At 61.9% G+C, this 40,935-nt stretch carries 26 protein-coding genes and 1 pseudogene (1 of these 27 only partly in view); 13 read left to right on the top strand and 14 right to left on the bottom strand.

Annotated features, from left to right (window positions below; translation table 11 throughout):
* Positions 1 to 217: 217 nt before the first annotated feature.
* From ACU688_RS23555 to glnE, 8 genes are all read right to left on the bottom strand, one after another.
* Complete coding sequence (locus ACU688_RS23555; RefSeq protein ID WP_448186561.1) at positions 218 to 1,657, bottom strand: lipopolysaccharide kinase InaA family protein; 1,440 nt, start codon at positions 1,655 to 1,657, stop codon at positions 218 to 220.
* Positions 1,657 to 2,409 (bottom strand): lipopolysaccharide kinase InaA family protein, encoded by a 753-nt coding sequence (locus tag ACU688_RS23550; protein WP_448186560.1) that lies wholly within the window; start codon positions 2,407 to 2,409, stop codon positions 1,657 to 1,659. Before ACU688_RS23550 ends, ACU688_RS23555 begins: the two co-directional genes overlap by 1 nt.
* Positions 2,406 to 3,140, bottom strand: a complete 735-nt coding sequence (locus ACU688_RS23545) for a lipopolysaccharide kinase InaA family protein (protein ID WP_448186559.1) — start codon at positions 3,138 to 3,140, stop codon at positions 2,406 to 2,408. Before ACU688_RS23545 ends, ACU688_RS23550 begins: the two co-directional genes overlap by 4 nt.
* Positions 3,140 to 3,946 carry a lipopolysaccharide core heptose(I) kinase RfaP gene (rfaP, locus tag ACU688_RS23540; RefSeq protein WP_448186558.1) on the bottom strand — a complete coding sequence of 269 codons (807 nt, stop codon included), beginning with the start codon at positions 3,944 to 3,946 and terminating at the stop codon, positions 3,140 to 3,142. Before rfaP ends, ACU688_RS23545 begins: the two co-directional genes overlap by 1 nt.
* Positions 3,943 to 5,067 carry a glycosyltransferase family 4 protein gene (locus tag ACU688_RS23535; protein WP_448186557.1) on the bottom strand — a complete coding sequence of 375 codons (1,125 nt, stop codon included), beginning with the start codon at positions 5,065 to 5,067 and terminating at the stop codon, positions 3,943 to 3,945. Before ACU688_RS23535 ends, rfaP begins: the two co-directional genes overlap by 4 nt.
* Positions 5,067 to 6,128, bottom strand: coding sequence for a lipopolysaccharide heptosyltransferase I (gene waaC, locus ACU688_RS23530; protein WP_448186556.1), 1,062 nt, complete (start codon positions 6,126 to 6,128; stop codon positions 5,067 to 5,069). The genes ACU688_RS23535 and waaC overlap by 1 nt, the downstream gene beginning before the upstream one ends.
* A gap of 1 nt (position 6,129) precedes the next feature.
* A complete protein-coding gene (waaF, locus tag ACU688_RS23525) occupies positions 6,130 to 7,164 on the bottom strand; it encodes a lipopolysaccharide heptosyltransferase II (RefSeq protein WP_448186555.1) in 1,035 nt (344 codons plus the stop codon).
* Positions 7,165 to 7,361: 197 nt separating this feature from the next.
* Positions 7,362 to 10,301: a bifunctional [glutamate--ammonia ligase]-adenylyl-L-tyrosine phosphorylase/[glutamate--ammonia-ligase] adenylyltransferase gene (glnE, locus tag ACU688_RS23520; RefSeq protein WP_448186554.1), complete on the bottom strand. Its 2,940-nt coding sequence runs from the start codon at positions 10,299 to 10,301 to the stop codon at positions 7,362 to 7,364.
* A 383-nt stretch (positions 10,302 to 10,684) separates the two neighbouring features.
* Here glnE and aceE point away from each other — a divergent pair, with 383 nt between their 5' ends.
* The 4 genes from aceE (at position 10,685) to msrA (ending at position 18,779) form a co-directional block, all read left to right on the top strand.
* Positions 10,685 to 13,330, top strand: a complete 2,646-nt coding sequence (aceE, locus tag ACU688_RS23515; protein WP_448186553.1) for a pyruvate dehydrogenase (acetyl-transferring), homodimeric type — start codon at positions 10,685 to 10,687, stop codon at positions 13,328 to 13,330.
* Between the two features lie 11 nt (positions 13,331 to 13,341).
* Positions 13,342 to 14,979: a dihydrolipoyllysine-residue acetyltransferase gene (gene aceF / locus ACU688_RS23510; protein WP_448186552.1), complete on the top strand. Its 1,638-nt coding sequence runs from the start codon at positions 13,342 to 13,344 to the stop codon at positions 14,977 to 14,979.
* A 385-nt stretch (positions 14,980 to 15,364) separates the two neighbouring features.
* Positions 15,365 to 18,058: a putative bifunctional diguanylate cyclase/phosphodiesterase gene (locus tag ACU688_RS23505; protein WP_448186551.1), complete on the top strand. Its 2,694-nt coding sequence runs from the start codon at positions 15,365 to 15,367 to the stop codon at positions 18,056 to 18,058.
* A gap of 73 nt (positions 18,059 to 18,131) precedes the next feature.
* Positions 18,132 to 18,779 (top strand): peptide-methionine (S)-S-oxide reductase MsrA, encoded by a 648-nt coding sequence (gene msrA, locus ACU688_RS23500; protein WP_017734898.1) that lies wholly within the window; start codon positions 18,132 to 18,134, stop codon positions 18,777 to 18,779.
* A 152-nt stretch (positions 18,780 to 18,931) separates the two neighbouring features.
* Here the strand turns inward: msrA and ACU688_RS23495 are convergent, their stop codons facing one another.
* A complete protein-coding gene (locus ACU688_RS23495) occupies positions 18,932 to 19,768 on the bottom strand; it encodes a 23S rRNA (adenine(2030)-N(6))-methyltransferase RlmJ (protein ID WP_448186550.1) in 837 nt (278 codons plus the stop codon).
* Between the two features lie 174 nt (positions 19,769 to 19,942).
* Between ACU688_RS23495 and ACU688_RS23490 the strand changes: the two genes are divergently transcribed.
* Positions 19,943 to 21,220 (top strand): O-acetylhomoserine aminocarboxypropyltransferase/cysteine synthase family protein, encoded by a 1,278-nt coding sequence (locus ACU688_RS23490; protein WP_448186549.1) that lies wholly within the window; start codon positions 19,943 to 19,945, stop codon positions 21,218 to 21,220.
* On the opposite strand, the gene ACU688_RS23485 is transcribed toward ACU688_RS23490, so the two are convergent.
* Both ACU688_RS23485 and ACU688_RS23480 read right to left on the bottom strand, forming a co-directional pair.
* Positions 21,206 to 21,889 (bottom strand): DUF4123 domain-containing protein, encoded by a 684-nt coding sequence (locus ACU688_RS23485; protein ID WP_448186548.1) that lies wholly within the window; start codon positions 21,887 to 21,889, stop codon positions 21,206 to 21,208. The two genes, ACU688_RS23490 and ACU688_RS23485, sit on opposite strands and share 15 nt — an antisense overlap.
* Positions 21,890 to 21,894: 5 nt before the next feature.
* Positions 21,895 to 23,898: a type VI secretion system Vgr family protein gene (locus ACU688_RS23480; protein ID WP_448186547.1), complete on the bottom strand. Its 2,004-nt coding sequence runs from the start codon at positions 23,896 to 23,898 to the stop codon at positions 21,895 to 21,897.
* Positions 23,899 to 24,232: 334 nt separating this feature from the next.
* Here ACU688_RS23480 and ACU688_RS23475 point away from each other — a divergent pair, with 334 nt between their 5' ends.
* Both ACU688_RS23475 and ACU688_RS23470 read left to right on the top strand, forming a co-directional pair.
* Entirely contained in the window at positions 24,233 to 25,180 is a 948-nt protein-coding gene (locus tag ACU688_RS23475; protein WP_448186546.1) for a hypothetical protein, read from the top strand.
* The gene (locus ACU688_RS23470) at positions 25,170 to 25,559 is read left to right on the top strand and encodes a hypothetical protein (RefSeq protein WP_448186545.1); all 390 of its coding nucleotides are present in this window, start codon (positions 25,170 to 25,172) and stop codon (positions 25,557 to 25,559) included. Before ACU688_RS23475 ends, ACU688_RS23470 begins: the two co-directional genes overlap by 11 nt.
* A gap of 90 nt (positions 25,560 to 25,649) precedes the next feature.
* On the opposite strand, the gene putP is transcribed toward ACU688_RS23470, so the two are convergent.
* Positions 25,650 to 27,134 carry a sodium/proline symporter PutP gene (gene putP / locus ACU688_RS23465; RefSeq protein ID WP_124525489.1) on the bottom strand — a complete coding sequence of 495 codons (1,485 nt, stop codon included), beginning with the start codon at positions 27,132 to 27,134 and terminating at the stop codon, positions 25,650 to 25,652.
* Between the two features lie 461 nt (positions 27,135 to 27,595).
* Here putP and putA point away from each other — a divergent pair, with 461 nt between their 5' ends.
* Both putA and ACU688_RS23455 read left to right on the top strand, forming a co-directional pair.
* A complete protein-coding gene (gene putA, locus ACU688_RS23460; RefSeq protein ID WP_448186544.1) occupies positions 27,596 to 31,549 on the top strand; it encodes a trifunctional transcriptional regulator/proline dehydrogenase/L-glutamate gamma-semialdehyde dehydrogenase in 3,954 nt (1,317 codons plus the stop codon).
* A gap of 166 nt (positions 31,550 to 31,715) precedes the next feature.
* Entirely contained in the window at positions 31,716 to 33,518 is a 1,803-nt protein-coding gene (locus ACU688_RS23455) for an acyl-CoA dehydrogenase (protein ID WP_448186543.1), read from the top strand.
* On the opposite strand, the gene ACU688_RS23450 is transcribed toward ACU688_RS23455, so the two are convergent.
* Together ACU688_RS23450 and ACU688_RS23445 are read right to left on the bottom strand one after the other, a co-directional pair.
* Entirely contained in the window at positions 33,515 to 33,808 is a 294-nt protein-coding gene (locus tag ACU688_RS23450) for a cell division protein ZapA (protein ID WP_124525485.1), read from the bottom strand. The two genes, ACU688_RS23455 and ACU688_RS23450, sit on opposite strands and share 4 nt — an antisense overlap.
* On the bottom strand, positions 33,805 to 34,035 hold the full coding sequence (locus tag ACU688_RS23445) for a hypothetical protein (RefSeq protein WP_448186570.1): 231 nt from the start codon (positions 34,033 to 34,035) through the stop codon (positions 33,805 to 33,807). The genes ACU688_RS23450 and ACU688_RS23445 overlap by 4 nt, the downstream gene beginning before the upstream one ends.
* Positions 34,036 to 34,301: 266 nt before the next feature.
* On the opposite strand from ACU688_RS23445, the pseudogene ACU688_RS23440 reads away from it, so the two are divergent.
* The 4 genes and pseudogenes from ACU688_RS23440 to mscK form a co-directional block, all read left to right on the top strand.
* Positions 34,302 to 35,024, top strand: a pseudogene (locus ACU688_RS23440) (MCP four helix bundle domain-containing protein); the annotation flags it as partial.
* 30 nt (positions 35,025 to 35,054) lie between these two features.
* Positions 35,055 to 35,927, top strand: a complete 873-nt coding sequence (locus ACU688_RS23435) for a methyl-accepting chemotaxis protein (protein ID WP_448186569.1) — start codon at positions 35,055 to 35,057, stop codon at positions 35,925 to 35,927.
* Between the two features lie 242 nt (positions 35,928 to 36,169).
* On the top strand, positions 36,170 to 37,912 hold the full coding sequence (locus tag ACU688_RS23430) for a potassium/proton antiporter (RefSeq protein WP_448186542.1): 1,743 nt from the start codon (positions 36,170 to 36,172) through the stop codon (positions 37,910 to 37,912).
* A gap of 49 nt (positions 37,913 to 37,961) precedes the next feature.
* A protein-coding gene (gene mscK, locus ACU688_RS23425) for a mechanosensitive channel MscK (RefSeq protein ID WP_448186541.1) crosses the window boundary here: on the top strand, positions 37,962 to 40,935 show its 5' portion. It continues 365 nt past the right edge of the window; the window shows 2,974 of its 3,339 coding nt (coding positions 1-2,974); it begins with the start codon at positions 37,962 to 37,964; the stop codon falls past the right edge of the window.

The raw sequence follows: 40,935 nt of genomic DNA, 5'->3' as shown, positions 1-40,935 counted from the left end.
CTACAACAGCGTAAGGCGCCACAGCTACAACGGATACCATTCGCCAATAGCAGCAGAAAAGTTAGCGGCGTGAGAACCGAAAAGAATGTCCGAAATTACTGGACCAGTTCAGCTTGCCTGCGATAGCGGTGTATCAGTCGCTGATGTGCAAGCTGGCACGCCGCTATCGCAGGCAAGCCAGCTCCCACAATGATCTGCTCAACCCTTTAAGCCGCGATCAGGCCTGCACTGGCAGTCGCTGATCGATGAGCTTGTACAACGCACTCTCCGGCGCCCAGTTCCGCATAAACCGCGCACGGTCCTTCGCATACGCCTGAGCAAAGCTGGTGTCGCTGCTGTGCTGGCGCATGGCGTCCAGGTCGATCAGCGACCAGCGATCCGTGTCCCAGAACAGGTTATGCCCCTTGAAATCGCCATGGCTGATGCGCTCGCGGATCAGCTCGGCAAACAGGTGGTCGAGGGCCAGCAGTTCGCTTTCCGGCGCATCGCCCTGCTCAACATAAGGTGCAAAACGCTCGATGATGTCCGGCCCTGCCAGGTGCTCGGTGATCAGGTAAGCCCGGCTGCGCAACCAGAAAAAACGCTTTTCCAGTACCGCCAGCGGCTTGGGTGTGGCGATGCCGAGGAACGCCAGGCGATTGCCCTCGCGCCAGGAATGCCAGGCCCGGCTTGGGCGCCAGAAGCGCTTGAGCCAATGGGCGAAGCCCTTGATGTTGTAGCGCTTGATCACCAGCGGACGACCCGCCACATCGACCTTGGCCACGGTGGCCGCGCCGCCCGTCTTGAACAGATGGCCCTGGTCGAGCAAGGCATCGGCCTGCGCCAGTACCGGCAGCATCGCCGCCTCTTCTTCGCGACGGATCGCACGCAAGGCAAACGGCCCGCGCAACACGCTGAACAGGGTGCACTCGCGTCCGACTTTGTTGAGGAAGTCCTTTAATCGCCAGGCGCTGACCTTGCGCACCTGTTTCTCCAGGGCCTCTAGCGGCAAGGCGTGTTCGCCGTTGCTCAGCAGGTAGTACACCAGCAACTCTTCGGTGAACGGTGCGAGGTTTTTCGGCAGTTGGGCGAAAAACACACCGAGGTTTTCCAACACGCGGTTGCGCGACAGCGGTTTGCCCGCCTCTTCAACGCGAATCCCCGCGCCGTCGATCAAATACAGCTTGCCGTCCTGGCGCAGCAGGTTGTCCAGGTGCAGGTCTTCCTGCCACAGACCCTTGGCGTGCATCTGCGCAATCGCGCCCAGCGCCTCGGCGAGCACGGCGGTTTGTTCGTCGGCCAGCGGCGGCAAACCTTCGACGGCCTGCCAGGCATCCGCCAGGCTTTGCGCGCCATCAATAAATTCGAACAGCAGCCAGCCGCCCTCGCCTTCCTGCAAGCCATCGGCCAGCAACTGCGGCGTGGTCAGGCCTTGCTCGGCGAGCAGGCGCACGCCGGTCAGTTCACGCTGAAAATGCCGCGCCGCCTTGCTGCCCACCAACAATTTGGCCAGCACCGGACGCCCGCGCCATACCGCTGCGCCCACATAACGCTCGCCCGGCAATACGCGCAACAGGCTGAGCAGTTGCAACTGGCCAGGACCCGCCGCATCGGCCAACTCAATCGTCAGCGGCAACGTGGGAGTACGACCGGCAGTTTTCAGCTCGGACAAACGCATCAACGGTTTTCCTTGTGGCTACGACGGGCGCTCAGGCGCTGGTACCACGTGGCGACCAGCGCACTGTCCTCGGGTTGATCGAGGTACGCCGCCAACAGTTGGCGCACCTGCGCATCAGACCATTGTGGTGCGCGACGCAACAACGGCTCCAAGTCCTTGACCCGATCACGCCAGCCGAACAGCAGCGGGCGGGTTTTCTCCAGGTCGATCAACTGCGCGGCGTAACCGTCGCCGGTGGCCTGCAGGAAAATATGCTTGGGATAAAAACAGCCGTGCACCTGGCCGACGCTGTGCAACCGACGCGCCAGTTGGCCGCAAGCCAACAGGATCGCGCCGTGCTGGGCGTCGCTCAGTTGCGGCCACTCGTCGAGCAATGAATCCAGGTCATTCCAGCCGTCGAGCGCGCGGGTCAGCAGCATCGCGCGGTGCTCACCGGCCACTTTGCGCTCGCCGTAGAACGCCGCCTGCAACGCCGGGATGCCGAGTTTGCGGTAACGGCTGATATTGCGAAATTCGCGGGAGAAACTCGGCTCGCCAAACGGCCGGTGCAGGCTGCGCGTCAGGTAGTTGCTCTGGCGCTTGAGGTAATAACCGTGGCCGTCGAGCTCCAGGCGAAACACGCTGCTCCAGCCACCACGGCTGGTGTTCGGTTCATCCACTGCGTCGAGTTGCTTGGCCCACAGCGCGTCAAACGTGGCCAGGCCGTGGCGCTCCAGCAGCGCACGGTCCTCGGCCGCCAGGAAGTCAGTCATTCGCGCCCCTCAAAAAACTTCACCACGTGGCGAATCCGCTGTTTGTCCGACGCGCTCAGGTGACGGCGCTGACGGTATTGCATGTAGAAACGCAGGCGCTGGGTGGCTGACAGGTGATATTTGGCCACCTTGTCGAGGCAGGCCAGGTCCTTGGTGATGCGGTACTTGAGCCAGAACCCGCGCCAGAAATCGCCGTTGGGGCAATCGATCAGGTACAGGGTCTGCTGGTCGTCGATCAACAGGTTGCGCCACTTCAAGTCGTTATGGGTGAAGCGGTGGTCGTGCATGGTGCGCGTGTATTCGGCGAGCTGGCGGCTGACCGCATCGACCCACTTCGGATCGTGCAGGCGTGCATCGTCGCGGTCGGCGAGCACCGACAAATCTTCGGTGCGCGGCAATTCGCGGGTGATCATCGCGCCACGGTCATAGGCCAGGCCGTTGCGCTCCAGACCCCAGGCGACCACGTCGGCGGTGGGAATGCCCCACTTGGCGAAGCGCTTGAGGTTCTGCCATTCGGACTTGACCCGCGGCTTGCCCAGGTAACGGCGCAAGCCCTTGCCGGCGCCGGTGTAGCGCTTGACGTAGTAATTGACCCCGCCGCGCTCGACGCGAATCACTTCCGACAGCGGGTCGTGGGTCAGTTGCTCGCCTTGCAGGGCGAACACCGCCTCAAGGCTGCCAAAATCATCCGCCAGGTTGGCGTAGGCCGGTTCCAGGTTCCAACCCGCCATCAGATCGCATCCCCGTAACGTTGCTTGCGCGCGTAGAGCTTGTCGGCCTTGCGCTGCATCAGGCTCAGGGACGCCGATTGCTCGGCGAGGATCTGGCGCAGCGGCTGGCGGAAGTAGCCTTTGAGGAAGCGCAACTTGTCGCGTCGGGTCAGGCCGATTTCCAGCGCCGAGTAGTACAGCGCGGACAAGTCCTTGTCGCGCCAGCGCAGCGGCAGATGGTTACGCAATTGGGCGCGGTGCAGGTCGATCACCGACAGATTGATGTCTTTCGCGTCGATGGGCTTCGCGGTGTCCAGCAGGAAGTGGCACAGGTAGCAGTCGCGATGGTTCACGCCGCCACGGTGCATATCGCCGACCATGCGCGCCAGCTCGGCGGTGAGTGCATGGCGCAGCGCCGGTGCCGGCGGTTCGGCGACCCAGTTGACGGTCAAGTCTTCCAGGCTGACGGTGGGCGCCAGCTCTTCGGTGATGATGAACGAGTGCTGGTCCGCCGGGTTGCTGCCCTTTTCGCCAAACGCCACGCCGGTCATGGTCGGCACGCCGAGGGCTTGCAGGCGATGGATCGCCGCCCACTCCAGGCCCGCGCCGAGTACCGGCAGCTTGGCGGTGATCAGGTTCTTGAAGATCTCGCCCCAGCCGATGCCCCGGTGGATCTTCACGAAATACGGACGGCCCTCGACCACGGTACGCAATGTGCGCCGCGCTGCCAGTTCACGGAATACTTCGCCTTGCAGTTTCTCGACTTCGGCAAAGGCGTCACGCCCGGCCCATAACGTCTGGAACGGTTCGGCAAGAATCAACTTCATCGTTTCGGCTCCGCCAGAATCACATCCGCAGCGTGCTGCGGCATGCTGTAGAGGTCGGCCGTCTCGGCGAAGGCCAACCCATTGCGGCCCCAGGCCGCGCGCTGTGCAGTGTCGCTGAGCATTTGCGCCAGGTACGTGTTGAGCTGCGTTTGTTCGAACGGCTCATCCAGCACTTTGCCGCAGTCGGCCTCGGCGATGTAGTGGGCATAACCGCACACGGCCGAGACCAGCACCGGCAACCCGGCCACCAGGGCTTCGAGCAACACGGTGCCGGTGTTTTCGTTGTACGCCGGGTGGATCAACAGGTCGGCGCCCAGCAGGAAACGCGGGATATCACTGCGGCCCTTGAGGAACTGCACGTTGTCCCCCAAGCCCAGCGTGGCGCTTTGCAGTTGGAATACCTTGGGGTCGTCCTGGCCGATTACAAACAGGCGCGTGCGTTTTTTCAGCTCCGCCGGCAGCGCGGCCACGGCCTTGAGGCTGCGGTCGACGCCCTTGGTCTTGAAGCCGGAGCCGATCTGCACCAGCAGCAGATCGTCGTCAGCGAGGTTGAATTCCTTGCGGAAACCTTCGCGGATTTCGGCCGCATTCGGCGGTGCGCGACGGTCCTGGGCAATGCCCGGCGGCAGCAGGTGGAAGCGTTCCAGCGGCGTGTCGTAATGCTTGATGAACAGCGGCTGCTGCACTTCGGAAATCATCAGCACTTCGGTCTTGGCGTCCTTGGCAAACACCGCGCGCTCGTACTCGGCGAAGTGCTTGTAGCGGCCAAAATAGCGGTACAGCGAATGGCGCAGGTTTTGTGCCTTGTCTTCAAAGCAGCCATCGGCGGCGTAGTACACGTCCAGGCCGGGCATTTTGTTGAAGCCGATCAGGCGATCCACCGGGCGTTTGGCCAGGTCGGCGGCCATCCAGGCGCTGAGTTTCTCGTTGCGCCGATGGTTGAAGAACGCCTTGACCGGCGCCACCAGCACCTCGAAGCCGGGCGGGATATCGCCTTCCCAGATCAGCGTGTACACGCGGATCTGGTGGCCGCGCTGCTGGCACTCCAGGGCGATGCGCATGAAGTCGCGCTGCAAGCCACCGAAGGGGAAGTATTTGTACAAAACGAAAGCCAGTTGCATCAGTGCAGCTCCTCAGCCAATAACAACGTGCTCAGTCGGCTGGCCACACGCTCAGGGTTCAGGCGCGTGAAGCACAGGGGCGACTCGCGCTTGAGGTCGAACCGACGCAGGTCGTCGGCCGTCGGTTGATAGGTACATTGCTTTTGCAGGCAGGGCGCGCAAGGGAAGTCGCTGCCCAGGTGAATCTGGCCCTTGCCGTAGGCGCCGGTCAGGCCCGGGTTGGTGGGGCCGAACAGGGAAATGGTCGGCACGTCCAACGCGGCCGCCAGGTGACCGAGGCCAGTGTCCACTGCTACACAGGCGCGAGCGCCGGCCAGCACGCGGGCGACGCCGGCCAGGTTCAGCTTGGGCAGCACTTCGGCGTTTGGCAGGCCGTAAGCCAGGCGGTCGGCGCGGGCTTTTTCGGCGGCGTTGCCCCACGGCAGTTTCACGTCCACACCGAGGCGGCCCATGCGTTCGGCCAGCTCGCGCCAGTAGGCTTCGGGCCAGTGCTTGGTGTCCCAGGTGGTGCCGTGCAGCAGCAGGACGAAGGGCTTTTTCGGCGGCAGGCCGAGCAGCTTTTCGACGCTCAGGCCGTAGTCACCCAAGCCCTTGGGCAGGTCATAACCGAGGGCTACGGCAAACAGTTGGCGCAGGCGCTCCACCGCGTGTTGGCCACGGGCCACGGCCAGGCGTCGGGAATAGAAGCGTGCGGCCATCGGCTCACGGGCAGAGTTCTTGTCGAAACCGGCCACTGGCGCGCGCACGTAGCGGGTCAGCCAGGCGCTTTTCAGCAGGCCTTGGGCGTCGATCACCAAGTCATATTTGGTCGCTTGGACACGCTGCTTGAAGCGCCGCCACTCGCCACTCTTGATGGTCTGCCAGATGTTTTTGCGCCAGCGGCGAATCGCCACCGGGATCACCTTGTCGACCGCCGGGTGCCAGGTAGGAATCTCGGCGAAGCCTTCTTCTACCACCCAGTCGAATTGAATGCCGGGGATCGCCCGCGCGGCATCAGTGAGTGCCGGCAAGGCGTGGATCACGTCGCCCAGGGATGAGGTCTTGATTACCAGGACGCGCAAACTATCGGACCTCGACCACAGAGCCTTGCAACCGCTGCAAGGCTTCGTTGACCGGCTGCGGCAGCAACTGGCGCATGCAGTTGTAGTGGCCGAAACGGCAAGTACGATCAAAACACGGGCTGCATTCCAGGCCCAGGCGCACCACTTCGACCTTGTCGGCCAGCGGCGGGGTGAAACCCGGCGACGTGGAGCCGTACACCGCCACCAACGGGCGGTTCAGGGCCGCCGCGACGTGCATCAGGCCGGAGTCGTTGGACACCACCGAATCGGCGCAGGACAGCAGGTCGATGGCCTCGGCCAGCGACGTGTCGCCACTGAGGTTCACCGCCTCTTCGCGCAGGCCGGGGATCAGGCGTTGGCGAATGTCTTCGCCCACCGGGTGATCCTTCTTCGAACCAAACAGCCACACCTGCCAGCCTTCGCGGATTTTTGCCTCGGCGACCTTGGCGTAATGCTCCGACGGCCAGCGCTTGGACTCGCCAAACTCGGCGCCCGGGCACAGCGCCAACACCGGGCGATCCAGGCTCAGGCCGAACTTGGCCAGGGCGGCATCGCGGCTCACCGGGTCGATCTGCAAGCTCGGGCGCGGATACGGCTTGGGCAGCTCGGCACCCGGCTCATAGGCCAGGGCCATGAAGCGCTCGATCATCAACGGGTAGCGCGCCTTGTCCAGCGTGCGCACGTCATTGAGCAGCACGTAGCGGAACTCGCCGCGCCAGCCGGTGCGCTTGGGAATGCCGGCAAAATACGGCACCAGCGCCGATTTCAGCGAGTTGGGCAGCAGGATGGCCTGGTCGTACCTGCCGGCCAGGGATTTGCCGATGCGCCGACGGGTCGCCAGCTCCAGGGCGCCGTGGCCGAGCGGAAAGCTCAAGGCCGCGCGCACTTCGGGCATGCGTTCGAGGATCGGGCGGCTCCACTCAGGGGCGAGCACGTCGATCTGGCAGTCGGGATGACGCTGTTTCAGGCACTGGAACAGTGTCTGCGCCATCACCATGTCACCGACCCAACTGGGCCCAACGATCAGAATATTCATGTAGTTTCCACAAACGATGCGGGGAGGCTTATGCCTCCCCGCCTCGATAATTACTGTAGGTCGCGCTTTTTGTGGGAGCGGGCTTGCTCGCGAAAGCATCACCGCGGTCTGGCAGACAGACCGCAGCGCCTGCTTCGCGAGCAAGCCCGCTCCCACATAAAGCCGATTTCCACATTAGATTGGCGTCACTCGATTAATCAGCTTAACCCCAGTTCTTTCCAGATTCGCATCACCTGGCGCCGTTCGTCGGCGAACTGATCCCCGGCCACCGTGCCGGCCTCGTTCTGCAAGGCCTGGCGGTGCGCGGCGGAACGGTAGGCCTTATACACCTCGCGCAGCAGATGGGCATCGGCAGCGGGCATCAAGCCCACCTGCTCCAGGCCTTCCAGAATGCGGATATTGTCGGTGTAGCGCAGCAACGATGGATGTTGCGCAGACCACGCCAAAGCCGCGTATTGCACCATAAATTCAATATCGACGATACCTCCGGCGTCCTGCTTGAGGTCGAACAGCGCCGTGGCTTCGAAGGCATTCGCGCCGGTGCCGGCCGTGGTGCCTTTGGTGCCGAGGTTGTCACGCATCTTCGCGCGCATCTCGCTGACCTCCTGACGCAGCGTGGCCAGGTCGCGCTCACGCCCCAGCACTTTGGCCCGCACCTGCTCGAACGCATGCCCCACGTCCTGGCTGCCTACCAGCACCCGCGCGCGGATCAGGGCCTGGTGTTCCCAGGTCCAGGCTTCATTTTCCTGATAGCGCTCGAAGGCCCCCAGCGAACTGACCAACAGCCCGGATGCGCCGGAAGGTCGCAGGCGCATGTCCACTTCATATAACTGCCCGGAGTTGGTCTGGGTGGTCAGCAGATGAATGATGCGCTGGCCCAGGCGCGTGAAGAACTGCGCGCCATCAATCGGCTTGGCGCCGTCGGTCTCGGCCTGCGGGTCGCCGTCGTGGATAAACACCAGGTCCAGGTCCGAACCATGCCCCAGTTCGATACCGCCGACTTTGCCATAACCGACAATGATGAACCCAGGATCGCACAGGGTGCCGTCCACGCGCTGCGGCGAGCCATGGCGCGCCACGGTCTGGCGCCAGGCCAGGGCCAACACTTGTTCGAGGATGGCTTCGGCGAGCCAGGTCAGGTAGTCGCTGACTTTCATCAGCGGCAGGCTGCCGGCGATTTCCGAGGCAGCGACGCGCAGGCGGTGGGCCAGTTTGAAGTGGCGCAGGGCTTCCATCTGCTGTTCCAGGTCGTCCTCGGGAATGCGCGTGAGGCGCTCGCGCAGTTCGGCGGCGAGCTCCGGCGCCAGCGGCGGCTTGAACAGGCGGCCTTCGTTGAGCAATTCATCGAGCAGCAACGGGAAGCGGGTAATTTGCTCGGCGATCCACGGGCTGGCGGCGCACAGGGTCAACAGGCGACGCAGGGCGTCTGGGTTTTCCGTGAGAAGCACCAGATAAGCGGAACGCCGCGCGACGGCCTCCACCAGCGGCAAAACGCGCTCCAGCACCAGGTCCGGGTTGGCGTGCTCGACCGCCTGGGCCAGCAAACGCGGGATAAACGCATCCAGGCGTTCGCGGCCGAGGCGTTGCATGGCGCGCAATTGCGGGCTGTTGCGCAGACCCGCCAGGGCCTTGAGGGCCTTGGCGGCATCACTGAAACCGCCTTCTGCCAGCTGTCGACAGGCGGCCTCTTCATCTTGGGATTCTTCCCACAGCGGCAACCACTCGCCGCCCACGACCAATTCGCTTTCTTCACCTTCTTCTTCATCGGGATCGGCGATCACTTGGCGGAAGTGCCAATCCACCCGGCCGCGCCAGTACATCAAGCGCTCGTGGAACGCAGCCCAGTCAGCAAAACCCAGCATAAAGGCAATGCGCGCCTGGTCTTCCGGGGTGTCCGGGAGCATTTGCGTCTGGCGGTCGGCAATCGCCTGGATTGCGTGCTCGGTGTAGCGCAAGAATTCGTAGCCATCGCGCAACTCGGCGATCACCGCCGGTGGCAGGTAGCCCTGGCCTTCCAGGGTGCCGAGCACCTTGAGCAAGGGACGCTGTTGCAGGCTGAGGTCGCGGCCGCCGTGGATCAGCTGGAACGCCTGGGCGATAAATTCCACCTCGCGGATGCCGCCCGAGCCCAGCTTGATATTGTCGGCCATGCCTTTGCGCCGCACTTCCTGCTGGATCAGCTGCTTCATGGTGCGCAGCGCTTCGATGGCGGAAAAGTCCAGGTAACGGCGGTAGACAAACGGGCGCAGCATGTCGAGCAGTTGCGCACCGGCGATCTGGTCACCCGCAACCACGCGCGCCTTGATCATGGCGTAGCGCTCCCAGTCGCGGCCCTGGTCCTGGTAATACTGTTCCAGCGCATTGAAGCTGAGCACCAGCGAGCCGGACGAACCGTAAGGACGCAGGCGCATATCGACGCGGAACACAAAACCATCGACAGTCATTGGATCGAGGGCCTTGATCAGTTTTTGACCAAGGCGAATAAAGAACTCCTGGTTATCCAGCGCGCGCTTCACGCCGACGGTTTCGCCGCCTTCGGGGTAGGCGAAGATCAGGTCGATATCCGACGACAGGTTCAGCTCCACCGCGCCGAGCTTGCCCATGCCGAGGATGACCATTTGTTGCGGCTCGCCGCTGCGCCGGCCGGTGGGTGTGCCGAACTGGGCGCAATGGCGCTGGTACAACCATTGGTAGGCTTGATCGATGCTGGCGTCGGCCATGTCGGACAGGTCGCGGCAGGTTTGCACCAGGTCGGCCTGGCGGGTCAGGTCGCGCCAGATGATGCGCACTTGCTGGCGAGTGCGTTGGCGACGCAGCACGCGGCCCAGTTCATCTTCTGTTTCGACCTGTTGCACAGCGCCAGCAATCTGCCCGCACAGCTCGCCGGGGGCGAAACCCCGGTCCAGCTCGCCCCAGGCCACCAGCTCCAGCAACATCAAAGGGTCACGAACACTCTGTTGAATGACAAAATCGCTGGCCGCACACACGCGGGCGAAGTCGGCCCACCGTTGCGGCGACCACGCAGAAAGGCCATGATCGTCGCCCAGCGTGGCTACGGCGTCACGAAATGACTGCTCGGCCCGGCTGGCGTAAGGCAGGAGGATGGCCGGTAGTTTGGCCAGCGTTGGAAGGCTCATGGTCTATCCTTGATCGGCGCGTATTTGGCTTGTTGTGATGACGGCAAGAACCCAGCGCGGCGATGGACTGTCGAACAAAGGTTATAAATAGCTGAAAATTCGTACTTATTGGCAGGCAACATTAAACTTCTACCTTTTCTTGTCTGCAAAAGATCAACATTAACGATTATGCTCACCAGCCAGACCGAGCCATACGCTCGGTCTTGTGTAGTTTTACTACTCGTATATACATTCGAAAGGCTGAAATGGCCGACGATTTGTAGTAAAACTACAGGACGCCGAAGCAACCTTCGGCCATCCAAGAATTTATGTCGTCTGCCCACAAGGCCAGTCGCAAACTTCAGGCAACCGATTCTGGTAGCCTTTCCGCCCTGGAGCAAGCCATGCAAGACCTCGATCCCGTCGAAACCCAGGAATGGCTGGACGCCCTGGAATCGGTTCTCGACAAAGAAGGCGAAGACCGTGCTCACTACCTGATGACCCGTATGGGCGAACTCGCAACCCGCAGCGGTTCGCAGTTGCCTTACGCCATCACCACGCCATACCGCAACACCATCCCCGTTACCCACGAAGCACGCATGCCTGGCGACCTGTTCATGGAACGCCGCATTCGCTCGCTGGTACGTTGGAACGCCATGGCGATGGTAATGCGCACGAATCTGAAAGATTCGGACCTGGGCGGTCACATCTCCAGCTTCGCTTCCAGCGCAACTCTGTATGACATCGGCTTCAACTACTTCTTCCAGGCCCCGACCGACGAACACGGCGGCGACCTGATCTACTTCCAGGGCCACACCTCGCCAGGCGTTTATGCCCGCGCGTTCATGGAAGGTCGCATCACCGAAGACCAGATGAACAACTTCCGCCAGGAAGTGGACGGTGGCGGCCTGTCGTCGTACCCGCACCCTTGGCTGATGCCTGATTTCTGGCAGTTCCCGACTGTATCCATGGGCTTGGGCCCGATCCAGGCGATCTACCAGGCACGTTTCATGAAGTACCTGGAAGCCCGTGGCTTCATCCCTGAAGGCAAGCAGAAAGTCTGGTGCTTCCTGGGCGACGGCGAGTGTGACGAGCCGGAATCCCTGGGTGCCATCTCCCTGGCTGGCCGCGAGAAGCTGGACAACCTGATCTTCGTCATCAACTGCAACCTGCAGCGCCTCGACGGCCCGGTTCGCGGCAACGGCAAGATCATCCAGGAACTCGAAGGCGTGTTCCGTGGTGCTCAGTGGAACGTAACCAAAGTCATCTGGGGCCGTTTCTGGGACCCACTGCTGGCCAAGGACGTCGACGGCATCCTGCAACGTCGCATGGACGAAGTCATCGACGGCGAGTACCAGAACTACAAAGCCAAAGACGGCGCGTTCGTGCGTGAACACTTCTTCAACACGCCAGAACTCAAGGCGATGGTTGCAGACCTGTCCGACGACGAAATCTGGAAACTCAACCGTGGCGGCCACGACCCGTACAAGGTCTACGCGGCGTACCACGAAGCGGTGAACCACAAAGAACAACCGACCGTCATCCTGGCCAAGACCATCAAGGGTTATGGCACCGGTGCCGGCGAAGCGAAGAACACTGCGCACAACACCAAGAAAGTTGATGTTGAAAGCCTGAAGCTGTTCCGCGACCGCTTCGACATCCCGGTCAAGGACGAAGAGCTGGAAGACCTGCCGTTCTTCAAGCCAGAGCCAAACAGCGCCGAAGCCCGCTACCTGAGCGAGCGCCGCACTGCACTGGGCGGTTTCGTGCCACAGCGCCGCGCCAACAGCTTTGCCGTACCGACCCCAGACTTGAGCACCCTCAAGGCCATCCTGGACGGTTCGGGCGACCGTGAAATTTCCACCACCATGGCCTTCGTGCGTATCTTGGCGCAGCTGGTCAAGGACAAGGACATCGGCCCGCGCATCGTCCCGATCATCCCGGACGAAGCCCGTACCTTCGGTATGGAAGGTATGTTCCGTCAGTTGGGCATCTACTCCTCCGTCGGCCAGCTCTACGAGCCAGTCGATAAAGACCAGGTGATGTTCTACAAAGAAGACAAGAAGGGCCAGATCCTCGAAGAAGGCATCAACGAAGCGGGCGCCATGAGCTCCTTCATCGCTGCCGGTACTTCGTACTCCAGCCACAACCAGCCGATGCTGCCGTTCTACATCTTCTACTCGATGTTCGGCTTCCAGCGTATTGGCGACCTGGCTTGGGCAGCAGGCGACAGCCGTACCCGTGGCTTCCTGATCGGCGGTACCGCTGGCCGGACCACGCTGAACGGCGAAGGCCTGCAACACGAAGACGGTCACAGCCACATCCTGGCTGCCACCATCCCGAACTGCCGCACCTTTGATCCAACCTACGGCTATGAGCTGGCGGTGATCATCCAGGACGGCATGAAGAAGATGACCGAAGAGCAGCAGGACGTTTTCTACTACATCACCGTGATGAACGAGTCCTACCAGCAGCCTGCAATGCCGGCTGGCGTGGAAGAAGGCATCATCAAGGGCATGTACCTGCTCGAAGAAGACACCAAGGAAGCAGCGCACCACGTACAGCTGATGGGCTCCGGCACCATCCTGCGCGAAGTGCGTGAAGCGGCGAAGATCCTGCGTGAAGAGTTCAACGTCGGCGCCGACGTGTGGAGCGTCACCAGCTTCAACGAACTGCGTCGCGACGGCCTGGCCGTAGAGCGCAGCAACCGCCTCAAGCCTGGTCAAAAACCAGCGAAGAGCTACGTCGAAGAGTGCCTGGCCGGCCGTAAGGGTCCAGTCATTGCCTCTACCGACTACATGAAGCTGTTCGCCGAACAAATTCGCCAGTGGGTCCCGTCCAAGGAATTCAAAGTCCTGGGCACCGACGGTTTCGGCCGCAGTGACAGCCGCAAGAAGCTGCGTCACTTCTTCGAAGTCGACCGTCACTTCGTGGTGTTGGCAGCCCTGGAAGCCTTGGCTGACCGTGGTGAGATCGAACCTAAGGTGGTGGCTGACGCTATCGTCAAGTTCGGGATCAACCCGGAAAAACGCAACCCACTGGACTGCTGAGGAGACTTTTTGTGAGCGAACTCATTCGCGTACCTGACATCGGCAGCGGTGAAGGTGAAGTAATCGAGCTGTTTGTGAAGGTCGGCGACACCGTCGAAGCCGACCAGAGCATCCTGACCCTGGAGTCGGACAAGGCGAGCATGGAAATCCCTGCTCCCAAGGCCGGCGTGGTCAAGAGCCTGAAAGTGAAGCTGGGCGACCGCCTGAAAGAAGGCGACGAACTGCTGGAACTGGAAATCGAAGGTGCCGCTGATGCGGCCCCTGCACCTGCGGCCGCTCCGGCTGCCGCTGCTGCACCGGCGCCTGCCGAGAAGCCAGCCGAGGCCCCTGCGGCCCCGGCTGCTGCTCCTGCTGCCGCTTCGGTCCAGGACATCCACGTGCCGGACATCGGTTCGTCGGGCAAGGCCAAGATCATCGAGCTGCTGGTCAAGGTCGGCGACACCGTCGAAGCCGACCAGTCGCTGATCACCCTGGAGTCCGACAAGGCCTCCATGGAAATCCCTTCGCCGGCTGCCGGCGTGGTGGAAAGCATCGCGGTCAAGCTGGAAGACGAAGTCGGCACTGGCGACTTCATCCTCAAGTTGAAAGTACAAGGCGCTGCGCCATCTGCGGCTCCAGCTCCGGCGGCTGCTCCAGCGGCCAAGGCTGAAGCGGCGCCTGCTGCTCCGGCTCCTGCTGCAAAAGCTGAGGCCGCTCCGGCTCCAGTGGCTGCCGCACCTGCGCCAAGCGGTGCCAAGGTTCACGCCGGCCCTGCCGTGCGTCAGCTGGCTCGTGAGTTCGGCGTCGAGCTGAACGCCGTCGCAGCCACCGGCCCCCACGGCCGCGTGCTGAAGGAAGACGTGCAGGTTTACGTCAAGGCGATGATGCACAAAGCCAAGGAAGCTCCGGCTGCCGGCGGCGCTACCGGTGGTTCGGGCATTCCGCCGATCCGCACCGTGGACTTCAGCCGCTTCGGCGAAACCGAAGAAGTGCCGATGACCCGCCTGATGCAAATCGGCGCGGCCGGCCTGCACGCCAGCTACCTGAACATCCCGCACGTGACCCAGTTCGACCAGGCCGACATTACCGACCTGGAAGCTTTCCGCATTGCGCAGAAAGCCGTGGCCGAGAAGGCCGGCGTGAAACTGACCGTGCTGCCGCTGCTGCTCAAGGCGTGCGCGCACCTGCTCAAGGAACTGCCGGACTTCAACGCTTCGCTGGCACCAAGCGGCAAGGCGATCATCCGCAAGAAGTACGTGAACATCGGTTTCGCGGTAGACACTCCAGATGGCCTGCTGGTACCGGTCATCAAGAACGTCGACCAGAAGAGCCTGCTGCAGCTTGCCGCTGAGGCTGCTGCACTGGCGGCCAAGGCCCGCGACAAAAAGCTCACCCCGGACGACATGCAGGGCGCGTGCTTCACCATCTCCAGCCTCGGGCACATTGGCGGTACTGGCTTCACGCCAATCGTCAACGCGCCGGAAGTGGCGATCCTGGGTGTGTCCAAGGCCACTATCCAGCCTGTGTGGGACGGTAAAGCGTTCCAGCCGAAGCTGATGCTGCCACTGTCGCTGTCCTACGATCACCGTGTGATCAACGGCGCCGCTGCTGCACGCTTCACGCAGCGCCTGAGCCAGTTGCTGAACGACATCCGCACTATCCTGCTGTAAGCCTCAACGGGCCTCCCTTTCATCGGGGAGGCCTGGCTGCACCGATTTCCGAGCGCCACACGCTCGTACCTCAACCCCGCCACTTGGCGGGGCTTTTTTTGCCTGTTTGATCGTTCCCACGCTCCGCGTGGTAACGCCGCCCCGGACGCTCCGCGTCCCCCTGTATACGGTTTTTTTGCCTAGATAACTGGACAGGCAAAACAGGTTTGTACACCTTCCATCACCGCCATTTCAGAAATCCCTCGCGCGGCCGATAACCCCCTTATAGCACTTAGCCTTCATCCTCTCTTGTCAGTGCGTGCTGCATGATGCAACCTTGCCGCAGGCGACAGAAAAGAGGGCGTGAGCCCAGCGCCGTGCGCATCTTCCCAAGCGAGTTTCCCCCATGAAAAGCCAACCCGATGTCGCCCGTATGGCGGCCGAGGTAGTGACGCAATTACCGGTGCCTTCGCGCCTCGGTATGCTGCGTTTCGAGCGGCTGAATGAGGCAAGCTGGGCCCTGCTCTACCTCGACCCCAATTGCGAACGCCAATTCGGCCTGCCGGCGGTCGAGCTGTGTGCCCTGCTCGGCACCCCCTACGCCAGCCTGATGGAGCCCCAAGCGCGCTATCAGCTGCATGATGCGATCCAGCAACAACTGAGCCACAGCCCCCACTACCTGGTGCGCTACACCCTGCACACCAGCGACGGCCCGCTGAGCCTGCTGGAAATGGGCGAAGCCTACAAACAACACAATCGCCACCTGCTGCGCGGCTACCTGATGGTGGTCGACGGCCTGTTCAGCGAAGTCTCGACGACGGCCCCGACGGCCGACCTGGAAAGCCAGAACAGCCGCCTGCAGATAGCCCTGGAGCTCAACCAGCGCGCGCAGCAAGAACAACTGCAACACCTGGAACGCGTGCGCGCCCAACAGGAGCTGATCCTGCTGCTGGCCCGCCAGCGCTACACCGCGAACAATTCGTTGCAGGAAGCCGCCGAGCTGATCACCCGCAGCGCCTGTGAAATCTACCAGGTCGACAGCGCGCGCATCTGGCACCTCGAAGACCAGCGCCTGGTGCCGATTGCCGCCTACCTGCGCGCCGACCAGCAGCACTACGTGCCCGAGCCCATCGATGCCAGCGGCTTCCCGGATTACCTGGAAGCCCTGCACAGCAGCCGCGCGATCGACGCCACCAACGCCCTGCGCGACCCGCGCACCCGCGAGCTGGCCGAAGAGCTGCGCGCCAAGGACATCCAGGCCCTGCTCGACGCCAGCATTCGCGTAGATGGCCAGGTGGTCGGTGTGCTCTGCCTGGAGCAAGGCCGCAGCCCGCGTATCTGGCAGGCCGACGAGATCGCCTTTGCCGGGGAGCTGGCGGACCAATTTGCGCAAGTCATCAACAACCACAACCGACGCACCGCCACCAGCGCCCTGCACCTGTTCCAGCGTGCGGTGGAGCAAAGCGCCAACGCCTTTCTGCTGGTCAATTGCGACGGTGTGGTCGAGTACGTCAACCCGAGCTTTACCGCGATCACCCAGTACAGCGCCGAAGAAGTCCACGGCCACCGCCTGGCGCAACTGCCGGCGCTGGAGAACCTCAGCGAGCTGCTGTTCGACGCGCCCTCCAGCCTGGCCAAGAGCAACAGCTGGCAGGGCGAATTCAAGAGCCGGCGCAAAAACCTCGAACCCTACTGGGGCCAGCTGTCGATTTCCAAGGTGTACGGCGACAACCGTGAGCTGACGCACTACATCGGCATCTACGAAGACATCACCCAGACCAAGCTGGCCCAGCAGCGCATCGAGCGCCTGGCCTACACCGACAATTTGACCAACCTGGGCAACCGCCCGGCGTTTATCCGCAATCTCGACGAACGCTTTGCCCGCGACAGCGACAGCCCGATCAGCCTGCTGCTGGTGGACATCGACAACTTCAAGCGCATCAACGACAGCCTCGGCCACCAGACCGGCGACAAGCTGCTGATCAGCCTGGCCCGGCGCCTGCGCAACAGCCTCAGCGCCGGCGGCAGCCTGGCGCGATTCGCCAGTAACGAATTCGCCGTGCTGCTCGACGACACCGACCTGGAAACCGGCCAGCAAGTCGCCAGCCAGCTGTTGGCGACCCTCGACAAGCCGATGTTCGTCGACAACCAACTGATCAGCGTCACCGGCTCCGTAGGCCTGGCCTGCGCGCCCTTGCACGGCCGCGACCCACAAACCCTTATGCGCAACGCCGGCCTGGCCCTGCACAAGGCCAAGGCCAACGGCAAGCACCAGGTGCAAGTGTTCACCGAAGCGCTCAACGCCGAAGCCAGTTACAAGCTGTTCGTGGAAAACAACCTGCGCCGCGCCCTGACCCAGAACGAGCTGGACGTGTTCTACCAGCCCAAGCTGTGCCTGCGCAGCGGGCGTTTGCTGGGCATGGAAGCGCTGCTGCGCTGGAACCACCCGGAAAAAGGCATGATCCGCCCCGACCAGTTCATCAGCGTGGCGGAAGAGACCGGCTTGATCATCCCCATCGGCAAATGGATCGCGCGCCAGGCCTGCCGCATGAGCAAGCAACTGAGTGCGGCGGGCATGGGCAACTTGCAGGTGGCGATCAACCTCTCGCCCAAACAGTTCTCCGACCCGGACCTGGTGGCCTCGATTGCCACCATCCTCAAGGAAGAAGACCTGCCGGCCAACCTGTTGGAGCTGGAGCTGACCGAAGGCTTGCTGCTGGAAGCCACCGAGGACACGCGCCTGCAACTGGACCAGTTGAAAAGCTTTGGCCTGACCCTGGCCATGGACGACTTCGGCACCGGCTACTCGTCCCTGAGCTACTTGAAAAAATTCCCGATCGACATCATCAAGATCGATCGCAGCTTTATCCATGAAATCCCGGACAACCAGGACGACATGGAAATCACCTCGGCAGTGATCGCCATGGCCCACAACCTCAAGCTCAAGGTCGTGGCCGAAGGCATCGAGACCGCTGAACAGCTGGCGTTCCTGCGCCGGCACCGTTGCGACGTCGGCCAGGGCTACCTGTTCGACCGGCCAATCCCCGGCGCCGAGCTGTTTGCTATGCTCAAGCGCTATCCACGCGGACCTGTCGCCTGACAGCGTGGTAACACTCGGGCACACTGGCTGTCTGAATCTTTACCGCTAACTCAACCTGACGAGAGGACTGATCATGGTCTTGCGCTCGGAAATTCTGGTGAATAAAAACGTGCTTCCTACTGCAGAACAAGCTTTGCCTGGCCGCGAAACCCCGATGGCGCTGCCTGAAACTCACTTCGTCAACGGCAACCCATTGCTGGGGCCCTTCCTGGATGACGTCGGTTTCGCGATCTTCGGCCTGGGTTGCTTCTGGGGCGCCGAGCGCAAGTTCTGGCAGCGCGACGGCGTGGTCAGCAGCGTGGTCGGCTACGCCGGCGGCTTCACGCCGAACCCGACCTACGAAGAAGTCTGCTCGGGCCTAACCGGCCACAGCGAAGTGGTGCTGGTGGTGTATGACCAGGCCAAAGTGAAATACGAAGACCTGCTGAAGATGTTCTGGGAACTGCACAACCCGACCCAGGGCATGCGCCAGGGCAACGACATCGGCAGCCAGTACCGCTCGGTGATCTATGCAACCACCCCGGAGCAATTGGACGCGGCGAAAGCCAGCGCACAGGCTTATCAGCAAGAGCTGACCAAGGCCGGGCTGGGTGAGATCACCACGGAAATCGACGAAGCGCCGACGGTGTACTTCGCCGAGGCGTATCACCAGCAGTACCTGGCGAAGAACCCGCAGGGTTATTGCGGGATTGGCGGCACGGGCGTGACCTGCCCGATCTAAGGCTTACACAGTTCAAATGTGGGAGCGGGCTTGCTCGCGAAAGCGGTGGATCAGTCAACTGATTCTGTGACTGACACTCCGTATTCGCGAGCAAGCCCGCTCCCACACAAGCCCGCTCCCACATTGGGTTCTGTGTTTGGCTTTAGAGCTGATTACTCAGCAATCAACCAATCCATCTGCCACCCACCCTGGGTCTGCCCCAGCTGCTTGGACAACCACGGCAGCAGTTCACGCAACTCCTCTTCCAAGCCCCACGGCGGATTGGCAATCGCCAGGCCCGAGCCCGTCAGGGTGTTCGGCGTATCCAATGGATGCACCAACAACTCCACACGCAGCAGTTTCGGCGCCCCCGTGCCGGCCAGGTCCTGATAGAAACGGCGCAACATGCGCTGGTCCTTCACCGGGTACCAAATGGCCGCGACGGTCTGGCGCATGCGGGTCACGGCTTCTTTGAGGGAGGCGGCGCAGCGCTGCATCTCGTCGAGTTTCTCGAACGGTGGGTCGATCAGCATCAACGCGCGTTTTTCCGGCACTGGCAGCAGGGCACGCGGCACATGCCAGCCTTCACCCAGGTGCACTTTGACGCGGCGATCACCCTTCATGTTGTCTTTGAGCAGCACACCGTCTTCCGGGTGCTTTTCATTGAGCAGCACGCGGTCCTGTGGCCGCGTGAGGCGGCGCGCCAGCTCCGGCGAGCCCGGGTAGTAGCGCAACTGGCCATCCGGGTTCATCTCGTGCAGCACACGCATGTAATCAGCGGTCAGCGGCGGCAGGTCACTTTGGCCCCACAGGCGCGCAATGCCTTCCAGGTATTCACCGGTACGGTTGGCCTGGTCGCCCTGCAAGTCGTACAGGCCGATCCCGGCGTGGGTGTCGAGGTAGGTGAACGGCTGATCCTTGCGCGACATCAGGGCGATGAGGCGGGTCAAGGTCAGGTGTTTGAAGACATCGGCGTGGTTGCCGGCGTGAAAGGCGTGACGATAATTCATGGTTGCTCCTGCGCAGGGGGCGAAGTTTACCTGTTACGCACGCTTTGGTGCAGCGCGGCATGCCAGGCGGTGCTTATGCCGCAAAGGCAGGTGGCTGGCTGAAAAAAATCTAAATGCTTAGGTGGGTGCAGATTTATTGTGGCAATCCACTATCCAGGGAGGTCAATAACAATCATGAAAGACGCCACCATCGCACTGCACCACGGCTTCAAGTCGGACCCCACCACCAAGGCCGTCGCCGTGCCGATCTACCAGAACGTCGCCTTCGAGTTCGATAACGCCCAGCACGGTGCCGACCTGTTCAACCTGGACGTGCCCGGCAATATCTACACGCGCATCATGAACCCCACCAACGACGTGCTGGAGCAACGCATCGCGGCGCTCGAAGGCGGGATCGCGGCCCTGGCCGTGTCGGCCGGCAGCGCGGCGATCCACTATGCGATCCAGACGCTGACGCGTGCCGGCGACAATATCGTCACCACGCCGCAGCTCTACGGCGGCACCTACACCCTGTTCGCGCACTTGCTACCGAGCTTCGGCGTGGACGTGCGCTTCGCCCGTGACGACTCCGCCCAAGCCATCGCCGAGCTGATCGACGACAACACCAAGCTGGTGTACTGCGAAAGCATCGGCAACCCGGCAGGCAATATCATCGACCTGCAAGCCCTGGCCGACGTCGCCCATGCCCGTGGCGTGCCGCTGATGGTGGACAACACCGTGGCCACGCCGATCCTGTGCAAACCAATCCATTTCGGCGCCGACATCGTTGTGCATTCGCTGACCAAATACATCGGCGGCCATGGCAACTCCCTGGGCGGCGTGATTGTCGACAGCGGCAAATTCCCCTGGACCGATTACCCGGAAAAATTCCCCGGCCTCAACAACCCCGAGCCGGCCTATCACGGCGTGGTCTACACCGAGAAATTCGGCCCCGCGGCCTTTATCGCCCGCGCCCGCACCGTGCCGCTGCGCAATACCGGCGCGGCGCTGGCGCCGATGAACGCCTTCCTGCTGCTACAAGGCCTGGAAACCCTCGCGCTGCGCATGGAGCGCCACACCGAAAATGCCTTGAAGGTTGCGCAGTTCCTGCAAGGTCATCGCGACGTGGAATGGGTCAGCTACGCCGGCCTGCCGGACCATCCGCACCACGCCCTGGCGCAGAAATACCTGCAGGGCAAACCCTCGGCGATCCTCTCGTTTGGCTTGAAGGGCGGTTATGAAGCCGGCGTGCGCTTCTACGACGCGCTGCAAATCTTCAAGCGCCTGGTGAATATCGGCGATGCCAAGTCCCTGGCCTGCCATCCGGCCTCCACCACCCACCGGCAGATGAACGAACAAGAGCAGGCCAAGGCCGGGGTGAAACCGGAAATGATCCGCCTGTCGGTGGGCATCGAGGCGATTGAAGACCTGCTCGAAGACTTGCAGCAGGCCCTGGGTTCAACCCAGCGCTGAAGCAATGTAGTCGGCCAGCGCTGCATGGCTGATGGGCGAACTCCCCACGAAGCGGGCGACCTTGTGGCGCAAGGTCGCTGGCGTGAAGGCGGCGCAGAGGTCGGGGCGCTGTTCTTCGAGCCATTGCAGCAGGTTGTCGATCAGCGTCTGCGGTGATTGCTCTGCCAGCAGCGCCAACAGTGGTGCAGGCACTTGCCACCAGGGGCTGGTGTTGGCGGCCGTCACCGCGCCTGTCGCCACGCTCAGTGCCTGGCCATTGATGAGGTAACGCTGGAATACGGGCAATATTTCCCCACCCGCGTGCTGAATGATCGGCAACATCTGGGCGCCGTCCCAGAAGCGCAAGAACACCGCCTGCCCCTCCGGCAGGTGCACCTTGGTCAGGCTTTGCAGGTGCGCGATCACCGCTTCCAACGGGCTGGACGAGACGGCCAGCCAACCCCAATCGGTGGATTCGGTGGCCGCAACCCAATCGAGGAAGGGACTACCACGCTCGACGATGGCGACGTAGGGCATGACCTCATCCCATGACGCATAGGCCGTGCCAGCCCAAACGGGGTGCAGCGCAGCTCCGCCTGCATGGGTTCGCCATGCCGTCAGGGGCTTGGCATCGCTGGCCGCACTCACGATGGCGTAGAGCTGTTCACCGGGAAGCAAATGTTGATGCATCGCCACTAGATCCTTTCAAGGTTGGCGCACAGGCCGTTCTTGCAGCGCTCGCATTCTTCGCAAAACGGCGCGCTGCGCTTGAGGCTGGCCACTTGCGCGCGGCTCAACGGCGCGGGCATGACCGCCAATAATGTCTCTTTCAATCCCGGCATCAGCGGCGCAGCGGCCGCAACAAGCGCACCACCAACCTGGATCGGCACGCTGCTGAAAATCCCGCCCGCCGACAACGTGATCGACTGGCCACCCGCTTGAATCGTCACGGACGCGCCTGCATCGATGACCACACTTTGCCCCGCACCGATCTGAATGATGCGCCCGGCGCGCGTCTGCTGGGAGCCGCCAACCACCAGGTGATCGTCCTGCTTGAGTTCGGTCAGGCGGTTGCCGTGGGTGATGCGCTGTTCTTCACCTTGCAGCTCATGATGGGATTCGCCACCCACTCGCACTCGACGTTGGTTATCCACCTGCACCTGCTGGTCATGCAGTACGTGCTGGGTCCAATCGCGCTGGGCGCGCAGGTAGATTTCCTCGGCGCCTTTGCGGTCTTCGATGCGCAACTCGTTGTAGCCACCACCACCGGGGCTGCTTTGGCTGCGGAACGTGCTGCGGGTCTTGTCTGCCGGCAAGTCGAGGGGCATAGGTGTTGCCGCGTTGGGCAGGCAACCCATCACCAAGGGCATGTCCATATCGCCATTGACGAAACCCACCAGCACTTCCATGCCCACGCGCGGGATCAGCACCGCGCCATAGCGGTCATGGGCCCAGCCGCTGGCCACCCGCAGCCAGCAACTGGAATGGTCGTTGTGTTCGCCGTTGCGGTCCCAGGCCAATTGCACTTTGACCCGGCCGTATTCGTCGCAATGGATTTCGCTGTCGGCGGGGCCGGTGACCACCGCGTTCTGATAGCCGGAAATGCTGGGGCGCTCAGGCAATGGCGGGCGAAAGATCACATCCCACGGCGCCGCGACAAAGGTGTTGCGATAACCCTGGCGAAAATCCCCACCTGCCGGCTCAGTGACCGCTTCCTCCAGCACCTGGGGCTGCTTGCCCTCGTGGACAACGTGGGTCACCAGCCACAAATCATTCCAGGTCTCACGCTGGTGGCCGGCGAGTCGCATGAAACGGCCGCAGGCCAGCGCCGGTTCGTCGCCACTGCCACGGGCGATTTGATAGTCACTGCGCCGGCGCTCCAGGCCACGTTGCGCAAGGTACTTGCCATGGACGCGGTCGCTGAAGTGGCCGGGATAATCCTGCACCTCAAGGCGCGGAGCTTGCTCGCTAGCCGCCACGTTTTCCAGCGCCAGGCGCGGCTTGTGCCAATCGTAATCGCGCAGGTTCAGCGCCGTGGCGCGGGTTTCCAATTGCACGGCGAAGCGCTTGATCGCCGGCGTGTCGGCGACCATCCCGGAGCCGGGGGTATAAGGCGTGGGCTGCCCGGCCTGGGCAAAGACCGTCTGGTCATCGCCAAACACCAGCAGGTGGCGCTCGGCCGCATGCTGGAAGTGATAGTGGATACCCGCCTCGGCACACAGGCGCTGGACGAACGCCAGATCGGTCTCGCCAAACTGCACGCAGTACTCGCGCTCGGGGTAGGTGCCGCTCAAGTGAAACGCAAAACGGTCGCTCTGGATGCCCTGCCCCACCAGCACCTGCGCCACGATCTGCGGCACTGTAAGGTGCTGAAAAATACGTTGCTGGCTGCTGTGTGCCAGGTAGGCCAGTTGTGGCACGAGGCTGAGCTGATAACGCGTCAGGCGCCGCCCGGAATCACCTTGCGCCACGCGGTAGACCAGGCCATGGACGCCATGGCCTTGGTCGTCGAAGCCCAGATACACCGGGCGATGCAGCAGGCGTTCGAGGTCGATGTCGGGCTGTTCGCTGACCAGTTCAAGGTCAAAACAATAGGGTTGGCTGAGTGCTTCGGTACCGTTGAAGCGGTACACCTTGAGGTCACTGGCGACCCCGTCCAGGGTCAGGTTGAAGGCACTTTGATTGGCAGGAGCGAACATCCGGTGTTTCTCTGCGAAGGAGTGGGCGGGGGATAGTGCCTCAGCCATTTGCCCTGCTGATCACAGCGCAAACAAATCAGTAAATCCTTACAGCAGGGGTTTGCTTTTCGCCTCTTCATTCTTGCGTGGGTTTTCAGCCTGAAAATACAGGCGTCTTACGGAAGCCTTTCATCGCTGTGTAGCCCGTTTCCCAAACTCAAAAAACCACCCCAAATTCCCCCCTGTACAACCACGACGATTACCAGACGACTGATTAAATTTCGCAGCCATGTTCATGCAAAAGGAATGTGTTCATGGCAGGTCATCTTTACACCGAATCGCGGGGGAGCTTGTGATGCCCCAGCCCTACGGTTTTCTCAATCACCGGCAACAAACGTCCGTGGAACTCAAGGCGAGTTTGCGATTGAGCAAGCACGCCGAAGCCAAGTTTGACGCGCTGAACACCCATATCCGCAATGTGGTGGTGCTGCCCGGGCAACTGGTGATCATGGGCGACGAGACGGTTGCCGCCCGCACCTCGGAGGAGTCACGCCTGATGTGCGCGGCTTGGGATATTCGCCATAGCGTGATGGCTCATGGTGGGGATGCCTTTGCGTTGCAGAACTATGATTTGCTGCAACAGCTGCTTGGGTACGCTTCGCTGGGGATCGGTACCGCAGGGGATGCCTGGAGTCGGCATTTGCAGGAAATCGTGAAAACACTCGATGAAATTGAGGCACTGCATAAGCAATCGCTACGTCGGGGCGGTGGCGCAGCGCGAGATGATTTCCTGGCTCGCCGCCAAGTGCTGTTTGCCAAGCTGGAAGCGCAAATGCGCAGCTTTGCGCGGTATGGCACGGGCCTGCGCAATGAAGGTTCGATCAAGAAGATGCTGGGGATCTCGACCAGGAGCTATTTGCACACCGGGGAGATAAATCGATACGCAGAAACGATTGCCAAAATTTCGAAGACGGCGAAGCTGCTTAAACACGGCACGCCGTTGGGGATAGCGTTGAGTACGACAGCGACGGCGCTGGAGATCAAGGAGGCGTGTTCTACCGGGAGAGGGGAGCAATGCCGAAAAGCGAAGTATGTGGAAGCCGGTAAATTAACCTTTGGTGTAGCAGGAGGAATCATTGGAGGCCAGATGGGAATGGGCTTGTGTATAGCGGTAATGGCTCCGACAACCGGGCCGCTCGCCCTGAGCTGCCTTTTGATAGCAGGCGGCGCAATGGGCGCGGCTTTCGGCAATTGGGGCAGCGAGGTTGGCGCAGCCGCCGGAGAGGTACTGTATGAGTATTGAGTACATACTTAACCTCCCTACCAAAGACCAAATAGCATTGGGTTCGGCAGCCTCAATGCTTCTAGCTGTCTCGCTTGACATCTTTCTGGCCTATCGAAAATTGGAGTCGATGGAGCGGCGCTTGGACCAATGCAGCCTCCTGACCAATTACAAACGTCTTTTGGGCAACAGCCTACGAGGAAGATTATCCAGACTGTGTGCGGTCTATGTAGCAATTGCGCTACCGAGGTGGAATGCAAGACGAGGTGTCATCAACGTAAAACAAGTCGCAGAGTTTCCCCGCAGCCTGAAATTCGCCCTTCACGGAACAGCTCTTATCGGGCTAATCGGAGCAGTGAGTGCGATGATCTTTCATTTCAGCGATCAACTGAGCCTGTAACCCGGCGCATTTTCACCTCCAGCCCCCCCCAAAAAAAACGGCCCGCCATCCAAAGGACGCGGGCCGTTTTCTCAACTCAACAGGCGAATTTTACTTGTTGAGGTTGTAGTCCTTCTCCGCCGCATCAAAACGCTCGACCATACCCGCAGTCGGTGCGCCCAGCTTGCTCACGAAGTAGATCGCCAGGCTGGCGAAGATGAAGCCCGGGATGATTTCGTACAGGCCCAGCAGTTCGAAGTGTTTCCACACGATCACGGTGATAGCGCCGACCAGGATACCGGCCAGTGCGCCATCGCGGGTCATGCCTTTCCAGATCACCGAGATCAGCACCACAGGGCCGAACGCTGCGCCGAAACCGGCCCAGGCGTAGCTCACCAGGCCCAGTACGCGGTTTTCCGGGTTGGCAGCCATGGCGATGGCGATCAGCGCAACCAGCAACACCATCAGGCGGCCGACCCATACCAGCTCAAGCTGGGAAGCGTTTTTGCGCAGGAAGGTTTTGTAGAAGTCTTCGGTCAGCGCGCTGGAGCACACCAGCAATTGGCAGCTCAAGGTGCTCATTACCGCTGCCAGGATGGCCGACAGCAGCACGCCAGCAATCCACGGGTTGAACAGCAGCTTGGCCAGTTCGATGAACACACGCTCGTGGTTCTCGGTCACGGGACCCGCCACTTCCGGGTGCGCCGAAAAGTAAGCAATACCAAAGAAGCCCACCGCCACGGTGCCGCCCAGGCACAGGATCATCCACGTCATGGAGATGCGACGTGCCTTGGCAATCGACTTCACCGAGTCCGCCGCCATGAAGCGCGCGAGGATGTGCGGCTGGCCGAAGTAACCCAGGCCCCAGCCCATCAGCGAAATGATGCCGATGAAGGTGGTGTTTTTCAGCATGTTGAAGTTGTCAGGGTTCTTCGCTTCGATGGCGAGGAAGGTGGTATCAACGCCACCGGTGGCCAGCAGCACGATGATCGGCGTAAGAATCAGCGCGAAGATCATCAGCGTGGCTTGTACGGTATCTGTCCAGCTCACTGCCAGGAAACCACCAACGAAGGTGTAGGCAATAGTCGCAGCAGCACCGGCCCACAGCGCCGTCTCGTAGGACATGCCGAAGGTGCTTTCGAACAGGCGGGCACCGGCGACGATGCCGGAGGCGCAGTAGATGGTGAAGAACACCAGGATCACCACGGCGGAGATGATCCGCAGCAGGCCGCTTTTATCTTCGAAACGGCTGGAGAAGTAATCCGGCAGGGTCAGGGCGTCGCCGTTGTGTTCGGTCTGTACCCGCAGGCGACCGGCCACGAACAGCCAGTTGAGGTAAGCACCGACGATCAGGCCGATGGCGATCCAGCTTTCCGACAGGCCGGACATGTAGATCGCGCCGGGCAAGCCCATCAACAACCAGCCGCTCATGTCCGAAGCACCGGCCGACAAAGCCGTGACCACGCTACCGAGGCTGCGACCGCCGAGGATGTAATCGGAAAGGTTGTTGGTGGAGCGATAGGCCATGAAGCCAATCAGCACCATTGCTGCGATGTAGATCACAAACGTGATCAGGGTTGGATTACTTACGCTCATATGAGTGACGCCCTGGCTTTGTTTTTATGTAGCGGCGGTCTGTCAGACGGCCACCCACTGCAAGTAGGTAGACGTAACTGCGTGCCGCGCATTTATGACTGACGTTTCCCCAGGAAAGCCGTCAGCCGATGAACCGACTCGTGGAGGTGGTTGCACCTTGGTGCGCGAATGCTATTCAACAAAGCAAATAAGGTGCAACCAGTTTCTTGAGAATAAGTTGCACCCATGTACCAATTACAGAAAACACCGCGTTTTTGCTCCTTTTCGGAGCAAGAACAGCCGATCTCAGAAGTAAATGCACCAACGTGAAGCGGATTCCGTTGAGGCCCCGTTTTTTTCATGAGCACCCCTGAAAATTTCATGCATAAAAAGGGTTGCACCCGGTTGCACCTCTGCATGGGCAAAGCTAATCTTGCCGCCAGCTGATGCCACTCGGTAGTGGCACCCATGAGGATAAGAAAATGGCTACGACCACCCTTGGGGTCAAACTCGACGACCCGACCCGCGAACGCCTGAAGGCTGCCGCGACCTCCATTGATCGCACGCCGCACTGGCTGATCAAGCAGGCGATTTTCAATTACCTGGAGAAACTGGAGGGTGGTGCAACCCTGACCGAACTCAATGGCTTGAGCAGCAAGGACGCTGACGACGCAGGCGAGGTGCAGACCGACCACGCCCACCAGTGCTTCCTGGAGTTCGCCGAGAGCATCCTGCCGCAATCCGTACTGCGCGCTTCGATCACCGCCGCTTACCGTCGCCCTGAGCCGGAAGTAGTGCCAATGCTGATCGAGCAGGCTCGCCTGCCAGCACCGATGGCCGAAGCCACCAACAAGCTGGCCGCCTCGATTGCCGAAAAACTGCGTAACCAGAAGAGCGCCGGCGGCCGTGCCGGTATTGTTCAGGGCCTGCTGCAAGAATTTTCCCTGTCGTCCCAGGAAGGCGTGGCGCTGATGTGCCTGGCCGAAGCGCTGCTGCGCATCCCGGACAAAGGCACCCGCGACGCGCTGATCCGCGACAAGATCAGCACCGGCAACTGGCAGCCGCACCTGGGCAACAGCCCATCGCTGTTCGTCAACGCCGCCACCTGGGGCCTGCTGCTGACCGGCAAACTGGTCGCCACCCATAATGAAGCGGGTCTGACCTCGTCCCTGAGCCGCATCATCGGCAAGAGCGGCGAGCCGATGATCCGCAAGGGCGTCGACATGGCCATGCGCCTGATGGGCGAGCAGTTCGTCACCGGCGAAACCATCGCCGAAGCCCTGGCCAACGCGAGCAAGTTCGAAGCCAAGGGCTTCCGTTATTCCTACGACATGCTCGGTGAAGCCGCACTCACCGAACACGACGCACAGAAGTACCTGGCCTCGTACGAACAAGCCATTCACTCCATCGGCAAAGCCTCTCACGGCCGTGGGATTTATGAAGGCCCGGGCATCTCCATCAAGCTCTCGGCCCTGCACCCGCGTTACAGCCGTGCGCAGTACGAGCGTGTGATGGACGAGCTGTACCCGCGCCTGCTGTCGCTGACCCTGCTGGCCAAGCAATACGACATCGGCCTGAACATCGACGCCGAAGAAGCCGACCGCCTGGAACTGTCCCTGGATCTGCTTGAGCGCCTGTGCTTCGAGCCGCAACTGACCGGCTGGAACGGCATCGGTTTCGTCATCCAGGCTTACCAGAAGCGTTGCCCGTATGTAATCGACTACGTCATCGACCTGGCGCGCCGCAGCCGCCACCGCCTGATGATCCGCCTGGTAAAAGGCGCGTACTGGGACAGCGAGATCAAGCGCGCCCAGGTCGAAGGCCTGGAAGGCTACCCGGTGTACACCCGCAAGGTTTACACCGACGTTTCCTACATCGCCTGCGCACGCAAACTGCTGTCGGTGCCGGAAGTCATCTACCCGCAGTTCGCCACGCACAACGCCCACACCCTGTCGGCCATCTACCATATCGCCGGTCAGAACTATTACCCTGGCCAGTACGAGTTCCAATGCCTGCACGGCATGGGTGAACCGCTGTACGAGCAGGTTGTAGGCAAGGTCTCCGATGGCAAGCTGAACCGTCCGTGCCGCGTGTACGCTCCGGTCGGCACCCACGAAACACTGCTGGCTTACCTGGTGCGTCGCCTGCTGGAAAACGGCGCCAACACCTCGTTCGTCAACCGCATCGCCGACCAGTCCATTTCGATTCAGGAACTGGTAGCCGATCCAGTGGCCAGCATTGAGCAAATGGCCACGCTGGAAGGCGGCTTCGGCCTGCCGCACCCGCGCATCCCATTGCCACGCGACCTGTACGGCAGCGAACGCGCCAACTCGGCCGGTATCGACCTGGCCAACGAACACCGCCTGGCGTCGCTGTCCTGCGCCCTGCTGGCAACGGCGCACAACAACTGGAAAGCCGCGCCGATGCTCGGTTGCGCTGCCAGTAATCAACCCGCCGCGCCGGTGCTGAACCCATCCGACCTGCGCGATGTGGTCGGCCACGTGCAAGAAGCCACCGTCGAAGACGTGGATAACGCCATCCAATGCGCCATCAACGCCGGCCCGATCTGGCAGGCCACGCCGCCCGCCGAGCGTGCTGCGATTCTGGAGCGCGCCGCCGACCTGATGGAAGGCGAGATCCAACCGCTGATGGGCCTGCTGGCCCGTGAAGCCGGCAAGACCTTCGCCAACGCCATTGCCGAAGTGCGCGAAGCCGTGGACTTCCTGCGCTACTACGCGGTGCAGGCACGCAACGATTTCACCAACGACGCCCACCGCCCATTGGGCCCGGTGGTCTGCATCAGCCCGTGGAACTTCCCGCTGGCCATCTTCAGCGGCCAGGTCGCCGCGGCACTGGCCGCCGGTAACCCGGTACTGGCCAAGCCGGCCGAGCAAACCCCGCTGGTTGCTGCACAAGCCGTGCGCATCCTGCTGGAAGCGGGCATCCCGGAAGGCGTGCTGCAATTGCTGCCGGGCCAGGGCGAAACCGTGGGTGCGCGCCTGGTGGGTGATGATCGCGTCAAAGGCGTGATGTTCACCGGCTCCACCGAAGTGGCGCGCCTGCTGCAACGCAATGTCGCCGGGCGCCTGGATGCCCAGGGCCGACCGATTCCACTGATCGCCGAAACCGGCGGCCAGAACGCGATGATCGTCGACTCCTCCGCGCTGACCGAACAAGTGGTCATCGACGTGGTGTCCTCGGCTTTCGACAGTGCCGGCCAACGCTGCTCGGCCCTGCGTGTACTGTGCTTGCAGGAAGATTCCGCAGACCGCGTCATCGAAATGCTCAAGGGCGCCATGGCGGAATGCCGTCTGGGCAACCCGGAGCGCCTGTCGGTGGACATCGGCCCGGTAATCGACGCCGAAGCCAAGGCGGGTATTGAGAAGCACATCCAGGCCATGCGCGACAAAGGCCGCAATGTGTACCAAGTGGCGATTGCCGACGGCGAAGAGATCAAGCGCGGCACCTTCGTGATGCCAACCCTGATCGAACTGGAAAGCTTCGACGAACTGCAACGCGAGATCTTCGGCCCAGTGCTGCACGTGGTGCGCTACAAGCGCAAAGAGATCGACCAACTGATCGGCCAGATCAACGCGTCGGGCTACGGCTTGACCCTGGGCGTGCACACCCGCATCGACGAGACCATCGCCAAGGTGATCGACAACGTCCATGCCGGTAACGTCTACGTGAACCGCAACATCGTCGGCGCCGTGGTTGGTGTGCAGCCGTTCGGCGGCGAAGGCCTGTCGGGTACTGGCCCGAAAGCCGGTGGTCCGCTGTACCTGTACCGTCTGCTCTCGACTCGTCCTACGGATGCCATCGAGCAATCCTTCGCACGGGGCGACAAACTGGCCGCACCGGATCTGCGCCTGCGTGACGCCATGAGCCAACCGCTGACTGCCCTGAAAACCTGGGCCGACAGCAACAAGCTCAGCGACCTGAGCGCCCTGTGCGACCAGTTCGCCGCACAATCGCAAAGCGGTATCACCCGCCAACTGGCTGGCCCGACCGGCGAGCGCAACAGCTACGCGATCCTGCCCCGCGAGCACGTATTGTGCCTGGCGGACGTGGATAGCGATCTGCTGACCCAACTGGCCGCTGTGCTGGCGGTAGGCGGTTCGGCGGTATGGCCAGAGACTGACTTGACCAAGGCCGTGTTCCCACGCCTGCCTAAAGAGATTCAGGCGAAGATCAAGCGTGTGGCTGACTGGACCAAGGACGACGTGGTGTTTGACGCGGTCCTGCACCACGGTGATTCCGATCAACTGCGTGCGGTGTGCCAGCAAGTGGCGCAGCGCAGTGGCGCGATTGTCGGGGTGCATGGTTTGTCCCAAGGCGAGACGGCGATTGCGCTGGAGCGTCTGGTGATCGAGCGGGCGTTGAGCGTTAACACCGCGGCGGCGGGCGGTAACGCTAGCCTGATGACTATCGGCTGACCAGCAGCGGCAAGTTTTAAGCTACAAGCTGCAAGTAAAAGCATCGCGCTCTTACTTGTAGCTTGAAGCTTGCAACTTGTGCCGCCCCATCACCCCCATCTATCTTCCTTCCCCGTTTTTATCAGCACTCCTAGACTGCGGCATACTTTTCTAAAGGTAAGCCGCCATGTCCGAGACGCTGCTCAGTTCCCGCAATCTGGCTTTCGAGCTGTACGAAGTCCTCGATGCCGAGGGCCTGACCCAGCGCGAGCGGTTTGCCGAGCACAATCGGGAAACCTTCGACGCGGCGATCAGCACCGCTCGAAACATCGCCGAAAAGTACTTCGCCCCCCATAACCGCAAGAACGACGAAAACGAACCGCGCTACGAAAACGGCGCAGCCATCCTGATTCCCGAGGTCAAGCCGGCCGTCGATGCCTTCCTCGAAGCCGGCTTCCTCAACGCCGCGCGCAGTTTCGAAGCTGGTGGCATGCAGTTGCCCACCCTGCTCTCCCAGGCCTGTTTCGCGCATTTCCAATCGGCCAACGCCGCGTCCACGTCCTACCCGTTCCTGACCATGGGCGCCGCCAACCTGATTGAAAGCTTCGGCACCGAGGAGCAGAAACAACGCTTCCTGCAACCGATGATCGACGGGCGTTTCTTCGGCACCATGGCCCTGACCGAACCCCACGCAGGCTCTTCGCTGTCGGATATTCGTACCCGCGCAGAACCGGCGGCTGACGGCACCTATCGACTCAAGGGCAACAAGATCTTCATCTCCGGCGGCGACCATCCGTTGTCGGAAAACATCGTGCACATGGTGCTGGCCAAGCTGCCGGATGCGCCGGCCGGGGTGAAGGGCATTTCGCTGTTTATCGTGCCCAAGTTCCTGGTCAACGACGACGGCAGCCTGGGTGAGCGCAACGATGTGTTGCTGGCCGGGCTGTTCCACAAGATGGGCTGGCGTGGCACCACGTCCACGGCGCTGAACTTCGGCGATAACGGTAACTGTATCGGCTATCTGGTGGGCAAGCCGCACCAGGGCTTGAGCTGCATGTTCCAGATGATGAACGAAGCGCGTATCGGCGTGGGCATGGGCGCGGTGATGCTGGGTTACGCCGGCTACCTGTATTCACTGGAATACGCTCGCGAACGTCCGCAGGGTCGCCTGCCGGATAGCAAAGATCCTACGACCGCGCCGGTATCGATCATCCAGCACGCCGACATCAAGCGCATGTTGCTCACGCAAAAAGCCTACGTCGAAGGCGCCTTTGACCTCGGCCTGTACGCCGCGCGCCTGTTCGACGACACCACCACCCTGGCCACCGAAGCCGAGCGCAAACAAGCCCACGAACTGCTGGACCTGCTCACGCCCATCGTCAAATCCTGGCCGTCGGAGTTCTGCCTCAAGGCCAACGAACTGGCGATCCAGATCCTTGGCGGCCACGGCTACACCCGCGAGTACCCGGTGGAGCAGTACTACCGCGACAACCGCCTGAACCCGATCCATGAAGGCACCCACGGCATCCAGTCCCTGGACTTGCTGGGGCGCAAGCTGGCGCAGAACGGCGGCGCGGGCTTGAAACAACTCATCAGACTGATCGCCGAAACCGGCGCCCGGGCGCAGGAATACCCGTCGCTGACCGCGCTACGGGAACCTCTGGAGCACCTGGTCAACCGCCTGCAAAGCGTGACCATTGGCCTGCTGACGGATCTCGCCCAGGGCAAGGTCAACAGCAGCCTGGCGAACTCGGCGCTGTACCTGAAGGTGTTTGGGCATACGGTGATTGGCTGGCGCTGGCTGGAGCAAGCGATTCGCGCCGAAGAAGGGCTGGCCAAGGGCAATGCGGCCGACGCGGCCTTCTATAAAGGCAAGCTCCAGGCCGCCCGCTACTTCCTGACCTGGGAAGTACCGGGCTGCCATCATGAACTGGCGATTCTGGAGGCACGCGATGATACGTGCCTCGCGATGCAGGAAGAATGGTTCTAAGGCTGTCCGATCGCCTTGGAAATTACATCGACCGTGGCGCTGACTTGCTCTTGGTAACGGTCGAGTTCCTCTTGGTGCGCCTGCTGCATTTCGATCTGCTCGGCGCACAGGTTCAGCGCCGCCAGCACCAGTAATTTGTCGCCGATCAACGTCGGATACTTCTTCTTGGTGGTGGCCAGGGAGGCCTTGAGCATGGTCACGGCGTGCATCAGGGTTTTGTCTTCCCCCGCTGGCGCCTTGATCGAGTAATCCTCTCCGAGAATCGAAACGACCTTTATCCCTTCATTCATGCGCCGACAGGACCTGCGCTCACGCGCTCAACCAGCGCTTGAATACGCGCAACGGTCGCGCCTTGTTTTTCTTCCTGTTCCATCAGGCTCAGTTGCAGGCTGTCGTTCTCATCCTTGGCGCGGGCCAGTTCGGCCTTGAGGGATTCGTTGCTGCCCAACAAATCCTGATTTTGCTGTACCAGGTCGCTGACCAGTTGTTCCAATTGGCTGAGGGATGCTTCTAACATTTTGATTTCTCGGGCTTTTTCAAAGGGCGGTGACGATAAAGAAAATTCACCTCGGATGCCAGGGTTATCCCCGGCGCGCAGCCCGATTTTTATGGGCCGGGCCGCACTTTCGAGCCTTAGTGACTGCAATTCGCCGATCTGGTTCCTGAAGCTCATCGGATGCGACAAAAACGCACGCCCCCCTTTAGACTTTAGTCGTACGACCGATAGAGAAGCATCCCCCCTCTCATGGCCGCACGGATCGCGCTTCTCCCCAGGATTCCAGCATGTCCCTTCGTAATATGAATATCGCGCCGCGCGCCTTTTTGGGCTTCGCGTTTATCGGCGCGCTCATGTTGTTTCTCGGTGTGTTCGCCCTGAACCAGATGAGCAAGATTCGCGGCGCCGCCGAAGACATCACCCTGTCCAGCGTGCCGAGCATTCGCGCCCTCGACGAGTTCACCCAACTGACCCTGCGCCTGCGCGTGCTGTCATACCGCCTGCTGACCAACCGCGAGCCGGATGTGCAGCAAAAGACCCTGGACACCTTCGAACTGCGCGACCAGCAGATCCGTGCCGCCCAGGCCATCTACGAAAAACTCATCGACAGCCGCGAAGAGCGCGCCGCCTACGACGAGTACGTCACCCTGCTCGGCCAGTACCGCCAGATTGAGACACGCATGAAAAGCCTGTCGCGGGCCAATCAGGTGGAAGAGCTGCGCACCCTGATCAACACCGAACTGCTGAATAACTCCGAGCAGGTCAACGCGGTGTTGGCGCGCCTGTTGGACATCAACAACAAAATGGCCCTGGTCACCAACCAAGAAGCCAAGGACCAGTACGACCTGGCCTTCAAACTGGTGGTGGGCTTGTTGGTACTGGCGACGGCACTGACGGTATTGTTCGCCTGGCTACTGACCCGCAGCATCACCCTGCCGATCGCCCAAGCGCTGGAAGCGGCCGAAGAAGTCGCCGAAGGCAACCTGACGCGCCCGATCAAGGTCGACGGCAACGACGAAGCCGGGCGTCTGCTGGCCGCCATGGCCAAGATGCAGGACAAGCTGCGCGACACCCTGCAACGCATCGCCGGTTCCGCCACCCAGTTGGCCTCGGCCGCCGAAGAGCTGAACGCCGTCACCGACGAAAGCGCCCGTGGCTTGACCCAGCAAAATAACGAGATCGAACAAGCCGCCACCGCCGTCAACGAGATGACCAGTGCCGTGGAAGAAGTCGCACGCAATGCGGTGAGCACGTCTGAAGCCTCGCGCCACGCCACCACTTCCGCCGGTGACGGCCGCGATTTGGTGCAAGAGACCGTCAGCGCCATCGAACGCATGAGCGGCGATGTGCAAGCCACCGCCACGCTGATTGGCGACCTGGCCAATGAGTCGCGGGATATCGGCAAGGTGCTGGACGTGATTCGCGGCCTGGCCGACCAGACCAACCTGCTGGCCCTCAACGCCGCCATCGAAGCCGCCCGCGCCGGTGAAGCCGGCCGTGGATTTGCCGTGGTCGCCGACGAAGTGCGCGCCCTGGCCCATCGCACCCAGCAGTCCACCAGCGAGATCGAGCGGATGATCGGCAGCATCCAGGCCGGCACCGAACATGCGGTGGATTCGATGCGCAACAGCACCGAGCGTGCGGAATCGACGCTAAACATCGCCAAAGGCGCGGGGTTGTCACTGGATACCATCAACACCGCGATTGTCGAGATCAACGAGCGCAACCTGGTGATCGCCAGCGCGGCGGAAGAACAGGCGCAGGTGGCGCGAGAAGTGGACCGTAACCTGGTGAACATCCGCGACCTGTCGGTGCAATCAGCGACGGGGGCCAGCCAGACCAGTGCGGCGAGTAATGAGCTGTCGCGCTTAGCGGTGGATTTGAATGGGATGGTGGGCCGTTTCCGCCTCTGAAACCGACGCCGATCCCCTGTGGGAGCTGGCTTGCCTGCGATAGCGGTGGGCCAGCTTGCATCTCGTTAACTGGCAGACCGCTATCGCAGGCAAGCCAGCTCCCACAGGGATCACTTCCACATTAGATCGATGCACGCCTTTAAAGCTTTTGACAGCGCAGCAATTCAACAGGTTAGAATCGCTGGCACGCAGACTGCATGGTCAGTTTGCGCCCCGTCCTGTTTGCCCATGGAGTACTGCCTTTGAATGCGACGACCATCAACAGCCTGTTCTTGATCGGCGCGTTGCTGGTGAGTGCGAGCATTCTGGTGAGTTCTCTTTCGTCCCGCCTGGGCATCCCGATCCTGGTGATCATCCTGGCCGTGGGCATGGTCGCCGGCGTCGATGGCGGCGGCATCATCTTTGACAACTACCCGACCGCCTACCTGGTGGGCAACCTCGCACTGGCTGTAATCCTGCTCGACGGCGGCCTGCGCACACGGGTGGCGAGTTTTCGCGTGGCACTCTGGCCGGCGTTGTCGCTGGCCACGGTGGGGGTGTTGATTACCACCGGCCTCACCGGCATGGCGGCGGCCTGGCTGTTTGACCTGAATATCATCCAGGGCTTGCTGATCGGCGCCATCGTCGGTTCTACGGACGCCGCAGCGGTGTTCTCGCTGCTGGGCGGCAAGGGCCTCAACGAACGGGTGACCGCCACTCTGGAAATCGAATCCGGCAGCAACGACCCGATGGCGGTGTTCCTTACCGTCACCCTGATCGACATGCTCGCCAGCGGCCAGACCGGCCTGCACTGGAGCCTGCTGACGCACCTGGTGCGCGAATTCGGTATCGGCGGCGTCGTCGGCCTGGGCGGCGGCTGGCTGATGCTGCAAATGGTCAACCGCATCAACCTGGCCACCGGCCTGTACCCGATCCTGGTGATCGCCGGCGGCCTGTTCGTCTTCGCCGTGACCAACGCCCTGCACGGCAGCGGCTTCCTCGCCGTGTACCTGTGCGGCCTGGTGATCGGCAACCGCCCGGTGCGCAGCCGTCATGGCATTTTGCATATGCTCGACGGCATGGCCTGGCTGGCGCAGATCGGCATGTTCCTCGTGCTGGGCCTTTTGGTCACGCCCCATGACTTGCTGCCGATTGCCCTGCCGGCCCTGGGCCTGGCGCTGTGGATGATCCTGTTTGCGCGGCCGCTGTCGGTGATGGTCGGCCTGCTGCCCTTCAAGGCGTTCCACGGCCGCGAAAAAGGCTTTATCGCCTGGGTGGGCTTGCGCGGCGCGGTGCCGATCATTCTCGCGGTGTTCCCGCTGATGGCCGGCCTGCCCCATGCGCAGCTGTACTTCAACCTGGCGTTCTTTATCGTGCTGGTCTCGCTGCTGGTACAGGGCACCAGCCTGCCGTGGGTGGCCAAGCTGCTCAAGGTGACCGTCCCGCCTGACCCGGCGCCCATCTCCCGTGCCGCCCTGGAAGTGCACGTCACCAGCGAGTGGGAGCTGTTCGTCTACCGCCTCGGCGCCGAAAAATGGTGCATCGGCGCCGCCCTGCGTGAACTGAAAATGCCCGAAGGCACGCGGATCGCCGCGCTGTTCCGTGGCCAGCAACTGCTCCATCCGTCGGGTAGTACGGTGCTGGAAGTCGGCGACCTGCTCTGTGTGATCGGCCACGAACACAACCTGCCGGCCCTGGGCAAACTGTTCAGCCAGGCGCCGCAACGCGGCCTCGACCTGCGCTTCTTCGGTGACTTCGTCCTGGAAGGCGACGCCCAGCTGGGCGCAGTCTCCGCCCTGTACGGGCTGAAGCTGGAAGGCATCGACCCGGATATGCCACTGAGCAGCTTCATCACCCAGAAAGTCGGCGGCGCGCCCATCGTCGGCGACCAGGTGGAGTGGAACAACACCATCTGGACCGTCGCGGTCATGGACGGGAACAAGATCGGCAAAGTGGGCGTCAGATTCCCCGAAGGAAGTCGCCCGGGTCCCGGACTCTTCCTCTAAACTGCGGGGCGACAACGCCCCGATTCTTCACCTTGCACGACCGGTCTCTATGCCAATCCTGCGCACGTTCCTCGCCACTGCCCTGCTGGGCCTGACCCTTTGTGTCGGCACCGTCCACGCGGCCGACCCGCCCAGCGCCGACGCTATCCAGCAATCTTTGGACAAGCTGCCCGACCGCAAGCTGCCAGACGCCGACATGAAGGCGTTGCAGACCATCCTGCAACAGACCCTGACCTACCTGGGCAACAAGCAGGATTACGAGCAGCGCCTGGCGGACCTCAAGCGCCAGCTGGAAGACGCGCCGCGCCAGACCGCCGAAAACCAGCGCGAGTTGACCCGGCTCAAGGCCACCAAAGTCGTCCCGGTGGCCCAACGCTACGCGAGCCTGCCGGTGCCGCAGCTGGAGCAATTGCTGGTGCAGCGCACCACCCAGCAAGGCGACCTGCAAAAAGACCTGGCCGACGCCAACAGCCTGACCATCGCCGCCCAGACCCGCCCCGAACGCGCCCAAACCGAAATCAGCAGCAGCCAGACGCGCATCCTGCAGATCAACTCGATCCTCAAGGCCGGCAAAGACAACGGTAAAACCCTCAGCAGCGACCAGCGCAACCAACTCAACGCCGAACTCGCCGCCCTCAACGCGCTGATCCCCCTGCGCCGCCAGGAACTGGCCGGCAACAGCCAGTTGCAAGACCTGGGCAACAGCCAGCACGACCTGGTGGTGGAAAAAACCGCGCGCCTGGAACAAGAGATCCAGGACCTGCAAACCCTGATCAACCAGAAACGCCTGGCGCAATCGCAACAAACGGTGACGCAACAGTCCATCGAAGCGCAAAAGGCCGGCGGCAGCAGCCTGCTCGCGACCGAAAGCGCGGCCAACCTGAAACTGTCCGACTACCTGCTCAAAAGCACCGACCGCCTCAACGACCTGACCCAGAAAAACCTGCAAACCAAGCAGCAACTGGACACCGTGACCCAGAGCGACGCCGCCCTGGACGAGCAGATCAACGTGCTCAAGGGCAGCCTGCTGCTGTCGAAGATCCTCTATAAACAGAAACAGGCCCTGCCGCGCCTCACCGTGGACCGCGACCTCGCGGACGACATCGCCAACATTCGCCTGTACCAGTTCGAGGTCAATCAGCAGCGCGAACTGATCAGCTCGCCGAGCACCTATGTGGATAACCTGCTGGCCAACCAGGCGCCGGAAGACGTCACCCCACAACTGCGCCGCACCTTGCTGGAACTGGCGATCACCCGCAGCGACCTGCTGGAGCGCCTGAGCCGTGAGCTGAGCGCGTTGCTAAATGAATCGATCACACTGCAACTCAACCAGAAACAATTGCTCAGCACCGCCACCACGCTGCGCGCGACGCTCGACGAGCAGATGTTCTGGATCCCCAGCAACAAGCCGCTGGACACCGAGTGGCTGGAAACCGTGCCGGCGCACCTGAGCAAGCAGGTCACCACCCTGCCGTGGGCGTCCAGCGTCAGCGAGCTTTACGACGGTTTGACCCAGCGCCCGCTGCTGTTCCTGCCGCTGCTGTTATTGATTGGCGCGCTGCTGTGGCGGCGTAAAAACCTCTATCAACGCCTGAACAAAGTCCACCAGGACATCGGCCACTTCAAGCGCGACAGCCAGTGGCACACACCACAAGCCATCCTCATTAATATCCTGCTGGCGATGCCGGTGTCCCTGGGCCTGGCGCTGTGCGGCTATGCGTTGCAGATCGACGCCCGTGGGCAGAACGCCAACCTCGGCGCGGCGCTGCTGCAAATCGCCCAGGCGTGGATGGTGTTCTATACCGCCTATCGCATTCTCGCGCCGGGCGGCGTGGCCGAGTTGCACTTCCGCTGGGAAAAACCCCAGGTCGAATTCCTCCAAGGCTGGGTGCGCAAGCTCGGCCTGGTGGTGCTGGCGCTGGTGGCCGTGGTGGCCATCGCCGAGCATCAACCGGCGGCGCTGGCCGACGACGTGCTGGGCATCGGCGTGGTGCTGCTGTGCTACGCGCTAATGGCCTGGTTGCTAGGCCGCCTGTTGCTGCACAGCCCCGCCCACGAAAAGGCCTCGCTGTTCCGCAAAGCCGTGGGTGTGCTGTTTACCGCCCTGCCCATCGCGCTGTTTATCGCCGTGTGTTTTGGCTACTACTACACCGCGCTCAAGCTCAGCGACCGCTTGATCAACACCCTGTACCTGCTGATGTTCTGGCTGGTGATCGAAGCCACCTTCGTGCGTGGCCTGGGCGTTGCCGCCCGGCGCCTGGCCTACGCGCGCGCCCTGGCCAAACGCCAGGCGGCCAAGGAGGCCGGCGACGGCGAAGCGGTGATCGAAGAGCCGACCCTGGACATCGAACAGGTCAACGAACAGTCCATGCGCCTGATCCGCCTGGCTTTGCTCGGCGGCTTTATCGCAGCGCTGTACTGGGTGTGGTCGGACCTGATCTCGGTGTTTTCGTATCTGGACAACATCACGTTGTACGAATACACCAGCGGCACGGGCGCCAATATCAGCATGGTGCCGATCAGCATCGGCGACCTGCTCGGGGCCCTGATCATCATCGGCATCACCTTCGCCCTGGCGCGCAACTTGCCCGGTTTGCTGGAAGTGTTGGTGCTGTCCAAGCTGGACCTGGCCCAGGGCAGCGCGTATGCGACCACCACGTTGCTGTCCTACGTGATTGCCGGCGTCGGTTTTGTGTCCACGCTGTCCACCCTCGGCGTGAGCTGGGACAAGTTGCAATGGCTGGTGGCGGCGCTGTCGGTGGGGTTGGGGTTCGGCATGCAGGAGATCTTCGCCAACTTTATCTCCGGCATCATGATCCTGTTCGAACGCCCGGTGCGGATCGGCGACACCATCACCATCGGCAACCTGTCGGGCACGGTGAGCAAGATCCGCATCCGCGCGACGACGATCACCGACTTTGACCGCAAGGACATCATCGTCCCCAACAAGACGTTCATTACCGGGCAACTGATCAACTGGTCGCTGACCGACACCATCACCCGTGTCACCCTGAAACTAGGCG

Source organism: Pseudomonas acericola (SeqCode), from assembly GCF_053456465.1.
This window is presented reverse-complemented; position numbering and strand designations above follow the sequence as displayed.

Excerpts from the sequence above, each read along its gene's own strand:
- msrA (WP_017734898.1), top strand. The coding sequence starts at position 18,132 with ATGGTCTTGCGCTCGGAAATTCTGGTGAATAAAAACGTGCTTCCTACT.
- ACU688_RS23495 (WP_448186550.1), bottom strand. The coding sequence starts at position 19,768 with ATGAATTATCGTCACGCCTTTCACGCCGGCAACCACGCCGATGTCTTC.
- ACU688_RS23485 (WP_448186548.1), bottom strand. The coding sequence starts at position 21,889 with ATGCATCAACATTTGCTTCCCGGTGAACAGCTCTACGCCATCGTGAGT.
- ACU688_RS23435 (WP_448186569.1), top strand. The coding sequence starts at position 35,055 with ATGGCCAAGATGCAGGACAAGCTGCGCGACACCCTGCAACGCATCGCC.
- ACU688_RS23455 (WP_448186543.1), top strand. The coding sequence starts at position 31,716 with ATGTCCGAGACGCTGCTCAGTTCCCGCAATCTGGCTTTCGAGCTGTAC.
- ACU688_RS23445 (WP_448186570.1), bottom strand. The coding sequence starts at position 34,035 with ATGTTAGAAGCATCCCTCAGCCAATTGGAACAACTGGTCAGCGACCTG.
- ACU688_RS23545 (WP_448186559.1), bottom strand. The coding sequence starts at position 3,140 with ATGGCGGGTTGGAACCTGGAACCGGCCTACGCCAACCTGGCGGATGAT.
- putP (WP_124525489.1), bottom strand. The coding sequence starts at position 27,134 with ATGAGCGTAAGTAATCCAACCCTGATCACGTTTGTGATCTACATCGCA.
- rfaP (WP_448186558.1), bottom strand. The coding sequence starts at position 3,946 with ATGAAGTTGATTCTTGCCGAACCGTTCCAGACGTTATGGGCCGGGCGT.
- ACU688_RS23550 (WP_448186560.1), bottom strand. The coding sequence starts at position 2,409 with ATGACTGACTTCCTGGCGGCCGAGGACCGTGCGCTGCTGGAGCGCCAC.
- ACU688_RS23505 (WP_448186551.1), top strand. The coding sequence starts at position 15,365 with ATGAAAAGCCAACCCGATGTCGCCCGTATGGCGGCCGAGGTAGTGACG.
- ACU688_RS23535 (WP_448186557.1), bottom strand. The coding sequence starts at position 5,067 with ATGCAACTGGCTTTCGTTTTGTACAAATACTTCCCCTTCGGTGGCTTG.
- ACU688_RS23475 (WP_448186546.1), top strand. The coding sequence starts at position 24,233 with ATGCCCCAGCCCTACGGTTTTCTCAATCACCGGCAACAAACGTCCGTG.
- ACU688_RS23450 (WP_124525485.1), bottom strand. The coding sequence starts at position 33,808 with ATGAATGAAGGGATAAAGGTCGTTTCGATTCTCGGAGAGGATTACTCG.
- waaF (WP_448186555.1), bottom strand. The coding sequence starts at position 7,164 with ATGAATATTCTGATCGTTGGGCCCAGTTGGGTCGGTGACATGGTGATG.
- ACU688_RS23555 (WP_448186561.1), bottom strand. The coding sequence starts at position 1,657 with ATGCGTTTGTCCGAGCTGAAAACTGCCGGTCGTACTCCCACGTTGCCG.
- glnE (WP_448186554.1), bottom strand. The coding sequence starts at position 10,301 with ATGAGCCTTCCAACGCTGGCCAAACTACCGGCCATCCTCCTGCCTTAC.
- ACU688_RS23490 (WP_448186549.1), top strand. The coding sequence starts at position 19,943 with ATGAAAGACGCCACCATCGCACTGCACCACGGCTTCAAGTCGGACCCC.
- ACU688_RS23470 (WP_448186545.1), top strand. The coding sequence starts at position 25,170 with ATGAGTATTGAGTACATACTTAACCTCCCTACCAAAGACCAAATAGCA.
- ACU688_RS23480 (WP_448186547.1), bottom strand. The coding sequence starts at position 23,898 with ATGTTCGCTCCTGCCAATCAAAGTGCCTTCAACCTGACCCTGGACGGG.
- aceE (WP_448186553.1), top strand. The coding sequence starts at position 10,685 with ATGCAAGACCTCGATCCCGTCGAAACCCAGGAATGGCTGGACGCCCTG.
- putA (WP_448186544.1), top strand. The coding sequence starts at position 27,596 with ATGGCTACGACCACCCTTGGGGTCAAACTCGACGACCCGACCCGCGAA.